This is a genomic window from Thermoplasmataceae archaeon (genome assembly GCA_038729425.1).
Taxonomy (GTDB): domain Archaea; phylum Thermoplasmatota; class Thermoplasmata; order Thermoplasmatales; family Thermoplasmataceae; genus B-DKE.
The window spans coordinates 233,537-291,207 of the sequence record JAVYSB010000001.1 but is presented as its reverse complement, the minus strand read 5'-3'; the positions used below and the strand labels follow the sequence as shown (position 1 = coordinate 291,207).

Genomic DNA, 57,671 nt, shown 5'->3' with positions numbered 1-57,671 from the left:
TTCGAAAATAAGCTCCAGGAACTGTTTACGAATCTTAAAGGGTTGCAGGATATGCTTCCGTCTAAGGGTGAACCACAGCTCATATACACCATTTATGGATCCCAGAAAGTATATAGCAAGCTTGCGGAGATGTTTAACCTTACTGAGACGGAGATCTTTGTGTGCACTGCTAAAGTTAGAGAGATAAGAACAGAACTGAAAAAGGAGATTGACAATGCGATCAAGCGGGGGGTTCGTGTTGTCTTTGTTACCCCTCCAAACAAAAGGGTGCCTCAAAATACTGAGGTATACAGGAAGGAGGGGCTTGTTGCTACCGATGTGGTCAGTGACCAGACTCGTGCGCTGATCGGGGACCCCGAACTTAGCGCGTGCGGTTACACCGACAGCCCATCACTTGCTCTTCATGTTTACCAGTTCATCAACATGATAATCCAGAATGGAATGTAAGCAAAGGGAATATGTAGAGATGTCTAAATTTAATAACTTGCTGCTTGGAGGGCATATGCCAACGTCTGGCGGTGTTTCAATCGCATCAGACTGGGCTTCCAGATTCAGTTTCAGAACTTTTCAACTGTTCTCAAAAAATCAGAGGCAATGGAACCAGAAACCTCTGGATCCAGACGAAGTCAAGACATTCAGGAAGAAGACCTCAGAGAATTCCCAGATAAGGATCATGGTGCATGGATCATACCTTCTGAATATGGGAACCTCTGATCCGGAACTCAGGTCGAAGGTTCTGAACGCTTTCCGGGATGAAATCTCCAGATCGGACGAACTGGGTGTGGATTATCTTGTTTTTCATCCAGGATCTAGGGGGAAATCCACCATTGAAGAGGGAATAAACAATGTTGCCATGAACCTAAATGCAGTGATCGACCACGAACAGAAAGTAATGATACTCTTGGAAACCGCTGCAGGACAGGGCGGCAGCATAGGGCATACCTTTGATCAGCTGGGAAGTATTATCGATATGGTGGAAGCAAAGGAAAAGGTTGGAATTTGTTTTGATACCTGTCATGTATGGGCCGCAGGATACGATATTAGGTCTCCTCAGGGCTACGAATCTGTAATGACAGATTTTGACAGTGCCATCGGGCTTCAGAAATTAAGGGGATTTCACCTCAACGATTCAAAGAAGGAGAGGGGGAGTCACGTGGATAGGCATGAGCAGATAGGCAGGGGTACGCTGGGGAATGAAGGTGTGACCAATTTTGTCAATGATCCACGGTTGCAAGGACTGCCAATGAATTTTGAAACCCCACTTGGTGTTGAAGGTTATGAACAGGATATTTCTGCGGTGAAATCCGTAATGGAGAAGAGCTGATCAACGTTGGAAATTAAACAATTCAGGCCATACATGTTCACCGACAGCGCGGATATGGTTACATCACCTCCATTCGATTCCATAACAACAGAGCAAGAAGCGTCCCTAAAGATTTACCCGCATAACATCACGCACCTGACACTTCCCACGGAAACTCCAGAAGGTATATTGGAGGCTTCAGGAACTCTTTCCGACTGGGTAAATAAGGGTATTTTGAAGAGATCGGAAAAAGAAACCATACTCATAGTCTTGCAGGAATTTAGAATAGCCGGAGAGAAGATGCAGAGAATAGGTATGATCTCTCTTGTTAAAGTTTATCCTGAAAGCGATGCAATATCGCCACATGAGAGGACCTTTCCTGGCCCGGTGATGGAACGTGCAAATATTATGGGAAGGCTCAAGGCGCAGCTGGAGCCAATTTTTCTAACAGTTTCTAGTGTAAGCTTGGAGAAGATACTGAGGAGGGCAATCAGCACGGAAAGGCCAGCCATGGTCTTTGATGAGCCTGTGGGAGTGAGAAACTCCATTTACTGCGTCTCAAACGAATTGAACATTTCTAGGATAAAGGAATGCCTCGCCACTGAAAAGGCAATAGTGGCTGATGGACATCACAGGCTCAAAGCCGGCATATCTCTGGCAGGAAACATAAAAGCAGAAGAAGAGTTCTGGAGCTATGAAATGGCCTACATTACATCCATTCACGAAAGGGGGCTACTTATTTCAGGAGTTCATAGAATTGTATCCTCTTCAGTCAACGCTGAGAAAATAGTGAATAATCTCGGTAATTACTTTGTCATAACAGAGCATCAGAACCTTGATCGGCTGAACAATATAACAATCTATAACGGAAAGTTCATCGAACTGGTTCCCACAGAGCGTTCATTGAGTCTGCTAAAGGAGTTGGAACCCAATGCCTATATCTCCGCATCCCTCATAGTAAATGAACTACTCTTGAAGAGATTGGCTTCAATGGATGAAAGGGAAATAGAGCAGGAAATAAGTTATACGCACGACATATCACTCGCAATGAAGCGAGTTGACGATAAGGTAGCTTCACTTTCAATCCTTATGCCTGAATGGAACAAGGAGGAGTTCATCGATCTTGCAAGAAAGAAGAAGATGCTTCCCCAGAAGTCCACATATTTTTATCCAAAAATACCTTCGGGTATTGCAATTAACATTATGGAACGTTGAAATGCCACTGTAGCTCAGGTGGTAGAGCAGCTGATTCGTAATCAGCAGGTCGGGGGTTCAAATCCCTCCAGTGGCTTGTTTTAAAAGATGAGGGGGTCTATTTTTTGGCCCTAAGTGTTATTAATTCTAATTGCTGCTGTCGTGAGGCTCATTCCAGTTGCTCCAAGCAGACCATGATAATCGTGTCACAGTTTCCTTAGAATATACCCACTTTCTTTTAGTGTTTCTCATGTGGGTCGTTATATTCAAGCCATCGTATTTAAGATATAAATGCACCTCAAATCCTTCTCAATACAAGATTGTTTTTTTCCATAGTGCTTCGCATAAGGAATGGAAGTTCATATGGGCAGTTCCAGCCACTTCTTGCGCTAAGCGCGGTGCAAAAATAGGTTGACAAGTGTAATCAGCAGTAGTTTAGTCATTTCTTGCGTTGATGAATTTCCTGATGTGATCCGGTATCTGGTCGGTTGAACAAAATTCAGGCTCAAGAAATTTTGTCTTAAAAGGGATTACACCTGACCATATCTCTGGGTTCGTTCTTTTTTCACTGGGCCCTCCCTTCCTTACCTTCACTGAAAACTGGTCAAGTTTTACCCTGAAAACTGATACATTCTTTAGCTCATTATTCGTGGGCATTTCTGAGTTCTCCCTCCGGCCAGGCAAAATTTTGTCTATCCATTCCCTGACAAATGTGAGTTTCCCTTCATCGTCACAGATTTCCTCTGGAGTTCCAAAAATGACTGCAGACCTATAGTTCATTGAATTATCGGCAATTCCCTTTGCGAGGACAATACCGTTCAGTTCCACCACGGAAATAGCAATCGGATCACCCGCCCTGAATGATCCTGAGATCCTGGCCGCAGGGCTTGCATGAAGGTAAATAAATTCAGAATCATTGTAATACATCATGGGAATTACAAAAGGTTGTCCACTGACCTGAAATGCGACATGGCATATGAACCCCCCACGGAGAATATCGATCAGCAATTCTTTGTCATAACTGGCCCGATTGGGATATCTCCTGACTTCTGTTATACTGCTGCGGACCACGGTCTCTTGTTTGGTTGATTCTGGTATCACGCTGTGTGAAACTTTCCTAGCATCAGGTTTTATTTCCACATATCTTGAATTCTGTCATAAATATATATCTGCCTAGATGAATACCGGAAATGTATTACGAAAATCGTAATAAGAATCTCTTGATATTTAAACACCAGTCAAACAAAGAAAATTTCAAATTTGCTGATATGCAATTTTCTGCATCTTGGGGGGTCCAACCTAACATAGGGAATTAATTTGGTCATAATCTCTGAATAACATTTTCCAGATAGAAGTATCTATAATCCGGAATTCCATGGTCACATCGTGATTCAACTAATGCGACCATACGGTGACCAGGCCGATAGGAAGGGAAAGGTGATTCTCGTTGACAGATTGTGGCCCAGGGGTATTTCTAAGGCGGATCTTAATATAGATCTGTGGATGAAAGATATTGCACCCTCAGAAGGCCTGAGGAAATGGTTTAGTCACGAAACTCAGAAATGGGACGAATTCCGGGAGAAGTATTTCAATGAGCTGGATAATAACGAGCTTACTGCAAAATTGCTTGAAATATGCAGATCAAGCGATGTCACTTTCCTTTACTCAGCCAGGGAAGAAAAATTTAACAACGCAGTAGCCTTGAAATTATATGTGGAAAGTCACCTCTGACACCCGGACTACTACTAGTTTACATATCAGGAGCATTCAGATCTCCTGTGAATTCTCAACATATATGAATTTCTCACCAAATCTGTATGTCCTTGGCTATTGGGTTCGTCTTCTCCCCCTTCTGAGAACCAAATGCCATCACAAATCCAGGATGATTAATTGCAGGGACAATCGCCCTGAACTTGTTTGGAGAATGAGGATCGATAGTGAGAAGCATCCTTGCTTCTGGTTCCTTGACATTCTGCCTCCACATTTGGGCCCATGATATAAAAAAACGTTGTTCCGGTGTGAATCCATCAATAATTTTCCTTAAATCTCTGTTTCTCTCGAGATGTCTCTGCAATGCCTCGTAGGCAATGCTGACTCCACCGAAATCCGCTATATTTTCTCCAAGCGTCAGTTTTCCATTTACGTGCACTCCTGGAAGCAGTTCGAGAGAACTGTAAAGGTCTGCTATTCCTGACGCGCGCTGCATGAAATTTCTTTCATCATCCGGGCTCCACCAGTCTTTTAGGTTTCCCTCCAGATCATAACGTCTTCCTTGGTCATCATATCCGTGGGTCATCTCATGGGCAATTACTGCACCTATGGCCCCGTAATTAACTGCATCATCCGCATTTACATCGAAAAATGGTGGTTGCAGTATGCCAGCAGGAAAAACGATTTCATTGTCTGGGGGCGAGAAATACGCGTTGACGGTGGGAGGGGTCATAAACCACTCGTCCTTGTCAACGGGTCGTCCAACTCTTGCAGTTTCCCGGCGCAACTCAAAGGCAGCACATCTTGAAACGTTTCCGAAGTATTCATCCTTCCTTATTTCGACAGAGGAATAATCCCTGAATTTTGCAGGATGGCCTATCTTTGGCCTGAAACGCTTGAATTTTTCCAGGGCACGCTCTCTTGTGACTTCATTCATCCAGGACAAACTGGCCAATCGATCTGCAAAGACTTCCATGAGGTCTTTTACGAGGGCGTTCATTCTCTCCCTCGCCTCCGGCCCGAAATGCTCTTTCACGTATATTTTACCAAGAGCTTCTCCCATGAACTGGTCTATGACATGTACTGATCGCTTCCACCTGGGCTCCATTTTAATCTGCCCTCTTATCTTACGGTTAAACATGTCAAAATGTTCTTCCTCGGCTTCAACAAAGAGGTAGGGCAAGGCGACATTCAGTACGATCCATTTAACATATATCTTGATCTCCTCAAGCGGTCTTTCAGTCAAAAGTGTGTTGAGGTAAGAGAAGAACTCCGGTTGCCCCACCACTAGATAATCTGTCTCTGGCACACCGATCTTCTTCAGATATTGTCTGAATCCGAAGACCTGAAATTTTGCGTCAAGATCGGGTAGTGACATGCGATTATAGTTTTTTTCTGCATCCCTAAGGTCTGTTCGGCTCCTGCTGGATTTAGCGATGCCTGTTTCGATGGAGAGCACTGTACCAGCAGCGTTTCGCGCATTTTCTTCCGGGAATCCGTACATCCGGAATACCTTTTCAATATGTTTCAGGTAATGCTGTCTTATCTCAGAGAAAGTATCCAAAATATAATAATCCCTGTCTGGAAGAGATATGCCTCCTTGGTAAAGGTATAGAGCATAAATTGAACTATTCTTTTCGTCAGTTTGGGAATATACCTGGAAAAGGGGAAATATCCCTGATAAGTGAAGGTAGTGAATATAGGAAACAAGCGCATTTACAGAATCAATTCTTTCAATGGATTCTATGTACTGTTCAACTGGTTTGAATTTTAGGTGTTCAAGGGTTTCCACATCCATGGCTGATCGGTAGAAGTCACCAAGTTGCGGATCAACCACCCCTAAAGGGTCAGGTAACATTCCGGCACATATCTCCAGTATGTTACGTAGATTTCCAGTATTGAAGTCGGAAAGTTCGTCAAAGGCTCCCCATCTTGATTTATCAGATGGAACCGGGTTATTCTTCAGCCAATTACCAGCTGAATATAAGAAAAAATCTTTCCAGGGATCTATACCTGTATCCATATTAGCTACCGAAAATCCAATAATACTGGGTATACCGCTTCCAGATGGTTCCGCGGACGTCATGAAATCCACATGCCAATAACGTATTAAATCAGTTTCTCGCGTGAAAGTGAATACAATGGCATTTCAAGATCCGTTATCTTGGAGAGAGACACAAAGGTTAAAATTTCCAGTGCAATACACTTAACGCTAGGGGAGCCCGAAGAATAAGCTGAGAGGACAGTGGCTTGAATCACTGTCGACCCTTTAACCTGACGCGGACAATGCCGACGTAGGGAAGCCATGATTCTAGGAAACTTCTTTGGCAGGAGAAAACCAGATGAGTCCTGCGGGAAATAAAGAACAAAAAGACAGGAAGTATGTTGGTTATAGAAGAAAGGTTATCGCGCTTGCTATTGTAGTTATTGTTGTTGTAGCCGGTTTCTCAGTATACTATTTCATTAGGAACGAGAAACATGGAAACGTACTGGTAGTATATTCATATGATTCGTTCATGGCTTACGGATGTAATACGATCGGTTATAATTTTAACGCTATCTTCGGTCATTTTGAACGGGAATATAATGTGACAATTGAGGTGGTAAACCAGTCTGACCCCCTTGCCATCCTTGAAGCGAAGGCATCTCATCCCAGCGCTAACATCGTTCTTGGGCTCACCAATATGAACGCCGTTACTGCAGAGCAGGAACATCTTCTTGTCAAATACAGTCCACCGGGATTGAGTTATATCAATTCTACGCTGATCGCTGAGATGGGATCAGCATCATCATACGTGATCCCGTATGAGTACTCCTATCTCGGAATAGATTACAATAAAACATTCGTTGCGGGCTATAACTTCACCCCATCATTCAAGGATCTTCTTTCCAGTTCAAACGCCTCTAACCTTCTCCTTGAGAATCCAGCATTGGACTCAACTGGACTCGGCTTTCTACTGTGGGAGATTGCATATTACAAATTTCTCCTAAAACAGAATTGGCAGAGTTGGTGGAGCGGATATGCAAATAATTCGAACGCAAAAAATCATATATTTGATACGTGGGGAGATGCTTTCAATGTCTTTAACACTGGCCCAGAAACCAATCTGGCATCCAGCTATCTGACCGATCCTGCGTATTACCATCTGGAAGGTTATGGTCCCTTGGGGTCCGCGGTCAGTTACTGGAACGGGAGTGCGTATGGTTGGAGGACAATCTACGGGATCGGCATCGTGAATGGATCTGCCAACCTTCCTCTGGAGGAAGCATTTGTAAACTATTTCCTTAGCCCGAGGGTTCAGAACCTGATTCCGGAAAATGAGTGGATGTACCCGGCCAACAGCACCATACAGCTCCCCGCTCTCTATGGAATGCTACCAAATCCGGATACTATAATCTCGCTGAATAATTACATGAACGCTTCTTATATCGCAGAGAACATGGCTAACTGGATATTGCAATGGGACAATCTCGGTCTTCGATGAAAGGGTACAAGCCAATTTACTGGATTATGCTGCTGTCACCATCCATATTCGTGGTCGCGGTAGTCGTTTATCCATACTTCTATCTAGTTCGCGACAGTTTCAATTCTTCCCTAGTCCTGCAGGTCTTCGGAAACTCTATAACCGCACAGCTGACACGGGAGGCTATAGGGAACTCATTCTACCAGGGAATCACCAGCGCTCTAGCTGCGCTTGCAATAGGGCTCCCACTAGGCCTCTTTCTCGGATCGTTCGAGTTCAGGTTCAAGAAGCTAATCAGTTCAATTACCATAGTGCCATTCTTTATGCCTTCAATTGTGGTGGTATTTGCTTTCATCAGTGGTTTCAACTCAAATTCGATTGCAGCCTATTTTTTTCCGGGTCTAGTTGATCTTTCAACGGGATTCACAGGGATAGTTGCAGTCAACACATTTTTCAATGCTCCGCTTGTAGCAATGTTTGCAATGACAGCTGTTGAGCAGGTTGATCCAGCTCTGATCCAGGCTTCGGAAACTCTGGGAACAGGAATATTCCGACGGTTCTATTCTATCTGGGGAAGGAGTGCTATTACAGCAGCTCTCGGCGGCGCGCTCCTTACCTTTGCTTATTCTTTCTCCGGTTTCGCGGCTCCTTTGATCATAGGAGGACCAAAGTTTTTCACCATGGATGCCTGGATATACTCATTCGTGAAGGTTCAGGGCGACCTTTCTGCTGCAGTTGTTATGGCAGCAATAGAGGCACTTCTGCTCTTTCTACCTGCAGTTCTTTACATGTTATTTGCAATTCGGCACTCCGGCGCAACAGGTAACAGAACAATCAGGACGGCTGAAAGGCGTAAATTGTTGTTCTTTACTGGCCTAGCCTACACGATCTTGTGGCTCTCTGTGGAATTTTATCTCTTTTCTTCTGTGATCTTGAGGTCACTCAGCGGCACGACGAATTCCGTCCTGGTCAATTACAGCACGCTCTTCCAAGGAAGTATTGCAGCCAGGCTAGGGATCACAACCACTTCTGCCATCCTGAATTCGCTCTTCTACGGAATGTGCACGGCTCTTCTTGTCGCGGCCCTTGGAACTATGTGGATAACGGGAAAACGCAGGCTTCATTCGGTACCAGGGAATGTTACGGAGATCTTTCAGTACATCCCTCTGGTAATTTCTTCCATTCTCATGGCATTTTCACTGTACATCGTAATTGGTACATCAACGCCCACAACATTCATGTGGGTTTTAATTGTCATGGCACAGTCCTCAGTGGCTATTCCAGTTGTCCTCAGGGTCATTGATGCCGGCTTTCTCACTTTGCCGCAATCCGTTTCAGAAGCTTCCATGACACTGAAGGGAAATCCATTTTTCGACGTCGAGCTGCCACTTGCAGGTTCAGCTTTTGCTTCGGCGCTGGTTTTTGGTTTCGGGATCAGCCTGGGAGAATTTTCAGCCACAAATTTCCTCGCATCGTCCAGCTATATACCCATAACGGTAGAGATCTACGGGCTTGAGAATGCAAGGCTGTTAGGACCGGCTTACGCTGCAGCAAGCATTCTTATGATCGTAAGTGTGATAGCGTTCTATCTCATAATGAAGTTCGGGGGGAGATTCGCTGCCGTACGTTGAAATTAGGAATCTGAGCAAGGCATACAAAGAAATGTTTGCATTAAAAGATATTAGCCTGAGCGTTGAGAAAGGCGAGGTCCTGACACTCATGGGACCAAGTGGTTCAGGAAAAACCTCACTGCTGAGAAACATATGCGGTCTGGATTTCCCGGATTCAGGCGAGGTGCTGGTCAACGGCAGGAACATCACAACTATAGCAGCCAGTCGCAGAAATATCGGGATGATATTTCAGGACTTGGCTATATTTCCGCATATGAAGGTGTACGATAATATCGCATATGGGCTAAGGAACCTGCGCCTGGGAGAAAAGGAGGTAAGGGACAGGGTTAACGATCTTGCAGATATGCTGGGTATTTCAGAACTTCTCAACCGCTTTCCCGGGGAGATATCTGGCGGGCAGAGACAGCGCGTCGCTCTCGGCAGGTCCGTTGCACCATCTCCCGATCTGCTCCTGCTGGATGAACCGCTCAGTTCCCTAGACATTCAGGTTAGAATGTCATTGAGAAGCGAGATCAGGGAGTTTGCCAGCAAGGCCGGCCTCACAATGATCTACGTAACGCATGATCATGCGGAGGGACTTTACATGGCAGATCGGGCCGCAATAATTTTCAGGGGGATACTTGGTGAGATAAAAAAGCCATCTGATCTTTTCTTGCATCCTTCAAACGATGAAATCGCTAAATTCTTCGGTTACAACGTAATCACACTGGGAGGAGAGAGAATTGCGTTCTTTCCCTCAGAATTTACCATTGACAGCGTTTCTCCAGATGTTTCAGGCACAATCGAGTCGATTGGCTTCGAGGGAGAATATTACAGGATCCATATGTCCTCGGAGAATTTCGAAAAGATCCAGTTAAAGGTAAGCATGGAAGAAATGACCGACAGTATAAGAAAAGGCAACCGTATCGGTATAAAGCTTACCAGGCCCGAGGTCATAGAGATCCGATAACCCTAGGGGTGCCATGGAAGAGATCAGCTTTTCATATTCTGATGCATAGAGAGTTCAGAAAATGCATCACGGAGATTGTAAGTAATCCAGCAAAATATCTAGATCCGGGAAAAAGGAAGAGATCAGTCACCAGCATTTTTTGCGCTTGAATTATTTTGTACAGGTGGAATTTTCTTCCCCAATCCGTGAAGGTAAAGAAATATGGAAACAATAAGCATTACTGTGGAGATATAAAACACAGTATGCACGGAATATATGAAACTCCTCGCGTCAAATACGCTCACCTTGGCTGAAAATCCGGAAAAAATAGAGTCCAGAGTTGATCTGGTTGTTGTAGCGCTCATCAAGATGAAAGCTAGGCCGATGCTGACGGTACCCCCGACATTGGTAAGCGTGGTGCTTATACCTGAGGCGACACCTCTACGATGACCGGGGACGGAATTCATTATTGATGACCTGTTTGGAGATGCGAACATTCCCATGCCGGCTCCGATTAAAACAAGCGGCAGCAGGACTTGGGTCAGGGTCAAGCCATAACCGATCCGTGTCATAAGAAGAAATCCAATGGACGACAGCAGCAGTCCACCTACGACGAACATTCTTTGTCCGAACCTATCGGAAAGTATCCCGCTTATTGGACCCATAATAGAAAGTGAGACGGACATTGGAATGAGAAAGATACCAGCCTGTTCGGCACCCATACCCATGATTGGACCCTGCAGGTAGAAAACCATCACCAGAATGAATGAACCCCTCGCAAGCGCATTAAGGAAAATTGTCTCGTTACCGGACGTGAATTCATGGTTACGGAACAGGGTCAGGTCGAACATCGGATCCTTACGGTGGCTATCGATATACACGAAAGCTGCTAAGAGGATGGCAGAAAATGCCAGGATCAAGGTGGTGAACAGCAAAGAAAGACCGGCAATGGCATAAAGGGTAAGGCCAATGAGCAGCAAAAAAACTCCTCCCGCAAATGTAAGATTTCCAGAAATGTCTAGGTTATGTGTGTGAGACGGGTTAGAAAGTTCTCTTAGTTTGAGGTGTGCCCATATGGTGGCAAAGGTTCCTATTGGAAGATTCACCCAGAATATGGACTGCCACCCAAGGGTTTGTGACAAGACCCCACCCAGTATGAGGCCTGAAACCGATCCCACCACGATGGAGACCTGGTTTACTCCCAAGGCCATTCCACGTTGCTCTGTAGGAAACGCGTCAGTTATTATTGCAGCACTGTTTGAGAAGAGAAAACCGGAACCGATTGCTTGCACAACCCTGAATCCTATAAGCTCTTCAGGCGTCTGTGAGATACTGCATAATCCAGATCCTACAGTGAAAAGGGCGAAGCCCATATTGTAGAGTCTTACCCTCCCGAACATATCAGAGAGCCTGCCGAAGTTGACAAGGACACACGCAACTACGAGCTGGTAACCCAGCAGAACCCAAAGAAGATCTAGGGTGGTCATTCCCTGCATTGATCTTCCTATGTCCGGGAGGGCAATTAGAACAATGTTGGAGTCAAGCGAGGACATGAGTACACCCAGCGTGGTATTGCTTAGAACTACCCACTTGTATTCCATCTTCTCTCATCTCCTCGTTTTCAATCTCTCACGCCATAATCACCGCTTGTTACATGTCGAAGGAATGGTAGCGTATCTGGTATAGGGTATATTAAGGAGGTATTAAACAGGTTCTTCTCTTGCGAATAGTTCTTAACTGAATCTTTTTTAGACGCCAAATTATGGGTTTAATGTTTCCGGACCCCAAACTTAACAATGAATCCAAAACGATTACAACATCATCTGAGCTAAGGTCTCCTCCAGGAAGGGTAGATTGCCACTGGGATTCTTAGCCTGGTTCAAGCGGGCTGTTCCCAATCCAGTGCCAAAGATAATGAATCAATCCGGAATTGCAACCGCCGGAATCACTAAAACAGATCGCGCATTCTTCGATGCGGAAATTTCCACCAAGCTGAGAATTAACCATGGGATGGCCCCGCTTTACATGTTCAGTCTATATGCATCATGTGATATCTAAAAAATCACATCAGCATCTTCAATCACGTCTCCTCTTTTATTTAAGCATTGCAAATGCCCCAGAAATTAACGAGATCAATCAGTTTTGTTCGTGATTTCCATGATCGTGCGTGGCCCCAGTCAGTTCATGGAGCTTCCCGGACTCAAAATTGGAGAGTGCCTGGTCAACGGTCATCCCATTCCCAAGGAATAGTCTCAATCTTCCAGATGTGTACGTGAAAGCATGCTGACCTATCCCTGAAACAATAATGGATTCAGCTCCCCTGTCTAAAGCGGATTTCAACATGATAATTCCTTTCGCTGCCTTGGCCGTTAGAGCCGGATTCTCATAGCTTTCAATGAGTCTGTGTCCATTGATGAGATCATAAATTCTGACCTCTGCAGCCTCTCCCGGGCCACTGACAATATCACCGTCAACTGCTATTGCAACTTTCATGCGGAGGTATTTCTTTCACCAACATTAAACATGCTGGCAACAGACAGAATATCTGGGTCCTTAGAGAATTACCAGAGGTATTTCCATTTCTTCCATGAAAAGTGAGCTGTGGTGGCCCTTGAGGGTAGCGTTCTCATCCCGAAGGCTCTTTGTAAGATATGCTTTCCTGTCAGTAGCCACAGCAACATAGCTTCCGACCCTTCTCTTGATTACATTGTTCTCCTGTCCGCCGAATAAGGGTGACACTTCCTTACGGGAAAACGTTGGGAGATTTTCATATTTCCCTCGAATATATGGTGTAATATCCTCCCGAGAATCGAGGGATATCATCCTCACATCGCCATAAGGAGGCACCTCAAGCTTTTCCATGAGTTCTCTGTCCGCATCGAGGTAGATATTATCAGATACCTCTATGTGCCCATGATCTGCAGTTATGAGAACGTCATAGTTCTTGGTCAACTTCGACAGGTATTTCCTGACAGCAGAATAAATTTCATTAGCCGTAATGGCAGTCGCTTCCGAATACGGCCCATACACGTGTGCGGCAGTATCTATGTATGGAACATAGAGGAATATGTAATCCATACCCTGGGCGGCACTGAAGTGTACTTGGGCTAGGGCATCCCACAGGTTGAGGTAGCCGGCAACCTTTGCTCCTCCATAAAGTGCAAGTGACAGGGGGCTCCTTGTATGGTAGTGAGGAATGATAGCTATGGCGGTTGCGGAATCCAGTTCGGACGCAATTGGTTTGATCTCACCAAATACCGCAGACATTTTTCCAAGTTTTTCGACGGAAGACCCAGTTCCAGGTAAAGTGTAGTCGAGAACATTGATCCTGGTTCCTAGTTCACGAGAAAATGCGATGTAGCCGATTAGACCGTGATCTGCGGGTGGCATGCCAGTGGCTATGGTAGCGAGCACTGAAGAAGTTGTTGAGGGAAATACGGTTGTAATTGGCCTGTAAGTATCAGAAATGCCAGAATTCTTCATTATGTGTGACCCAAAGCCGTCCAGAAGCACCATAATCACTTTTTTATTGAGATCAAGGTCTTTCAGTCCTCTCCCGGGTCTTTTAACGCCAAACCTCTTAGCTATTGAGACAGACAGGTTTAGGATGCTGTTTCCACCGTATTCAGGCATCAGAAGATCGGGATTATCCGTCAGACATTTGAGGGTCTCCATATTATCCAGTTGTATATGCTTGTAGAGTATAAAGAACTGGCAGTGAGCGTCGAAGCCTGCTGAACATCAGGTACAAACCTTCGTCTTAGGTAATCGAGGAGATTTAGCAAGATATCGTAACATATTGTGAATATATAGCGCACTATGGGATTATTTTATAGTATTCCTGTCGTTATCTATCAAATGACGAAAGGAACTATTTCTCCTTACAGGTTACTGCTTATGTCCTCAGCTGGAATGTATCTTGATGGATACCAGCTCACAGTTGTGTCTCTAGCGGTTCTTGTGATGAAGCCTGACCTCAATCTTTCTCAGTTTGACGCTTCTCTCCTGATAGACTCGCTCATACTGGGAACCATAATTGGGGCTATTTCCATAGGGTATCTTGCGGATAGGTTCGGGAGGAGGCGTGTTTACATGTACAACCTCCTTTTCTTCGTAATATTTGGACTTGGATCAGTGGTCACATCCAACCTTCTGATCATTATTCTATTGAGGGTGCTGATGGGGATTTCCATTGGGGCAGATTATCCCATTTCAAACTCTTACATCGCAGAGATGGCTCCGGAGAATCTAAGGGGAAAATTTCTTTCCTTCTCAAACGTTGCTTTCTTTGCAGGGGCACTGACGAGCGGTCTGATTGCCATGCTGCTCTTTTTCCTCAATTTTCCGAACAGCAGTTGGAGGTACATGATCGGGATTGGCCTCATACCCGCTGTAATTGTCCTGTTCGCTAGGATGTCTATGCCAGAGTCTGAGAGATGGGAGAACGTGATGAGGACGGAGAAGAAGAGAAATATTAGGAAAATGTTTCATGGAAAGGCTGCGGTCTTCACAATACTTACATCTATAATATGGTTGATCTTCGATCTGGGTTCATATGGAGTCGGTTTATTGGTACCCAGTATTCTTAAGGGCAGTAATTTCGCGCCAGATTCCGGGATTGCACTTGCGACCTCTATTTTCCTGATAATTGGTCTCGCTAGTGGCGCTATAGTCATTATGATTGTTGACAGGATCGGCAGGAGGTACATCCAGATGCTTGGATTTCTTGGGATGGGTATCGGGATAATCCTGATCCCCTACACCTTCGCAACCTATCTCCTCGTCGTTGTCCTTGCATTTTCGGAATTCTCTGCAGCCTGGCCGGGAGCAACCGTGGGAATTTTCCCAGCCGAGTTAGCCACAACAGAGTATAGATCGAGCGCCTATGGTCTCGCGGCAATGATGGGTAAGCTTGGTGCAGTAATCGGAGTGCTAATAATCGGCAGCGCTACCACTGTAACAACCAGCAATTCCTATCTGTTTGTCATAATAGGCGTCATTATGTTTGTGGCTTTAGGCCTTACAATTTTGCTCAAGGAGACCAGGAAGATGAAGCTAGATGAACCCTTCCTGCTTAAGGTATGATAAAGGGTGATCATTTCATGTATTACAGACTCATCAGTGGAAATCGCCTAAGATACGAGATACACGGTGAAGGGGTCGGTGTTCTAATACTTCATGGCCTCGGGGGAGACCTGGAATCCATGATCCCGATTTCCCGCGCAATTGATCGTGACTGTACACGCGTCCTTGTGGATCTGCCATGTCACGGAGGCAGTGATGATTTTTCAATAACTTTGCCTGATCTAGTTAAGGAGCTGATTTCTCTCATGGGATCTAAAGGCTTGGACAAATTCTACGCCATAGGTGTCAGCCTTGGATCCATCATAATAGAAGAAATCATGCTGAATGATTCTGATAACATATTGGGAGCGGTACTCCTTTCCCCAGCTTCTGAGATTGATTCCCAGGTCCTTGATAGGGTTTCAGCATGGGCCAGTTCATCAAAAAGGGTATCTAACGATGTTTTCTCTCCTGAATTTCTGGAGCAACACAGGAAAGAGATTGAAGCCTACGACAGATCCCACCCCATTAATACAGAAAGGTTGTATTATCTTATACCAAATTTGATCGGCTTTTCGGTTAAGGGAAGGCGCTCCAATGCCCGCGTCAATATGGTTGTTGCGGAATACGACGACATTTTTGGCCTACGCATGAACAACGATCTGAAGCAAGCCTTTCCAGCTGCAATTTTCACCATCATTCGATCTGGGCACGCTATACATAGAGAAGATCCGAGGGGAGCCGCCAGAATAGCTTCAGAATTCTTTTTTTCATAGATTGTTAAAATCCCTCAATCTTGGGAATCCTAAAAGGTTACACTTACCAGCAAGGAGAATTAATGATATTATCATTCATATCCTGCAGATAATGTGTTTTTCAATACGTATAACATCTCAGAAATTTCTGTGAAAACTTTATGTATACTAAAATATTTTAGTATACTAAGATAATAAATGAAGAAGGTAAAAATATGCTCGCTCTGCCGGAGCAGGTCTGTAAAATCTCTGTACGTGAGAGAAAGCGTCACAGACCTGAGGCTTCTGGCCCTGGAAGACGTAAAACCTACTGGTCAGGTCTCACCTTTGAGATATGCCCAGGTGATGGAAGGTGAAATCAGCAGGCAGAGGTTCCTCCCCTTTGGGGTTGTTTGCTTGAAATGTGGCCACATCACCGTAACCAATGCCGCTTATATGGGTAAGACTAAACGCATCCCGGTCAAGTCAAAGGCAAGGGTGTCCCAGGCACATCTGGAGGACATGAAAAAGAGGCTTGAGTCGCACTGGGTTAGATGAGTTCATCTGTCTTTCACTAACGGATTCTAAATAAATACACGAGCGGGAGGGTCATCAGTGAGAAAACGGCAAGGAAGATCCAGGATACTGCATAACCAAATGGTATTAGGAACGCAAATACCAGGGGAATCAGCGATCCAATCCCGATCTGTATGGAGTTAATTAGTCCAACATTGAGCGGAACATACCTCCGGTCGTCGTCCAGCCGTATGACGGCCGTGTATTCAAGGGAAAAAATGATTACGCTGAACACCCCGTTAATGACAACGGAAGTCCAGAGGCTCAAAGAGCTGTTTAACAATAACAGGAACAGGGAAAATGACACGATCATTGTAAGATAGACAGAAGTCCTGATTGGCCTGCTCTTCCTGAAGGCCGATGTCAGCATGCCCCCAATAATACCAAGGAACATTATCATGGAAGCCATCAACCCTGCTATAAACCCGGAGTAACCGTAGCTAACTGCAAACGGTCTGAAGTATTCGCCGATGGTGAAATTCAGGGACCACAGGCCAGCAAAACCAAGGGCTATAAACCATATCCTCTTGTCTAAGATCCTGATCTTTATCTTTGATATATCCAACTTGTCCCCCTTGTGGCTCGGTGGAACAATTACATACATTAGGATCGCGCTTACAAGCGTGATCAATCCGCTCACTGTCAGGCTATTTTGCCATCCCATAAACGAAATCAATGGTCCCATAGCGAAAATTCCAACGCCTGCGCCTATGCTGAAAAAACCGTTGTATAGCCCCATCATTTGTGGTAGTTTTTCAAAATAGATCTCGCTAAGTACTCCTATGGCAGATGAGAAGAAGAAAGCCGCGCCAACGCCCGTAAGTAAGCGCATGACCGTGAATACTAGAAATGTGGGCGAATGCGCAGAGCCCACCGCAGCTGCCGACATTACGATCAGGCCTATCACTGATGTGTTCTTACCTCCTATTTTCGAGGCAATGATGCCAGCTGGAATTTGGAATATGCCAGCGCCAACGAGAAAAGCGGCAAATATTATGCCAGTTAGGGAAAATGAGACATGGTATGTGGAACTTATATCGCCCAGCGCGGGAGAGACATTGTACCAGTTCATGGCATAGAAGAGCCTGCCGGCCATGACGGTTGCACCGTAAGCTAATTTTCTAGCCATGCCTCAGTCACAGCGGGTAATTTCATTCAGTTATTTATAACGTGTTTAGAAAGTAATATATGATTCAATCACATAGGAAAATCACGATATGGACATAAAAGAGCAGATACTAAACTGGCTTTCTTCCGGCAACAATGACTCTTCAAACCTAGTGGATCTGAAGTGGATAATCAGTGAAGAAGATGGTCGAGTGAAACTGGTGAACGAAAAGATCCCATTCACGATATACGTGGGTTTTCATCCAGACACATTGCACATTAAGGTCAGAACGGGCATCGAGACTGCAGTGATAGACCCAGTCGTCAGGTTGGCGACTTACCATGCGCTCTTATTGCTTAACAACCAGGCGGAACTCGTCAAATTCATGCTTGAGGGTATAAATGAGGAAATCGTGGCTAGATCAGATATCCAGACTATGTCCCTGACCAAGACTGAACTCAATGAAAGTTTCAACATGCTTCTGTCTGCCCTATACATGATGGTAAAAACTTTGAAGCTCGAGGAACAGTTCAAGAGACAGGTTACAGACAGGATGATAATGATGATCAACGGTCTTATTCAGGAGGGAAAATCAAGAGATGAGATCAAGGCTTACCTCGTCAAGCGAATCGGCTTTAAGGAAGATGAGTCCGAGGCAATCCTCAAAGAAGTAATGCCGGGAAAGATGGGCGACGAAGGAATGTACATGTAGGTGTTTCTATGCCAAGACAAAAGATTTCAGAACTTATCGAAGAGATGAAGGATATCACCATGAAAGCCAAGGTGATGAGCATAAACAGCAGAAATATACGTAATGAAAGAGGTGAAAGCACATACTTTTACGGATATCTTGGAGACGAGACGGGCACAATCCCCTATACTGCCTGGGCATTTCCTAGCAGTCTGAAAGCAGGAGATGTCGTGGACATGAAGAACGTCTACACAAAGAAGTATAATGATAGCCTTAGGGTCTATTTAGATTCAAGATCGCAGATCATTCTTGATCCAAATAGCGAAATGGAAGTAAAGAGAGTTTACAGAAAATACAATATCCGGGACCTTTCACTGAAGGACCAGTACGTCGATGTTTCAGGCATCGTGACTGGAATCAAGGCAAGGGAATACGATCGAGAGGGGAAGCTCCAGAAAGTTTATCAGGGTTTTATAGAAGATGTAACGGGAAAAGTGAAGTTTTCTTCATTCGGCAGGGAGATTGAAGAAAACAAACCACTGAGGTTCATAGGTGCGAGGGTGACTGAATTCAATGGAAGGCTCTCCCTGTCCGTTAGTGACAAAACGGAGATTACTGGCGCCGAAAAAATATCAATTCCAGCAAGCAGGGTATACCAGCTACAGGAAATCAGGAACCCTTTCGGGGGGGTTTCTATTGCAGGATTCGTCGTTTCAGTTGGCGAGAAAAGCGGGATTGTATACAGGTGCTCGCAATGCTTCAAAACAATTCAGAACGGTTCCTGTCCAGACCACCCCAACGCTGACAAAATCGAAGATATTTTCGCATATTTCACTGTCGACGATGGGACGGGGGTGATTCAGTGCAGCGCAGGATCTGCGTCATTGCTCCCATTCCTGGGCCTGACCGGAGACTCAATTAAAAACTCTGATGAAAGAAAGAGGGCCGAAATCCACACAAACATAAGGAATGGCCTCATTGGGATGTCGGTATTTGCCACCGGAGAGTTCAGGAGGATGAAGGAAGACCTTTCGTTCAGGGTAGAATCTTTCAGGAAAGTGACTGCAGCTGAGGTAAAGCTGATTTCTGCACCGGTGGAGGGAGACTTTTGATAACAGGGAAAAAAAGGGAACCCTCTAGATGGGTGCTCTCAAAGGAGCTCAAGGACACAAAGGTGATTGAAGATCAGAACCCGGAAGAACAGACAAAGCCATATATTATAACGCCACTTGGCACGCGTATCAGGAGAATTCTGATCACCGGAATGATAACATCCAAAACCGTGGACGATACTCTAACGAAGGCTACGGTGGCTGATAATGCTGGCGCTTTCTACGTAAGTGCTTTTTCTTCGGGATTCAACGCAGAAGCCAAGTATGTGCTCGATTCCATTGACCAGGACTCGGCTGTGATGATAATGGGCAGGATAAATCCATATAGAACGGAAGAGGGGGCCTTTTACTTCAATATCAACCCAGAAATTGTCGCACGTGTCGACCCTGCAGGCATGGAGATGTGGAAATCCAGGACCGTCTGGATCGCAAAGCGAAAGATTTACGCCATCAAAGAAGCTCAGAAGGCGGTGGATGCTGACGCGCGTCATCTTCTCTCTCTTGGTTACTCAGAAGAGGAGGCTGAAAGTGCAGTCAGAGCAAAGAAGTTCTACCCAGATTACAATTATCCTGAATTTTCAAAGATTGCAGACAGCGTTCTTAAGTTTAGCCAAGAAAGTAGCCAGAACGCCGAATTGAAGGAGATTATACTCTCTGCCATTAAGAAAAATGATAAAGACGGAAAGGGTTGCAGGTACGACGATATCCTGGCTGCGGCCGTAAAGGACAATGTAGAGAGGTCGCAGGTGGATGAGGTTCTAAATGCCCTTGGCTCAGACGGTGAAATCTACGAAGTTTCAGTCAAGAGATTTAAGACAATATAGGTTGAGTTTTACATGAGTGTTAAGCAGAAACTGGAAGAAGAAATCCTGAATTTTAAGGAGCAATCTCAGAAGCTGAAGGCTGAGATATCTGATCTCGAGGATAATGTGGAAAGGAAAAGGCAGAGATTCATGGAAGCTGAAGCGGACATGGAAAAATCAGACACAGCATGGGAATCATTGGCGAAATCGCTGAGAGGAAAAGGAATTGAACCTCCGGAAAGAGATTAACAAGATCATAAACCTCTCAGATAGCGAGATCGCGGAACTTGAAAGCAATCCAGAAGAATCAGAGAAACTTGTAAAAGAGCTTATGAGGGAGTATAAGTTATATTCAGACCTGATGGGTAAGAAGTCTAGGCTGCTGGTTCTGGAAAAGAACTATGAATATCTAGCTTTCAGGGCAGTATACGAGATACAGAATAATGTCAAAACATCAAAGGTCATGATTTCCTATATAGAACCCCTCGACTCTGGCAAGGTAAGAGGTTCCATAGAAACAATCAACAGACTTGAGAAAACATATGGTAACGAAAAGACGAAGTTCCAATCTTAACTAATTTTTATTTATATTTTACGTCATTATGCCATTACACTAAAAATCATAAACACTTTTGAGAATTAAAATATGGTGTGATAAACTGTCTTGGTGAGATATCTCTCGCTAATCCAGATTAATGTCGCTTACATGTTCGGCTCTCTATTATTATGTTACTTACTAATAATCTAACTAGTGATCGTATGGCCGAAAAAATGTCACTTTTGCTAGTGTCAGGGACATCTGACAAATTAATGGCAGGAGCAATAATTGCCTCAGGTGCAGTTGCGAATGATATGGAGGTGGACATCTTCGTAAGTTTTTGGGGGCTCATGCAGTTCAAGAAGAATGGAAGCGGGAAGATGACCCTCAGCTACGATGGAAAGGGTATGGAACAGGAAGTCATGAAAAAGATGATGGAAAAGAAAATTCCGTCATTCATGGATATGCTCAGGCAGGCAAAGGAAGTTGGAAATGTGAAGGTGTACGGTTGCGCAATGTTTGCAGACTTGATGGATTTGAAGAAGGAAGACCTAGATCCGATCATTGATGAGATCATAGGCGTAGGGAAATTCGTTGCGATGGCGAAAGATTCAAAGATGACCCTGTTTATATAAAGGTGGTTAAAGTGGCTGAGGAAGTAAAACCTACTAAGGTTATAGATGCAAGGGGCAGTTTCTGTCCAGGGCCCCTCATGGAACTCATAAAGGGATACAAGCAGGCTAAAGTTGGAGATGTGATCTCTCTCTACTCTTCTGACAATGGGACAAAGGTCGATGCCCCCGCCTGGATTAAGAAGAGCGGCAATGAGTTAATTGGCGTGTACGACAGGGACGGGTATGTAGAAATTGTCCTGAAGAAGGTAAGGTAGAGGATATAAGTGTATAGCCAGAAGAGAGCACTTATTCTGGGGGATGGAGCCGCCGGGACAATCCTGGCAAACAAGCTCCGTTTTCTAACGAATAAGAATGAACTAGAAATTGTTGTAATAGGCAATTCGAAGAAGCATTATTTCAAGCCTGACGGGGTACAGATACCATTTGGTCTTCTGGATTACAGGAAAAGCGTAAAGAACTCGGAATTTCTGTTCAATGCCGGTGTGAAATATATTCAGGATGAAGTGGTGAGAATTGATGTTGATCAAAGATTTGTTACAGTGAAGTCTGGCAAATCATACTCCTATGATTATCTCGCTATTGCAACCGGTGACAGATTAACACCGGAGGATGTGCCAGGCTATGAAGGCGAAGCGAAACATTTCTACAACTTGCAGGCAGCACTTTCCTTGAAGGAGGATCTTGCAAAATTCAATGGCGGAGACATAGTTATAGGGCAGGCAAGCCCAGAGATACAATGTCCTCCGGCTCCATACGAATTCACGTTCCTGCTTGATCACTATTTCAGGAAAAGAGGGATAAGAAACAAGATAAACATACATTACACATATCCACTCAATCGCGTATTCACAATGCCACAAGTGGCTGTTTTTGTCGACAAGCTGTTTCAGGAAAGGGGCATTATTACTCACACGATGTTCAATGTGGAAACTGTGGATCCCAAAAATAAGGTTGTGAACTCTCTAGAAGGCGAATCGGTAAAGTACGATATGCTAATTCTGGTACCGCCGCACAGGGGGCAGAAGGTTATAACAGATTCTGGCCTCGCAGGAGAATCTGGATATATTGATGTAGACAGGCACAAGCTTAATTATGGGAAATACGACGATGTCTTTGTCATTGGTGACGCCACTAACCTCCCAGTATCGAAGGCCGGGGCTGCGGCACACTTCCAATCCGGGTATCTCTCACACCATATTGCTTCGGAAGTGGGTGGCGCGGTGTATGAGGATGACTATAATGGCGAATGCGCGTGCTATACCATTACTGGTGTGAACGAGGCAATTTCCCTCTGGTTCAGCTATGAAAAAAATGCAAAAGCCAACTTCAAGAGCAAGCTTGATTACATATTCAAGTGGACATCAGCTGATACTTACTTCTCAGGTATGGTCAGGGGGATAATGTAAGGTGAATGAAATGACCGACAACGAAGACAGTCTCGAACCTCTTATCAAGGACTTGCTTGCAAATGCGGATCTCATTGAATCGCTCCTGACCTTATTAAAGAAGATGAAGCAGGCAGGACTGGTAGAACTTCTGAACAGTGTGTCATCCGGGTACGTTCCTACTGATATAGAGTTCATGGGGAAGTTCTTTTCTTCAAAGGAACTAATCTACGGCATGCTGAAGTCAGCTAATACTGCAGTCAGTCTGATTCATGCTCTGTCAGATGAACGAACGTCAGACATGGTAAAAGCTATTATGTACAATCTACCGGACGCGACCGAATCTATGGTAGATGCTGCAAAGAACCCAGATAGGTTATCTGCCCTGAAGCTCATGTCAATGCTAAAGGATCCTGAAGTTGCGGCTGGAATGAGCGTAATGTTCAGTTTTCTGAAATTCCTTGGTAGTGCGATCAAAAAAGTGGATTAGAAAAATAGTTATTTCTGCAGGGACCAGGTAAGAACCTGATCCTTGGCAGCTTTTATTTCATCTATTCTTCCAACAGATAGATTTTTTGGCCTGTGCAGTAGATCATCGTGTCCGGCTTTCAAAGCACCTATTACGGCATCGCAGAATGTGTCAAGGTCGTCCTTGTTTACGCTCTCCGTTGGTTCGATCATCAACGCCTCCTTCACTATGAGAGGGAAGTACACTGTTGGTGCGTGCACACCATTGTCTATCAGGTACTTAGCAATATCAAGAGCTCTTTCTGGCGTATTCGCCGAAGACAGGACAACTTCATGTTTCTTAATTCCGCCATAGGGGTCTGAAAGGTGCTTTGATAGTCTCTTTGTAATGTAATTTGTGTTCAATACAGCCTTTCTGGAACTTTTCTCAAGCCCGTCAGAGCCCTGGTAGGTTATGTATGCCCATGCCCTGAGCAGAACAGCGAAAGCACCAAAGTAAGGTGAGATCCTGCCTATGGTCTTCTCGGAAGAATAGTCCTCGAAATACTTGCTGCCGTCAAATCCAATCCTCGGCACCGGAAGATATTTTTCGAGTTTCTTTTTAACTGCGACTGGTCCAGCTCCGGGCCCGCCTCCTCCATGGGGTGTGGCAAATGTTTTATGGAGGTTGAAGTGAACGATGTCGAATCCCATTATTCCCGGGGAAGTAATGCCAAGGATGGCGTTGAAATTAGCACCATCGTAATACAGCAGGGCTCCTGCATCATGAACGAGTTTTGAAATTTCCACTATATCCCTTTCAAACATTCCCAGAGTGCTTGGATTGGTTATCATGAATGCAGCTGTCCTTTCGCTGAGAGCAGCTTTCAAGGCATTAACGTCAACCATGCCGGTAGAGTCTGAAGGCACTTCCACAACATTGAAACCCCCCATAGCAGCGGATGCCGGATTTGTCCCGTGTGCAGAGTCAGGCACTATTATCTCATTTCTTTTATCAAGCTGGCCTGTGTCCTCAAGGTATTTCCTGACAATCAGTATGCCGGTGAACTCTCCATGCGCTCCCGCAAGCGGCTGCAATGTCACAGCATCCATATCTGCTATCTTCTTCAAGTATTCCTGCAGCTCGTACATGATCCTGAGTGACCCCTGGATGCTGTATTCTGGCTGCAGTGGGTGCATTTCAGAATACTGTTCCAGTGAGGTGATTTTGTCTGCATATTTCGGGTTGTACTTCATTGTGCAAGATCCAAGTGGATATATACCAAGATCAACACTGTAGTTCATCTGTGATAGCCTGGTGAAATGCCTGACAGCGTCATATTCAGCAACCCCAGGGATTTTCAGTGTATTCCTCTGCATTTCCACAGGGATAAGCTTTTGTGCATCGCTTCCGTCTCCAGGTATCTTGTACGTGGAACCGGACTTGAATTCATTCAGGAGCCTTTCATCATAGGTGGCCTGGTGAAAATTCATCTAATCGCCTCCAGTGCCTTTGCGAGATTGTTAATTTGCTTATCCGTATTCTTCTCAGTAACAGAAAAGAAACCGGCTTTCCTAAATGAGACAAGATCGGGAAACAGCATGGCCGAAGGTACGGGTCCGAGGATGCCCTTTTCGTATAGCTGCTTTTGCACTTTAACAGGATCTGCAGGCATCTTTACAATAACATCTGAAAACGATGTCCCTGAAAATAGGTCTGCGTTGTAACCCTTTATCTTTGATATGGTGTTCCTGAGCTTCTTCGCGTTTGAGATTGTAACGTTTGCAATCTTCCTCAACCCATCGGATCCAACGATTGATAGATATACTGCAGAAGCGAGGGCCATGAGTGCCTGGTTGGAACAGATGTTACTTGTTGCTTTCTCACGCCTGATGTGTTGCTCCCTTGTCTGTATTGTCATGACAAAGGATCTCTTGCCGTTCACGTCTGATGTGAGGCCTATAATCCTCCCGGGGGATTTCCTCAGGTATTCCTTCCTGAAGCTGAAAAGTCCGAGAAGTGGGCCGCCAAGTTGCCGGTGTATCCCAAGCTGCTGACCCTCTCCAACTGAAATGTCTGCGCCGTACGAACCAGGAGGCGCTATCGCCCCAAGGGAAATCGGATCAACGTATGATATTAGCAAAGCGTCCTTCTTGATTTCCTGTACTCTTGACACATTTGGATCAATTATTCCAAATGAATTCGGGTTTTCGCATACTATTGCAGAGGTATTGGTCGTAATTTTCGAGGAAAGATCGTCAAGATCAATGCAGCCAGTATCCTTCCTGAAAGAATATTTAATAAATTTAAGATTCAGACCTGACGAATAACTGTGTATTACATCCATTTTTGATCTGTATATGTTCTCCGGGATCAGGACTTCGTTTTTCTCATTTATCCTGTGAGCCATCCTTACAGCTTCTCCCAGAGCAGTGGCACCATCATAAATGGATGAATTTGTCATGTCCATCCCCATAAGGTCGGATATCAGGCTCTGATACTCAAAAAGGCTTTGAAGCATCCCCTGAGAGAATTCAGCCTGGTATGGCGTGTAAGACGTGATGAACTCTGATCTCCCAATAATTGAGTCCACAGCGGCAGGTATTATCCTGTCATAAATTCCGCAACCCATGAAATTTGCAAAGTCGAATCCGCGATTTGCGGATCCTATTTCTTCAGCAAGTTTCATTACTTCAAACTCACTTATCCCCTTGTTGATGGGAATGCCGCCTTTCCTAACTGAAACGGGAATGTCTGAAAACAGTTCTTCACTATTCTTAATCCCAATAAAGTCCATCATTGCTGATTCTTCGTCAGGCAATAAATATCAACTCCGCTGGGGTATCTCACAAGTTTATTTTTAGCTTTGTGTGCTCATTGTTTCAAAAAAAGCGAAGATAAAGATATATCATTTCGAATCGATGACCGATACATGGTAGCTGACCTTGATGGTAATATAGTCTCATCTTCAATAGCTTATCCCACAATGGGCATAATCCTACTTGGTGGCATATCCGATAAACAGCGTAGATATCCGATGCACACATCCGCCGGGATAGCCTATACCGGAATTGAGGAAAAGATAAGGGTTGAAACATCATTCTTCGTGAGTGAGGATCAGAAGGGTTACGTCAATGGTTCTCCGATCGATGGTTCAATTGATTACAGATCTCCGTTTACAATAATAAACAGCTACGCTGATAAAATATCCATGAAACTCAGGATGAAGGGGGATGAACACGTGTCATTTTCTTCGTTAAACAGATCGGTTATCTCGGGAAGTTCAGATGGCGCTGCAGCTGCTGTCGGCAAGTGTATCGAGAACATAATTCCTTACGATGTCTCTCTCTACGGGATCGAGAATGATCTTCGCGTGATATCAGAAAGCGTTGGACGAAGCATATACGGCGGCCTTACGATCACTGAAGGCAATGGATCTGCAGTATTCACGGAGAAGATTCTGGACGAATCTGCCTTCAGAGATTATGCTGTTATCGGCTGTAAATTTTCAGCTTCCAGGAGACCATCTGACGATATCCACGAGAATATGGTAAAAAGTCCGGATTATCCGGAAAGGGTATCCAGAACAAAGTCAAAGGGAAACGAGATCAGGAAGCTAGCAGAGGACAGAGATATAAAGGGTATATTCGAGATGGCTATGGCTGATACGGAGGAATATCACAGGCTGAGCGAAAGTATGGGTGTAAGGATCATAACTAGGGAAATGAGGTCTCTTATGGATTCAGTGAAAAAAGCCCGTAACAATGTCTGGATGAGCTACATAGTGACTGGCGGAACCAATGTTTTTGTCCCCGTAGAAAGGAAAAATCTCGTAGCTGTGCTGGAAATTGCAGAAAAACACGGAGTTCAAGCTGTTCCGCTCAAGGTGGCCGGCGGGGCAACAACGATTTAGTGTTTCCAGTTTCTTCTTTTCTTCCATTCCAGGTAACCAACAGGAATACCTATCGCCGCAATGATGACTGCGATGGAGATCCCAAGATACAAATAGCTATTCTGGGGGACGTCATTATAATACTGCCATTCCCCATAGGCTCTCAGGAAGTTAAGTTTTATCAGACCGAACCAGGGTATTTCGCCAAAAGCCACCCCCATGATCTGGGAATACTTCACCGGTTCACTTGTTATACCTACATTCTGGTCCGCGACAATGTACCCATTCAGGGCGCCGTTGAATTCTGATCTAGTTGCTGAGCCCAAGTTGTAATCTCCAACGGTAATGTACCCGCTCTCCCCTACCATTCCGCTGATCTCAACCACCAGATTTCTATGGGAGTATCCCACATTGTCTAGCCTCACGTAATTCTGCGTTACAGTAATCCAGGACTGGTTTGTGTATCCTTCAACCACTGGGGAATTTCCGTTCCAGGTGAGGTAAAACATCGCACGGTGTATGATCGTATTTCCATTGGTTGACCTGTAGAGTATGACGCTTCCATATTCTCCATATGTTGAATATCCTGTTTCAGACCCATCTAGGTACGTAACGATTTGGTTAGTCGGCGATGTCACTTTCTTAATGAAAACAATGTCTCCAGTGTATACGCCGTTTGGCGTCCAGTATGAAGAATGCTGCATACTGCTTGATTCCACCACGCTTACGGGGGGCCAAACGCCGGAGTAAACTGTAACACCTATCAACGTTACCAGAATGACAGCGGTGATAGTTATCCATATCTTGTCCGATTTCTTCAATTTAACTGGCTGCATAATTTCGTGGAGATATTTATTCCAATTGGTACATGCACGCTTTCAAGACACAAAAGCTTAAATCTCAAATTTCTATGAAGCCGCAATGGCGGACAAGAAGAACGAGGGATTTCAGTCTGGAGCCGGACTGATCAGGTATTTTGATGAGGAAGAAATTACAGGTCCTGCCCTTGATCCAAAGCTTGTGATATACATAGGTATAGCCATTGCAGTTATCGTCGAACTTGCTAAAATTTTCTGGCCTGCGTGAACAGACAGGCAAAGAAATAAATCCGTCTCTTCAATCAGCATCGCAAGCTCCGGTAGTGTAGCCAGGCCAAGCATTAGGGACTCTCAATCCCTCGACTCGGGTCCAAATCCCGACCGGAGCATCAGCTCCATTCCCGCTGGATTATGCACTAGAAAAAATTTCACCTTCTTTGCCTCCTGTATTGCTGCGTCCTGGGATGGATGCGGGCGTACCAGTGCGCAGGGCAGATACTCATGGGTGGGGCGCACGAATACAAAGTATACTGAATGATGCTGCTCCAGCATTTTCTTCAGGTATTTGTGTGTGGTCATGTGGAGACGATGCTTCTTTCTTGGGTTTAGCACTGCAACACCAGTATCTCCTCAATAATTTGCGTACTCCCATATCCAAATTTTTCATTTTTTTGGCATTCCAGGCAAGGCTTCAAGCTGTTTTGATATACCAGTTGTTGAATTTTCGGTCATATTTTTTCTTGCCCTCTTTTCAGACAATAATGGGCCTTTCCGAAGCATGAACTCCAGATTATTCCTTGATTTCTCAACGATCTCCTCTATGATGCTAGAATCGTACATCACGCCAATTTTCTACTTTCTTTTGCGCTCTGTATATACTCCACGCATGATTCTTCATTCCTTAGAACGTACAAGACATCTTGTCTCGATGCATAGTGATAGGAGAGGCCTATTTGTCGGGTCGTAATATTGCCGGAAACTAGCTCAGCGTGAATTTGTGGCACGCATAGTAACGAGGTTTTCGTAGTTTTCGAGGAAGTCACTTGTTTCATGATCTTTGATATTAATTAATTAGCGGCGGATGGGAATTCAGCGTTTATGGAATGAGAGGGTTGGCATGTAAGGGACTTATTTCTAGAGGGAAACAAAAGAGCACTTGCAGACTATATGTTAAATGGGAATCCGAAAATGCTCAACTCACTTCTTGAAGTGCTTTCTAAGATTCCTGATGCACAGGTTGTGGAAGGCATCGCATCACTACTTGAAGGTATTACGGCCGGAAAGTTGTTTTGGGATCCGAAGATCCATTAAACATTCATCTTGCTAGGAGAGTAAAAAGACTTTGAATTTGAAGTGTGTCTCTCAGTTGCTATAAATATGATCAAGGGGCTTGAGAAGAAAGGAAAGCACTAAGGCAAGGAAACTCGATTGAAACCTAATACCGTTCTATAATTTTTATAGACTGCACGCCGGATGATTTCTTGAATTCTCTAGTTTTGAAAGGTCTTCTGCGGTTTCTGGGAGAAGCTTAAGAATTTCAACAATTAACGGGAATCTGTCATCACAGAGTGAGTAGTATACCCATTGAGCGTTTCTTCTTTCCTTTACGAGCCCATTCGACTTCAGCTTAGCAAGATGCTGGGAAACATTAGATTGTGAGAGATGGCATATGTTAGTGAGCTCGCATACACAGAGTTCTCTCTCCCTCAAAAGTGAAAGAATATGAAGACGATTTTTATCTCCCATAGCCTTCATAATTCCGGCAACTGATTCTATGCTTTGTTCTTTCAATGTCTGCGTCATAGTATTATAACACGTCCTTAAATATAATGTCAGTGCGAATCCCCTTATTATTAAACTGTACTTCTTCCCACATATAATCTATGGCCGTCACGTAATAATGTTCGTGAGGTTTAGTGGTTAAGAGTACATTTTTTACCCATTTTTCCTGCATTTTTCTCAGTTGATTAACTCCCTTCGCGAGCCGATCTGCCGGCGTTGAAAGAAGAGTAGCCTCCATATTTAAGATCTCACCAGGAAAAAATCCGCTTTCTTCGGATACTTTTACAGCCTCACCGGTAGATATACGCTGGATTATATACCACACACCTGGCGTATTCTTCACATTCTGGGTTCCAAAACGAATGCGTGCTCCTGTAAGATAAGTGGCAGCGTCGCCGAGACAAGGACTGTTTCTAGATACTGCCCTAAGGTCTGTTCGGTCAATTATTCCATTTGGGAAGAGTGCATCAAATGCCACTGAAAGAGCATAACTGCCCCTGTAAAGTCCATCGCACGCATGTCCATGGAATTTCACCAGATCAACAAACCTTATCTCCTTGTATTTACGAGAGTACCTTCCATGGCTGGATTCAGTATCAAGCACTCGAAATACTGGAAGATTTCCATCTTTCAATTAGTTTACCTTCTATTATGTGCCTTTAAAATGAAATTACGGTATATCCCTCTACTGCGTACCTTGAAAATGCGTCCCTCGCAAATTCAAGATTTATGCCATTTTTAGAGAAAATATCCTCCAAGTTCCAATTTCTAACTTGGTTTGAGCAAGCTTCCAGCGTGATTCCCGCTTCCCGAAGTCCCTTAATTGCTTCTAATATCTCGCTATTGTCCTTGCCGGATTCCATTGCTCTTACTCCGCCCGTGAAAAGGAAAACTTCGACGTTTTCAATATTATTCTCCTCCCTAGCATCATGTATCCGCTTAGCCACATGCAGGCCAGACATAACCTTTGCGCGCTGATCCAACCCTGAATTTATTACAATTGCTATTTTACCAGCCATTATTGTACCTGGCCAGAATATTAGAATATACTAATTAATGCTATCGGTCAACCTCAACAACAATGTAAATAGAAATGGAATCGCATAAGAATTTCTCTCAAAGAATAAAATGAGAATATCCCTACCGGTCTTATTTTAAAATATTGATTTTTAAATCAATTAAAATATAAAAAAAGCACTTCTCGTCTTGCTATGTACCCATGTTTGAAAAAAATGGGTATGCGTTTCGTTGATTATTTTTCCCAGATAACCCATAGGTCAGGCAAGAAGTCCCGGATTAGCCTCCAGTTTTTTATTAAGTTCTTTCTTCAATAAATCCATTGGAAGTTTCTTTGACAGCTCCCTTACCTCCGAAACATCAGGATGTGTTATGGCACCCCATAGGCAACTCACGGTACAATTGTTGCACCCAACCATGCAGTTTTCAGGATACATAACCACAGCCTTTTTTCTCTCAAAATCGTATCCGAAAACGTTTCTCTTTTCTCCACAGGTAACAACGCACAGACCGCAGCCAGTGCACCTGTCTACGTCAATGCTTGGTTCCCAATGAATACCAGACCTGGGGACACCATGCCATATGGCAAAAGGGTTAAGCACAGCAACTTCACTCATTTTTTGATCACCTTCAAATGAACTGAATGATCTGGAAACTTTTGGATTCTTGCGTTAAGTTCCTGCTTAACTCGTGGAAAAATCTTGTATTTCAGGATAACTTCTCTGACGAACTGTTTCGGATCCGAAGGAAAACTGATTGCGTTCTCTGGGCACAGCTTTCCGCACGTCGTGCACCCGACGACGCATTTTCCTGGATTTTGCACTATCGGTTTTTCCCCTATTTTGTTCCACCGTAAGACATCGTTTCCGCAAGTCAATAAACACATTCCACAGTTGTTGCACTTTTGATCATCTATAGTCGGGTACCACTGGAGAAGCGTTCTATCAACTCCGTGCCACATTCCTTTATCATCCATAATTACTAATATTAGTATATCGTAATATACGATTAAAACTGCGCCTGACATATAAGTGTTAGCTTTCGTGCCTCAAGTAAAATCACGATAAATCTGCGTATGCTAAAGATTTAAAAACTTAGCTTTGCCGCAATGTTATCCATTCATGGACGATATATCACCGCGGAAAGGTGTTTTATTTTCCTGTACCCATTGTTACCAGATTTTCTGGAATCTTTTATACCCAGCGCCATAGTTTTCTAGGCGTCGAAGATTGATGAATCTTTCTGCCTTGACTTTTATCAAGTTTCTGTACTGCCAATATTATTTCTAATACCCCTGACTACATTCATGATTTTCATTGATCGTCTTTCTGACGACTGTGGTCAGGCGAAGATGTTTTGGCTTAAACTCTTAATCTCTGCAGTTTTTGCTTTTCATCCTTTAGGGGGTTCACCTGACTTTCCCAGATTGCTTTGAAATCCTAAGATGGTATATCGAGTACTTGAGTTAAGTCAGTGTTGCGTTCTGCATTTCCATGCATGGTCTTACAGATAAAATGATTTGAAAACTCATTATGTTCCACTCCTCTAAGGCTTTTTCTCAAGAGATCTTGTCATGTTTACCAGCCTATTCAGGAAGTCAAGTATCAACAAATAAAAGCCGTAATGGAAATTTAAAGGAAAGCCTTGCAACTTTTTTATAATATCCAATCGACAAGTAATGGAATGAAGATAATGTTTTATCGACCGTCAAGACATTGTACTACGCTAAGAAAAAGGGCTTAACCATTTAACTTATATCTTCAGCAGCGCTATCGCGGCGATGATAGTTAAAAATAAATTTAACGGAGAGCGGTTAGTAGAACTTGCCGAGACAAAACTTCCCGACGCCGAAGTGATTATGAAGAAGGCGAAAAAGGCATTCCTAGAAAAACAAGTTCCCATTATCCTGTCAAAGGACAAAACCAAGAATAGCATTAGCGCTGACTGGAATCTGTTAGTTCTCGAGTACAAATTAAACAATATTTCGCTTCATAGTTGCTTCTGCTAAACGTTGGCTCAATGGATCCAGTCATAGCCTGAAACACACGGGAGGAGCTCATATTTACTCTGGCGACATTTCGTTTTTAGATTCCTTCCAGAGGTGGTCTCCATGATCTTCCTGGCATCCTGGTCTGTTAGGAATGGCCGAGGAGTATCTAATTTCCCCACATATGCTGCAGTAGTAAGGTTTCTCGCTTACCACATATAAATAATAGATGGGCCTATAAAAGATTATCTATTAATTTGATTGTGGTATTACTTATCCAATATTAGCCAGGCCCAGAAATGATTCTCAACAGTTCTAGCGCACAGACCTATCAAACCTCGCTTTACAGAGCGGTATGAGTCATATACTGGAGGAATATTAACTCGTACTCAGATGGTCGTCAGTTCTTTGGAAAGGTCATTGAAATTTCTAGATCCGTTGTTCTTGACTAACAGAAAATCTTCTATTCTGATACCGAATTTCCCTGTGATGTATATCCCAGGCTCAATTGTGACGCAATTGCCCGGTTGAAACCCGATTTTATTTTTCTGATCAACGTATGGGCTCTCGTGGACATCGAGGCCAATCCCATGTCCCGTACGGTGTATGAATCTCTCACCATAACCCGCCCTGGTGATTATTTCGCGTACAATTCCATCGATTTGTGCACCGGTTTTACCCGGTTTTAGTGAAGAGCAACCCGTCTCCTGTGCTTCCAATACAATATTGTAAATTCTTTCAAATTCTGGTGAAGGCTTGCCAAAAAAGACGGTACGGGTGGTGTCGGAACAGTAATGATCATAAACGCAACCAAAATCAATCACAGCCCCCTCTCCACGTTTGAGGCGTGTATTATTAGGTAAGTGATGCGGATCAGCACCATTAGCTCCAAAGGAAACTATAGCTTGAAAGGCCGGAGATTGAGATCCGTTCTCCCTGAATGCCTGTTCAAGAATGGAGGCGACATGCTGCTCGGTAATCCCCTCCTTCAGGTTCTGGATGGTCTGCTCGAATGATTTTTCCGCGATTTCAGCAGCTTTCTTCATTGAAGCGATTTCACCCTCACTCTTCACGGACCTCAGCGATTCGACTTCCTGATCAAGAAATTTTTTGGTCCCGGGTATGCCGACATAAAGACCAGCCTTAAGATCCCCTTCAACATGAGTATATCTTGAACCGCGCAGGTATGAAAGAAGAATTTCCACAGGGTTCTGAGAATCATCCCACGAGACCACATCAATTCCACTTTCTAGTTCAGACGCCTCATCCTTGTGCAGCGCCGGCACGATAAGCACGGGGCCACTCTCATCCACCACAAGGGCGATCAACCTCTCGAAGCCTTCGGCAATGAAGCCAGAGAAATAGAATATGTTCTTGCTTGATGTAAGCAAAATATTTCCATCGACCATTTTCTGGAGCTTTTTCAATCTTTCAGCGAATTCTGAGGTCGCTACCATAATCTCCTCCGGTGTATTCGGCTACTGAATTTAAGAGATCGTATATTTTGCCTAACAGCAAGAAAAAGAGAGTATGGTGCTTCCGTTCAACTCCGCGCATCTCTGGCCGGCAGAGCACCCACCTGCTAACATGCCAGTTGAATTTATTCCGCGTATCCTAATAATTGCCCTCGCCTATCAAATTTCTTATATACGGGATTTAATTGGTCTGTCATGAACCCATCTTCATTTAGTTATATTGCACCAATGAGCTTGGATGAAGCATTTGAGTTTCTTTCCAGCCACGAGGACGAGGCCAAGATCTTGGCCGGTGGTCAAAGCCTGATACCCCTTTTGAAACTCAGGCTGACGTCCATTCCGTATATCGTTGACATATCCGGCATAGATGGCATGAATTACATAAGAGAATCACAATCCGACCTAAGGATAGGATCGCTTACAACCATCGCGGACCTAGAGGACAGCGACCTAATTCATGGAAAGTACCAGATTATCAGTGATGCAGCTTCTGGAATTGCCGACCCGCTGGTACGGAACCGTGGCACCATTGGTGGAAACATAACGCACGGTGACCCCTCTAACGACATTCCCGCCGTTATGCTTGCCATGGGTGCCAGTTTCATTCTTGCCAGTAACAGGTCAGAAAGGAAAGTGAATGCAGAGAATTTTTTCCTGGATACATTCACTACAGCTATTGAATATGGAGAGATATTGACGGAAATTGTCATTCCGAAGGCCGTTAAGAGATCTGGTGGGTGTTACATTAAGAACAAGAAGGCAGCTGGAGATTTTTCGGTCGCTGCAATAGCGGTATATCTCAACTTGAGGGCCAATGGCACGGTGGAAAAAGCTGGCATTGGCCTTACTTCGGTCGGACCGAAACCTAGCCGTGCGCTGAAGACGGAAAAGTACCTGAAAGACAGGAAGATAGACGATGCGGTCGCGAAGGAGGCAGCCGCCATAACAGTGACCGAATGTGAACCATCCTCTGACTTCTATGGAACGGCAGAATTCAAGAAAAAGGTGCTTGAGAAGATAACTGCAGAAGCAATTCTCGTTGCAGCAGAAAGGTCGGAGGAGAATTAGATGGATAATGTAAAGATTAAAACGAAAGTGAACGGAGAGAACGTTGAATCGGAAGTTGAACCAAGAAAACTGCTTGTACACTTCCTGCGGGAAGATCTTGGTCTTACCGGTACACATGTGGGATGCGACACGACAAACTGCGGGGCATGTACAGTACTCGTTGATGGGAAAGCAGTCAAGTCTTGCACCACTCTCGCCGTGCAGGCTAGTGGAAAGGAAGTGACAACCATAGAAGGTATCTCAAAGAATGGCAAACTTCATCCGATACAGGAAGCATTCCTCGAGAAACACGGTCTTCAATGCGGGTACTGCACATCGGGAATGATAATGACGTCGTTTTGGCTTCTGAAGCGGAACAGGAACCCAACGGAGGAAGAGATACGCCGGGGCCTGTCAGGAAACCTCTGCAGATGCACTGGATACCAGAGTATAGTGGAATCCATACAGTATGCGTCAAAGATCATGAAAACAGAGGAATCCGAGAAAGAGGAAATGGCGGTGGAGCACTGATGGCTATGATGGCAGGGCGAAAGAAATCATACCCACAATACAACGAGAAAGTTTTTGTCGAGGGCAAGGGAAATTTTGTTGACGATATCATGTTGCCAGGGTCTCTTTATATGTCAGTGGTGAGGAGTCCCTATGCTCATGCCAAAATACTGAGCATCAGGGGGGGCCTCAGTTCCTCAGAGTTAAAGGCAAAGATGGCCTCCGTCGGGGAAGGAGCAAACGACGGATCGGGCAGCGCGGTTGAGCCAGTGTTTGCAACTGGGTATGTCAATTATGTTGGTGAACCCGTGGCCGCAGTCTTCGGCGATGACCGATACAAATCTGAAGATATGCTGGATTCAGTTGAGGTTGATTACGATCCCATGAAACCTGTAATGACCATCGAAGATGCGCTTTCATCCCCCCCAATTCATCATGGAATGAAGAACAACATTATTGCAGATGGATGGAGGGGAAAGGAATTCAGTGATTCCATTGCGCCTATCGTGCTACAAGATACATTCATGAACAATAGGATTGCCACAAATCCCATAGAACCCAGAGGGATTGTTGCCGATTATGACGGCAGCAGGCTCAACGTCTGGATATCTACGCAGTCAGTGCACAGCATCAAGGAAGGTCTCTGTGAAGTTCTATCTCTTAAGCCAGAGAATGTGAGGGTAATGCAGGCAGACACTGGAGGAGCTTTTGGATCAAAGGGCGGGCTCTACCCGGAGTATGTGATCGCAGCCTATGCAACAATGAAATATCGCAGGCCAGTGAAATGGATTGAGACCAGGCGAGAACACCTCTCTTCAACTGGACACGGCAGAGGAGCTAAAGGATCAATGAAGATTTTTGCCGAGAAAACCGGAAGGATAGTTGGTCTGAAGGGGGAGGTCGTCGTTGATGCTGGAGCATACGGGGCAGGGATGGGAGAATTCGCATCCCGCTTCATAGCAATGATGGGAACTGGCCCCTATATGATTGAGAATGCACATGTCAGGGCCCTATCGGTACTTACAAACAAAGTGACCCTAGGGCCATACCGTGGTGCCGGACGACCGGAAGCTTCATTTTTCATCGAAAGGATGGTTGACTTACTTGCAGACGAGCTGAAGATGGATCCGGTGGATCTCAGGATTCTCAATTCTGGCACCGCAAAATTCCGTTCACCGCTTGGAATGGAAATAGACGCCGCCAGACCATTCATAGAGCAGGCAGTGAGGGAGCTTGACTACAGAAAAAAGGTAAAGACGATTAAAAACATAGGGTTCTCTTTCTTCGTTCTTGTGCCGGCATTCGCGCCCGGGGAAACTGCGAGAGTCATTGCGAGAGACGGCAAGATAAGCGTGTGGCTGGGTGGTAACAGCCATGGACAGGCACATGAGGTCTTTGTGAGAAAGATTGTGAGCGAAGAGCTTGGTGTTCCAGAAAATATCGTGACTCTCTACCGCGGTGACACGGACATGATTCAGAACGGTGTCGGATCATGGGGGAGCAGAACAGCAATAGTTGGCGGTGCAGCTGTTGTTTCGGCCTGCAGGAAGATAAAGGAACAAGTCTCTGCAAAGCATGGCAAGTATTCCAGCAATAGTCTGCTCTCCGGTTCATATGACATGTACGTCAATGAGGAACAGAAGGGATCACTGAACTCCTTTGGCGCAAATCTTGCCACGGTTGATATAAACTCGCTTGGTAGCGTTAAGGTAAGGGAGTGCTCTGCCTATTACGATGTTGGCAGAGCATTGAACTTGGACATGGTCATTGGCCAGATACAGGGAGGCATGGCGCAGGGAATAGGGCAAACGCTCCATGAGGAGATAGCGTTTAACGAGGAAGGACAGCTACTGACCTCAAGCATTTCTGATGCCGGAGTCCCTCTTGCAGAGGATATACCCAATTTCGGAGTCAAGATCGCAGAAAACCCTTCCTGGCTCCCGCATGGCGCCAAGGGGCTTGGAGAATCACCAACAATTGGGGTCCCGACTGCGCTTGCACGTGCGATAGAGAAAGCAAGTGGAAGGAGGATCAGAAACACACCAATCAGACCTGAGGATCTGATCTGAACTAGAAATGGTAGACAATTTTTATTTTTAGACGCAAGTCTCAAGTTTTAACAGACTGAAGTCGGCACCCTCCACATGGACAGCCCAAGCCCTTGAACTGTTATTCCTATTCCTTAAACGATTATGACGGCGCATAAAACTGATGGTACCATTTTTATTGATCTCTGCCCGCTATTTATACCCTGATAATCCTATTGCTTATTTTCTCCGAGGATCTCTGATATCTTTCTAAGGTCTTCTGGGGAATCGACATCAATCAGCCTGTCAGAGGCAACCTCCAGTTTTACTAATCTATCCATATTTGTAATCGCAACATTCTTTCCTCCGTTGTCACCTTCCAGTCTAAGAAGGTCCTCGAAAAATTCTGCAGGGAATATCATTGGATTCCTAGGTATTCCGCTCACAGAACAACAGATAATGGAATGTGGGTTGGTATGGTATTGTTCAATCAGGCCGTCAAGGATATCCGACCCAACAAGGGGCTCGTCTGCAGCAACGAGCATTACGGCCATTGCAGTGTTCTTGAAGTAGTCTATTCCTGCCCTTATTGATGTGCTCATACCTCGTGAGCGGAGTTCGTTTATTAATGTCTGAAATCCCGCCGGGATCAATGACTTAAATATTTCATTATCTGGAACAACAATGGCTGCAGCCTGCACAGCCGATGCCATCACAGATTCGATAATATGGCTCAGAACAGGCTTTCCGGCGATCTTATACAGCAACTTGTTTCCAGGGAATCTGCTGGATTGTCCTGCAGCAAGAATAACCGCACAGACACCGCTGTTTTCATTCATGAGAAAACGCTTTCTGGAATGAGTCGGTTAGTGTTTTGATATACTTCTCCGCTGCACCGTTTATCACTCTGGCCCCCATGCTGGCCATCACCCCACCAAGGTTCATTTCCACCACCCATCTGATGGCGGTTGCTCCGCGATCAGTGTCAACAAAGGTATACGCTGCCTTGAGATCTACAGATCCGCCTGATCCCGATCCTCTAGCTACAATTCTTACAGAATCGTTTTGCAGCTTCTCCTTTATCTCAAGTGTTAGATTGAATTTCCCCTTTATAAAAGAAACCCCAGCTTTTGCGACCAACCTTGTTGACGATTCATCTATCTTCTCCGATGAAATCACATCCGGTATTATACTAGTTATCTTATCAATATCAGATATGAAGCAGTATACGTCATGCCTGCTGGCAGCCACCTCAAACTCACCGTTGAATTGCATTAGCCTCATATCAGTAAGCTTTCAACAGACATTAATATTGCCAATTGTACAGACATTTCGTATTGTAACAAGGTCACCAGGAATAACCTGGTTGGTATCCTATAAAGAGACTTCCATTCATCATGAAGATTTGCAAAGCATTTAGGTTCTGCGGTCTTACCTCGCACCCTGCTAAAGAAGAAAAAGCATTCCTTAATTTTCATCTGGAAAATGCTTTATATCAATAGCCAATCTTCTCATTCGTTGAGAAACTGGGAGTATCCAGAATTCATATCAGAGCTTGTGAGGAAGGGACAACGTTTTGTAGTGGCAACTGTAGTTAAAGTATCTGGATCATCTATTGGGAAGCCTGGATTCAGAACGGTGATCTCTTCCGATGGAAAGGTAATATATGGCACTCTTGGAGGAGCGTGCCCTGACTCTGTTATTATAGAAAAGGCGAAGCAGGTGATGTCTTCAGGAGAAGCTAGAACTGTAAAGGTGTTTCTGGAAAGCACGGAGGAAGCACTGAAAGGGGTCATGATAAACAAGGACGATGAGATTCACGTCGAAACATTCTGTGGGGGAATTATGGACATTTTCCTTGAACCATTCTTCCCTTCGGAAAGACTTGTGATCATCGGTCAGGGTGGCAGGGATGAAATAGAGGAAAATCTCGTAAGACTCGGCAAAATGGTAGATATGCAGGTTGTTGTGGTCGATCCGAATCCCATGATTGAGGTCGACCCGGATATATCTGTGAATTCAGCAGAATCTCCCCTGAGCGAATTCAAGTTCAGCGAGGGTGACTATGTGGTCATGCTTACGAAGGGTGCGAATGATATTCCAGCACTGGAAATGCTTTCACACAACAAGACCAGGTACGTAGGAATGCTTGCCAGCCGTAAGAGAATAGAAGCAGACAGAGAGATTCTGATAAAAAAGGGAGTACCGGAATCTTTCATGGAGTCACTTCACGCTCCAGTGGGTATCGACATCGGATCCATTACGCCGGCTGAAATCGCTCTCAGCATAATATCAGAAATAACCTCAATCAGAAGGAAGAAGACCGATCAATAGTTTTTATTCAAGCCAAAGATAGCTGAACACCAAAAAAATGTGAGTCTGCAACGTTGATCATCACAATTTGTGAATGGGTTACTCTGTTTTTTTATCTTTAAGTCCTTTTTTGATGAGCTTCATCTCCTTTTTCTTCTGCTTCATCTCTTCGTTGTAAATCCTTCTCTGAAGCCTTTCCCGTTCCTTGAGGATCTGCCCCTGAAAGTAATCTTTTCCCCCAGCGACTGACCAGAAAACTTCTTCCGCACTCTGTCCAGTCTTCTTTCCAATTTCCTCAATAACGTCCATTACGCTCTTGTTTATTTTTAGCTGAATATCAACTTCTTCCGCCATGTTAGGATCAATCAAACAATGGCAATCCGGATATAAGAGTTTGGAAACAACTCTCAGATCAACAATTCTTCAGGAAGGGAACGTGTGAAACATATAACAAATACCTCCGAATAACGTGACAATGCGAATACTTGACAGCAAGAAATCTCAGCGATATTTCACCTCCACGGTAGCCCTTGTGACCTCAAAATCTGGTACAACAGTAAATGTTATGTCTGCGGAATGGTCACTTAGAGTCTCACTTGATCCATTTCTGATGGCAGTTTTCGTGGGGTATGAAAGGGAAACCTACAAGCTGATCAGGGATTCAGGTGAATTCGGACTCAGTTACTGTTCAGATCGGCAGGGTGAACTTGCCCACCTTGCAGGTAATATGTCTCTCAGGAACGGTAATAAGTTTGATAAAGCAGCATTTGTTACATTCGATTCGAGGTATATAGAAGCACCCCTAATTGACGGCGCAGTCTCTAACTTCGAATGCAGGGTGGTCGATGAACTGAAAACAGGGGATCACGCTGTATTTGTGGGAGAGGTTCTGGCTGGCTATTACGATGATTCCAGGAAACCTCTTGTCTTTCATGGTGGAAGATTTTACAGCATAGGGGAAAGAGTCACGCACTGACCCGGCTCTTTCACATCTTTAGCAGTGTAATCATGATTCTAGGCTCGCGGCTGGGAATGAAGTTAACATCCTTTGCATCGTTCCAACCTGCATGGCATGACCTTTCTATTTTATCTCAGGACAACATTACCCGAAACTCGGATTGGTCCTGATCCAATTCGCTGCCCTTTTGAGGCTAGAAGAGATAATTTATTTTCACTTTGGCATGGTGACAGCACCATATGGAAGTAAGTGATCTGTCTGAGTCGGGAATCCGGAGAAGAATAGGTGAGTCATTCCCAGACATTCCGGTACGAGACTTGAAACTGGATGATTCGGGATGGAACTATGTTGCGGCTCTGGTGAACGGTTCCATCGTATTCAGATTTCCCAGAACAAACGATCTGTCGGAGAGGCTAAGGAAAGAAATTGTTTTAATATCAGGGCTCAAAGGCTTTCCATTCCGGTTGCCTGAGTATTTATTGATGCCAACAAACGGCGATTTTTTTGCAGGTTACAGATATATTCCTGGGTTTCCGCTAAACAGCGCAAAAGTACTTGGCATAGGGTTGTTACAGGACTCCACTAGGGTATTGAGGTACTTCTTAAGATACAACGCCTCGGTACTGCCAGATGAGGGTATTCCTGTGTATTCCCCAGAAAGCTGGATCAAGAACCGTGTTGAGGGTGTCGCGAAGGCCTTCAGAGACGCGCTTTCTAGATATATTGGTGATGACTATTTCGACTTGGTCAATGAACGGATAAACAGTTCACTAGGAAATTTAACAGAAAGCGACATGGTGCTCTCGCACGGCGACCTCTTCAGGGGGAATGTTGTAATAAACGCGAAGCACAGTTGCATAAATGGGGTAATAGACTGGGAAGAAACATCAATTGGAGATATTGCGCTCGATATAGCTGCACTGGGGATGGATTTTCATCCACTATACACAAGGAGACTGGTTTCCTCCATCGGTAAGAATGATACGGGGCTTATGAAGAGAATTGCATTCTACCAGTGGTTTGAGCCACTTTTTACTGCGTATCACAAAGTTCAACAAGGGGAATATGGCAATTCAACAGAAACAAAGATACGACTACAGGGCCCGGATAAATAACCACTCCCAAGTTACAGAATCAGGTAAGAAGGGTACAAAAAATGATTGCATGGGTTTAAACCTGCATTCTGAACTACGTTTTTTAATACGGTTAGAAATATGATGTTGGAATGACGATTAGTTTGGATGATTTTTCAAAGGTTGACATTAGGGTTGGGACTATAATTGAGGTTCAGGATTTTCAAGAGGCCAAGAAACCAGCTTATAAGCTGACAATAGACTTTGGAGAACTTGGGGTCAAAAAATCTTCTGCCCAAATCAGGAATTATAAAGCTACAGATCTTATCGGAATGAAAATAGTGGCTGTTACAAATTTCAGGCCAAAGCAGGTCGCAAACTTCATGTCTGAAGTTCTAGTCCTTGGTGCAATGACAGAAGAGGGTGTTATACTGCTTACCCCAAGTGTCCCAGAGAAAACTCTCCCGGGAGACAAAATCTTATAGGATTATGGATTTTTTCATATCTGGTGGTTTATGCGAGGGGAGGGATTTGAACCCACGAACCCCTAAGGGACAGAATCTTAAGTCCTGCACTTTTAGCCAAGCTTAGCTACCCTCGCAATTAATCGGTTTATAACTCGGTAATATATTAAAAGTGATGGAGATGAAATTTCATGGTATTTAAATAGAATAATCTGCGCTTATTTTCGCTGCGTATTGAATAAATTCCTTTGACCCTGATCGCTATGAATATGTAATGCATTGGCATAGATCATCTGACATGGATAGGACACAAATAGCCGGCACACCCGGATTAAGAAACTTCATGGAAGAATATTGGTCTAGGTATAGAGATGATGTACTGGAAATAAAGGATGAGATGAGCGTTGAATTTGATACCACAACCTATTCTGTCCTCAGGAATAGGTCGAACAGAATGCTTCTTTTCTCGAATATCAAAGGCTATGAGAACTTTCGTCTCCTTGCCAATGCCCTGGGAAGCGAGAATAGGGTCCTGTTCGCCACAGGGTCTACTGACATTGAAGAATTCAACTGGAAATTTTCATCTATCCTGGAATCTGAAGTTCACGACGCGATATCTCTCAGGTCTGGTTCGGCGCCATTCATGAAAAATGTACTCAGCAGTCATTCCGTAGACATCTTCAGACTGCCGATTCCTTCTCATTACCCTTCCGATGGATCTCGAACCGGGAAGTCAAAGTACATTACGTCGGGGATAGTGGCAGTCAGGGAATTCGATAACCCTGAAAGGATCAATCTAAGTTTTACCAGGATACAACCGATTTCACGAAACAGGTATGCGTTCGACGCGGGGAGCCATGGACACCTGTGGAACCATCTGAGGATAGCGGCTCAAAACGGTATGGAGGCCGAGCTGACTGTCTTAATAGGCTGTCATCCGCTTTACTATCTTCTTGCGGCCTCCTTCATTGACAATGAATACGAAAAGGCCTCAGCACTCATGGATGCGGAACTCTCTAAGGGGCTGAAAAATGACATAATTATACCGACGGAGACAGAGATTGTCATGGAAGCAAAATTCGTTCCAGCGGAGACATATGACGAGGGTCCCTTTGCTGAATATGCAGGTTATATGGGACAGGACACCACACGATATGTTGCAGAGGTTAAATCCATAATGATGCGCGACAATCCAATTTATTACGATATCCGGCCTTCCAATTCAACTGAACACGTCAATACTTTTTCGTTACCCAGATCATCAGCAGTAAACGGCAAGTTGCGAAGGATCATCCCGCAGGGAACTGACTTTGGGGTAGAATGGCCTTACTCTGGAGCGAGATTTTTGTCGATCGCATGGGTAGAACCTCCTGCAAGAAATGTTGCCAAGCAACTCGGTATCAGCATTATGAGCACTGATCCTCTGTGGGGGAAAGTAATATTCGTGAACCTTGGGAAATGTGATCTAGATTTTACTTCTGCCATTGCAAGATTTCTCAATACCTCGGAAAAAGCGAGTCAGTGCATAGCGGTATTTGACGATATGTTTGTGATTAGCTCAGACTTCACAGCCAAACCTGAAGGCAACGTTGGCAAGGCCCTGTTCATTACGAACAGTAGAGACAATTCATTCACCTCTGAATTAGTTGACGGTGAATTCATCATGAGAGGCAAATACGGAAGTGCCGTGATTACACACAGCCCGGGAAATCGCGGTAGGATCACCATCGTTGTGGGCAGGGATATAGACGTATCTGACGCCGATCAAGTGCTCTGGGCTCTGGCGACCCGTGTCAACCCCTCTGTCGATCTTGAAGTCAATGAAGACAGCATCGCTATAAACGCGAGCAGAGAAACACCAGAAATCCCCGGCCTCGATCCGGATTCTGTAAGAAGAATATTAGATAGATTCCCTGCACAACCTACGGAAGTCTGAACAATAGAGCCTTCAAACGCTGATATATGAATTCAGTTAATCGATAAATAAAAGAAAAGAATGTTTTAAACATATTTTTATAGATCGAGAAAAAAATCAGGGATCAGCCGATATATGCTGAACAGTTTCTGTTGATTTGATCCCAATCAATTTTTTCTTTGCGATAAGGACATAAACAAAATTGAACATCATCCATGCAATGAACATGCTTGTGCCCACAATCACCGGGAGGCTTATTGAAAGGAAAGTGCTGTAGAAAATCAAGCCAAATATCACCACGGTGATCGCCGAGAGAGCAATACTTGTACTGCTTATCTTTCCGTCAAACTTTCTCTCTATACTTGGCAGCGATACGTTAATAAGAGCGTGGACAAACAGTACGCCAAGGGTTGCTGCAATGGCAGCCATTATAAATGCAGGGAATCCGCCAAGAATTATTACACCCAGAATTCCTATTACAAGCGCGATGGACGTTATTAAACCAGCTGCAACGTAAGGAGTTCTCCTGTGCCTATGCACTGTGGCAGTTCTAGTGGGCAAAATCCCGTCTCTTCCCATTGCCATCATTACCCTTGACGTTCCATTGATGAGAACAACGGAGCCGGTCAACAAGCTGTTTATGAATAATACGGCGACAATTACCGCTGCAAAAGTTCCAATGTCCGACCCTATAATAGTTATGCCCGGAACCAGAGAATTGGAATATACAAGCATGTTTGCCGGTCCCCAAGCAACTGTAAAAAAGTACGCGGTAAAGATGAAAAACGCTCCAAGAATTACTGCTGTGAAAATAACGGATTTTCCAATTGCTTTCCTGGGGCTCCTGGATTCCTCACCGAGAGGCGTCGAGGCTCCAAACCCAGAGAAGGCTGTGTACATAAGGAGTACACCGAGTCCAACGCCATCAAACCCTCCAAGAGCATATTTTGGTGTGAACACAGAGAATGAGTTTATGGAAGGATGAGACGATACTATGTACACTCCGAAAATCGAGATTATGATAATTTCTAGGAGGGCCATGATCATCGTGTATCTGGTTGATCCCCTTATTCCAGCGTAAGATACCAAGAAACCGAATAGGAGAGTCACGACAAGAAGAGGAAGCCATATCAAAGAGGGCAGGTTGATTCCAAAACCCGCCGAAAGCACTGCCGGAACAAATACTGCAACACTTAGCGCAAGCAAAGTCAGGGCCATGATCTGATAGAAAATATAGAATAAACCAGCAAACAGGGCAGTCCTACCACCATACCCAACTTTCACATATTCATAATAGCCACCCGCTCCAGACACTTTCATGGAGATCCGGTTTATTACCAGCGCGTTTAATAATACCACCAGAAACCCGATGAACGCTGTCAACGGTAGGGACCCAAGCGCAAATGCTGCGGCGCCAGTAAGTGTAGATACAGCGGCTCCGGCTGGAGCCGCGCTGGCAATCCCCTGGAACATGGTTTCCTTTAAGCCAATTGCGTCCTTTTTTAACGTATTTTCCAATTTTATTTCCTCCTCTACGTTTCTGTCTCAGTACACCTTAATGTTGTCAAATATGCTCATTAAGTGTCAGTGATGTCATACTTTTGTACAATATAATACTTTTCTACACAGCAATGTTTTTTATACTAGTATATTGATATAATATCTTCTTATCTGACATGTTGATCAATTCCCAATTTTTTAGAAACTTTTTTTTATCAAGTCACGCATAATATTCCGCTTTACGTTTAGCTGATTCAATCCTAGCAGAAGTCTGAAATTTTGATTTTTAAGCGCTTGAATTTCTCCACTCAATTTTTTTTTCTCACATCGCTGTTATCGCAAGTTTTAATTCGAATTACGCATGGCTAGGACATGGCAATTCCGGGAGCATTCCCAGGTGAAGGGGAACTTATAGAATTCGAGACTGAAGATGAACCAAAGTGGATGACAGTCAAACTGAAAGATGGATCGGTTATACAGATAAAGATGGAAATTGTTGCAATAATGAGGAACGGAAATGACTTGAACACTGGGCTCCCTTTGTATATGGTTCAGGCAACAAATATAATCCGGGTGCTTAAGGTGCCAAAGGAGCTTATATCAAAGAAGAAGGTGGAGGACAGTAAGGGCCAGTCGTTGTACAGATAATGGAAATGGTTTTTAGTCACCTCTGCTTACTTCAGGCGTGGATTCGAGAGACCGGGAAATTCTTGAGATCTTGCGTAAAAACTCGAGATTGACCAATATCGAGATAGGTAGGATGCTAGGCGTTTCGGAGGGCACGGTAAGGAAGAGAATCGCCAACCTGGTTTCATCAAACGTAATTAGAAAATTCAGTATCGAGACATCGGAAGAAGGTGTGGATGGCATAATTCTCCTGAGAGTTGATCCCAAGAAAGCCAAGGACGTTCTATCAGAGATCAGAAAAAAATATTCCGAACTATACGAGTTCTCCGGCAAGATCGATATAGCAGTTAGGATCCATAGCCCCACGTTGCTCGATCTTAACGCTGCGGTGGATGAGATAAGATCCATCGAAGGAGTGAAGAACACTGATACAATGATACGGCTCAACTAATAGCGTCTAAATTTTTCAGGCGATTCCAAGCTAGCCGGCTTTCCGTTAAATCTAAGATTGGCGTCAAGGTTATATATGTAATACTTCTAATCTGTTGAGGGACAACAATGGCGGAAGAAAACATCATTTATGTCGGCAAGAAACCAACAATGAACTATGTCTTGGCTGTTGTCACGCAGTTCAACACCGGAAATCTGGACAAGATTGTAATAAAGGCCAGAGGCAAGGCAATCAGCAAAGCAGTTGATATCGCTGAGATAACAAGGCACAAGTTCATCCAGGCTGCAAAATACGACAAAATAAATCTCACAACAGAAACCCTTCAGGGAGAACACGGAGAATCAAACGTGTCTTCAATAGAGATTACCCTAAGGAGAGAATTATCTGGAAATCAATAAATTCTCATTTCTCCATAAGAGTTTACAAAGGGTTAAATCTGTTTTTCGCATTCACACAAGCCCTGGTAATAATGAAAGATTTCTTTGAATGGCAGAGTGGTCTCAGCAGCAAGATAGAAGAGGTGAACCAAACTCTTCTGAAGAATATATATACCGATCAGGATGAATTATATGAAATGTCACGGTACTCTATAGATGCCGGAGGCAAGCGGTTCAGACCGCTACTTACTATACTTTCGTTCGAGATAAGCAGCAGCGAGCCATACCAGAAGATTCTTGACCTTTCTGCCGGATATGAACTGATCCATACTGCGAGCCTGATACATGACGACATTATTGATGGTTCCTCGGTGAGAAGGGGGAGGCAATCCGTAAACGCAAAGTACGGGATCAACAATGCCATTGTCGTTGGCGACTATCTCTTCGCGAAGGCTTACGAGCTGGGATCCAGATATGGCCCTGCAGTTTCAAAGATAATGGCGGATGCGGCCAGTCTGCTTGCTGAGGGTCAGATACTTGAGGCCGTCAACCTTGGCAATCTTTCCATGAATGAAGCTACATATTACGATATAATAAAAAAGAAAACTGCCATGTTTTTTTCAGCGTGTGCCCTTGGGGCTACCTATGTTGCAGGTTCCGATCTGATAACGCAGAAGAATCTTACAGATTTCGCGTATAATCTTGGCATGGCGTTTCAGATCACGGACGATATCATAGACGTTGTGGGTAACGAAAAGAAAATGGGGAAACCAATCTTTGTAGACCTTGAGCACAACGCGGTCACTATTCCCATGATAATTGCTCTCAGGAGTTCAGACCTGAACGATGCAACCAGGCTGAGAGAAATACTTTCTTCGGGTTCTTCCGACGAACAGAGCAAGAATGATCTCAAGGACATTCTTGTAAGGTCAGGATCAATAGACTATTCATTCTCAGTGGCTAAGAAGTACACGGAAAGTGCACTAAGGTCCCTGCAGATGACGAACAGGTCTGCTGATCTCGATCTGCTGGTTGACCTCGCGACCATTGTCATCAATAGGATAGACGAACTTGGCTAGCGCCAAAGATCGGTGCATTTTTAAACAATATTTTCTGACACTGGATTCCTGCAGCATGGCAAAATAGAATTACGGCAGAATGATTAATGAATCATGTCAAGTTTTGATAATTTTCGCGAAGAGGCACTTAAGAAACTTGGATTGACGCACGAAAATTCAGGAATATTCTCTGGACACTGGCATAAGTACACTGGAGAGAATGCCATAGAGTCTTGCAGCCCCGTGGATGGCAAATCCATAGCTTTGGTATCTTCCGGAACCGCAGAGGACTATTCCGAAGTAATCGATCATCAGATGAAGGTTTTCAGGGAATGGTCTTCCATGCCTGCACCGAAGAGGGGAGAGATCATCAGAGAAGTTGGCATGGAGCTAAGGAGGAGAAAGGCAGATCTTGGAGACCTCGTCACGCTTGAAGTCGGAAAGACTGCAAGTGAGGGGCAGGGAGAGATACAAGAGATGATTGATGTTGCTGATTTTGCTGTTGGGCTTTCCAGACAGCTATATGGCCTCACAATGACCAGTGAGAGGCCTAACCACAGGCTATATGAACAGTGGGTTCCCCTTGGTCCAATCGCTGTTATTAGTTCATTCAATTTCCCATCATCAGTATGGTCTTGGAATGCCTTCGTTGCCGCTGTTGCGGGTGATCCCGTAATCTGGAAACCATCCTCCAAGGCGCCTCTGACGGCGCTTGCTGTGATAAAGATCATTTCGGATGTGCTCCAAAGACTACATGCACCTCAAATCTTCTCCCTCATTATTGGCGGAGGATCTAACATCGGTGACAAGATCGCTAGGGACTCCCGCATACCTCTGGTATCGTTCACAGGATCCATACCCATAGGCAAAACAATCTCGGAGAAAGTTGCGGGAAGATTTGGAAGGAGCATCCTTGAGCTTGGAGGTAACAACGCTGCCATTGTTTCTGCCAGATCAGATATGGATATAGCGCTGAAGGGGGTAGTTTTTGGCGCCCTGGCAACAGCGGGGCAGAGATGTACCAGCACCAGAAGGGCGATTGTCCAAGAAACAATATACGACAGATTCATAGAGAGACTGAAGAAGGCATATTCCACGGTAAAGATCGGTTCTCCTACAAGCAGGGGGGTCCTTGTCGGTCCGTTGATAGACAGGGTTGCAGTTGATGCATTCCTTTCTGCCATTGAACAGGCAAAGAAGGAGGGAGGGAAACTCATCTATGGCGGAAACAAAGCCAAAGTTGAAGGATTCGACGACGGGTATTACGTCAACCCTGCAATAGTGGAAGCAAACGATAGGATGGAAATAGTCAAGAAAGAGACCTTTGCACCGATCCTTTATGTCTTTAAATACAAGAATATTGGTGACGCTATCCGCATACATAACTCAGTTCCGCAGGGTCTCTCGTCTTCCATATTCACTTACGACCTGAGAGAAGAGGAGGAATTCCTGTCAACCTTCGGATCTGATTGTGGTCTCGCAAACGTAAACACGAGCACTGCAGGTGCAGAGATTGGTGGCGCTTTTGGTGGAGAGAAGGAGACTGGCGGTGGTCGGGAGAGTGGAAGCGATTCATGGAAAGCTTACATGAGGCGCCAGACAGTGACAAAGAACTGGGGAAACGATATACCTCTCGCGCAGGACGTTAAGTTTGATATATGACTACTGGTAATCTTTTTATCAGCAACCATCTTTAATAATTTAATAATTAACGCTATAATTTGGCAGTAACAACAATCACGGATCTTGGATACATTAAGTCATTCGAACTGGTTCCCAGGAAGGCTTATGGCTTTGTAGAGGCAGTTGAAGCTGTTGACATGATGGAAGAAATATCAAATGTCATAACTGCGCCGGAAAACCCCATGGGAATGCCAGGAATTGATCCGCTGATCACGCTATATACAGCCACTAACGGTAAAAAGATGATTCCGGTTCCCCACATAACGCCAAGGGACAAGAACAGGCTGCACATCCATTCCCAGATAATGACGGGGATAAAGTTTGGAATAAATCACTTTTTCGCCGTTGGCGGTGATCCGATTCACAAAAAAATGGATTCTAAGGAGGTCAGGGAACTCGACGTCGTCGGACTCATAGGTGCCATAAGGGACGCCAGGAGTTATTCCAATGGGTTTGAAGGCGGAGATGAAATTGTTGTCGGTTCTTCTCTCAACCCGTTCCGGGAGGCTGAGCAGGATATCGCACTCGCGAAGTTTAATGGCGGATCAAAATTTTTTATCACTCAGGCATTCTATGATTCTGCGCTGCTGAAAAGGGACTGGATCAGGAGGAGGAAATTCAAGCTGATAGCGGGTTTCTTGCCCATACAGAATGAAAAGCAACTGGAATTCCTGAAGCGTATCGGCGGGAAGATTCCTGCAGAGACTGAGAAGAGGATACTGAGTGCGCACGACAAGGTCCAGGAGTCATCAAGGATCATTCGGGAAATCGCGGACGACTTGAAAGGGTACATAGATGGCATACACGTAATGCCTCTGGGCAACAATAAAATAGCAAAGGATATTCTGGAGAGTTTTTAGAATGGAGATTGAAACGCTGGTATATGGTATATACCCAAAAACCGAAAAGTTGAGAAAGATCATAAGCAAGTATGAGAGAAACCAGATAAGTGCATCAGACTTATCGCTTGAATTCGTGGCAGAAAAGAAGGAAATTATTGCAAGATTCGCCTCTATTGGAATAAGTCACTTTTCAGATCCCATAGTGAACTGGTATGATCTGTTTCGTCCTCTGGCTCTGATTTTTGAGGGTATTGACCTCGGCCCGCTGACAAGGTACAGAGAGACAAATACATTCTACAGAATTCCTATAATAAGCGATATCGGCAGAAGAAACATTCAATACGAAACCCTTTTTGAGGGGAGAGAGAATCCTCCAACTGAGCTATTCTCACCCCAGACGTCAGGCAGGCACTTGGCGATTTTTCCCGGGGCCCACAGTTTCTATAGCATGTCAGAGGTTAAAGATGGAATAACCGAGAAGGAATTTTCGGATTACCTTTCAGAAATGTATGGCAGTATCCTTAAGAAATACGGATACAGTAGTGTTTTAATATATGATCCGCTCCAATACGGTGACTCAAACCTGTCATACCTGAACCCGCTTTTGGAAAAATACTCCATATATGCTGTTTCTTCCGGAAGGATCAGCAAACAGCATTTTTCTGGCACGAGCCGAAAATTTGCATCGGTTATTGTTGATCCAGTGCACGATAATTATGCCGTTGCATCTGAGGTTTCTGAATTGCCAGGTTTGAAGGTAATAGATGCAAGGAATACACTGATTGAGACCAATCGGATAGTGGCCAATACGATTTCTGACAGCGTTGGCAATGGCAGAATAGAGAAAATCGTTATTGCGAACAATGAGAGCTTCGATTTTCTGCCTAGGCAGGTTGCAGACAGGAAGGTTAGCTTTATGAGCGGGCTAGGTGCATAGGCATGGCTGGAACTATACTGAAAACTCAGGAGATTGGGAGCTTCAGAAAACCAGAGTATCTGAGCAGAAAATTCCATTCGTCTGCTGAATCCGAGATTGTTCCCTTGAAGGAAAAAGCTACTCTGGAGACACTTGAAACTTTCAGAAACGTCGGAATGGAGAATCTTGGGGTTGGAGGAGAGATGTTCAGGTGGGAAATGTATGAACATTTTGCTCAATTTGTGTCGGGACTTGAATTTTATGGAATGGTGAGGTCATTTGACAACAGGTACTACAGGAAGGGAATTGTTGTTTCCGATCTCTCGAGGAAATCCTGCCTGCATGGAGATGAACTCAAATTCCTGCTGAAAAACACCAACGGAGATCTGAAATTACCGGTAACTGGACCATACACCATGATGGATTGGTCTTTCAATGAACACTACGGGGACAGGCATGAGACTGCTCTGGCATTCTCCAGAATATTGAATGATGAGATCCGGGAACTGAAGAGGATGTGGGTAAGTGCCAGACCAGCGGAGAAGTTTCAGGTGCAGATTGATGAACCGGCCACAACAACGCATCCGTCAGAAATGGATATTGTAGTGGATTCAATAAACAGGTCCGTTGAGGGAATTGAAGATGTGGAATTCTCCCTGCATGTCTGCTACAGCAAGGATTATAGGGTTCTATATGACAGGGTTCCAGATTTGAAGATTCATGGGCTGAACCTGGAATATGCTAACAGGGACATGCTCTCCAGGGGAGTCTCGGATTCCGAAAGACCAGGATACAATGACATAAGATATTTCGCCGAAGTAGAGAAAAAGAAATTTCTCGGTGTTGGCGTCACGGATGTGCACATAGATGAAATTGAAAGTGTTCCTTTGATAGAAGACCGGATCAATTACACTCTGGGGATACTGGAAGACCCCGTAAGGATAAAGATAAACCCGGACTGTGGTCTCCGAACCAGAAGCAGGAAAGTAGGAGAGGAGAAGCTTAGGAACATGGTCATTGCCAGAAACAACGTTTTGAAGAAGATTTAGCTGTATTTCCTATCTCTCCTGACAAAGGGGTAAATAATCAATCCCACAAGGAATAAAGGACCTCCTACAAGGGCAATGTTTGCGAGAAGGAAAACCGCGTTTCCATAGCTAAGAGTGACATAATTCGAAGCGTAAATTGATCCATCATTCAGGTGAACTACTAACTCTACGTAATATGTATGTGTTGGATAAATCCCTGTGATAAGAGCGTCATTCTGCGCTTGATTTGTATATGTGAACGTATCCACCGAACCGGGAGAGAAAGACGGTGTTGTGGAAACTTCGATGTTATAGCTGGAGAAGTTTAATCCGGGATACGTATCCCACGTTAAATAAGCAGCAAAGAACATAAGAGGGAAATACTTCTGTATATTAAGATCTAGGTTTAAAACACTCACATTTCTCGGTGTCATTTTTATATTGAGCTGAATGAACCCCTCTACAATCTCGGGGTAAGTCAGGTTTTTGTATAAGGCATTGCTGAAAACAAACAAGTAGTATCCCAGTGGAACCTGGATGAAATAAAAACCCGAAGCATTTGTGTACGAAACAAAGTGTGAGCCTTGCTCCTCTACTTTGGTGTTTGAAAGCCCGAAACCAAAATTTATGTCAGTTACATAACCGGATACAAAAAAATTGTTTCCAGCTATGTTCAGATTTATCTGTTCGTTCAGATTCTGGCCAGGGGAAAGAGTTACGGTGGAGTTAAAATCACTGTAATCAGGACTACTAACACCTATTGATACATTGCCTGGAAGGATGTTTTCAGTGTATGTCCCATTAATGCCGTTTAAACTTCTGCCATTTATTATTACTGTGGAATTTCCCTGAAACACAAACAGTGAAACAGTACTTTTAATCGGTTGAAGGATCAGCGATGTGTTAATTCCAGCAGTAAAATTTGCCTCTACGGGGTAGAAATCATGCTCTATTAATGAAATATAATTTGTTCCGTAGATTGATTCTATTACTTGAGATCCAGATTTGAGCGCGCTTAGGTTGTAGAAATTATCAAGCACGCCTTGGATCGTGCCGGAATAACCTATGTTCAGAGAATCAGAGATTGTCAAATTAGTCTTCAAGAGTACAGGTATAAAGACCGTTCGGTTGTAGAAAGGTACTGTTGTGTTTCCTGTCTCAGCCGTTATTAAATAGTACCCCCCATGGGTAAAAGTATACGAGTTTCCATTGATTGTAGAATTATTTACTTTCCAGGCGTTAACAGGTACATTTCCCGTAAGATTAAATGTTGCGTAGATTACGTTTGATGGATAAAGATGGTAAACAATGCTCTTGGACTCTGTTGGCCCCCCATTAAGGTATTTGGTTGTTGCGTTGACGAGATAGTTTACACTGTACTCAGGGCCAGATCTGGAAAATGAAAGCGTGCTGTACTTGGCTTTTCCCGGTATTCCACTGTATTCTTCCAAATATATGTCGGCCAGTGGAGATATTTCTGATCCATTCTTAACGGTTATATTCGAGAAATATGCTCCACTCAGGTTCACGAGATTGTATTCTGCTCCATCAACCTGGGCACCAAAGGCCGCCTGGTATTCACCTATGAAGGTCAGGAGATAACTCAGATCGAATTTTACGGGGCCCACTAAGCCAGTTATGTTCGTGCCGTTGATGCTGAGACTAAGATGAACAGACCTGTTCGCCATTTCAATGCGGGTTTTCCCAGAGGCCGTGCGTCCGTTCTGTTCAATATCATATACTGCGCTGAAAAGTGAAGTATTTGAAATATTTATGCCTACTTTTATAAACTGATTTTGCGAATAATATGCAGAAATGTAAAAGAAAGAAGACCCATTAAAGGAATACTGTTGAGTGAAACCTGCGAATGTTACATTCGCGGATAGAGTGGAGAACCCATATCCTGAGCTGTTTATTACTGCAACTGTTCCATATTGAGATCTTATTTCCTTTGATGCATTTATTAGCGAACTTACTACTGGAGTCCCCAGTCCTGTGACTGGATTCCATCCCGCCGTGGCGTTATACTTGCCATTGTTTCCCTTAGTTATCTGAGAGAAGGCAGAATTGTATAAAGGAATTCGAGAAATCTGGTAAAGCATGGGGTTGAGGCTACCAATATCTGCTTGGTTGGCCTGATCTATCAAAGCTCCAATTGCAGCCCACATGGGACAGCCTATGCTTGTTCCTCCGACATCGAAAACCCTTCCAGACTGAATAACTTCCACGCCCGTCTGTGTGTTTCCCACCATCGAAACATCTGGTACTCCCCTGCCTCTCGAAGTTGAATTAATGCCTGGAGCAATTTGCCAATACGGGACAGGCAGCTGGCTGTAACCCCCTCCACTTCCGAAAGTACTGCCACCCGATATGCCGCCCCAAGCCTGCTGGCTCCAGCCAGGTGCGTAAAGTGATGTCCCACCCACGCCAGTGACGAATGGGTCCGAAGCAGGGAAGTTAACGGTCAGCCCCGAAGTCCCGTCGTAAGCACCCAAATCCCCAGAGGCTGCAAACACTGAAATGTTCTCGTTCTGGGCTTGCTGAAATATCTTCGATAGAGTCTCAATTTCGTTTATGCCAAGCTGAGATTCCGGATTCCCCCAACTCAGGGAAATGATGTTACCCAGTTTCTCATTAATAGCGTAACTTAAGGCATCCATCAAAGAAGCCGCGGCATCTGTTGAGATGACCAGCACTATTCTTGCACCGGGGGCCATCGCATGAGCCCACTCAACGTCAGTTGCCGTTTCGAGAGACCAGGTGGCACTGTAATGTTGCGGCTCAGCACCATTGGGAAAGACGATGGAAAGATTGGCCGGAGGAATGTTCATCACTTTGTCAAAGGCCATCAGATCATATTGCAAGTTAGGGTCTCCGTAAGCATCCACAATCACGATAGTCTGTCCCGTACCCGTAATTCCGCTGCTATAAGCGCCATTATAACCGTAGGCAGTTGCAATGTCAGAAGGATAGTACGGTAGACCATTGCCGCTGATTTGCTGAGTATAAACGTACGGGGTGAAGGAAAATGATTCAGTATCCTCGAAGTAACTAAGATTGAAATTTTCTCTCATTAGGGTCATGGCTGAGAGGAACCCCTGAACGCCACGGGTCGGTACCGAGACCTGAACTATATTACCGTATGGAATAGAAGAAATTCTGCTTTCATTTAAGTAATTCATCAGGAGACTTCGAGGATAGGCTCCCTGGCTTATATATATAGTATAATTCACGAAGTTCTGCCCGGTTGGATAATATTGCACAACATCCTCTGGGGCGTGACTCGAAGACATCTGTGAAAGGAGAGGCATTCCTGAGGACAGGATTACCATAAAAGTGACGGATGCGACAACGACAATACGTCTCATAATGGCGTGCATATCGTAAATCTTATTTATATAATATGTGACTTTCAATATGACTAAGTGAGAATCGTAAGGCACTCTTTGTAAACAGTCCAGAATTCAATTAAAGCGTGAATCATGTGATAGTAAATCCTATTCGTATATCATTTCGACCTAAAGTTTCAGAGACTCGTACGGTTCAAAAATGTTAAACGCAACTTAACACTCTAACATAAGACTGTAAAAATGGATGCTGCAGAATCCGACCAGAAGCTGAGAGGGCTTTTTCACGATTACTACGTGAACGAACAGCTGGAAACTCCCGATCTCCTGCAGTCACGAGAAATAGGTTACATCCCATTTAACGGATCAATGTCCAGGCACAGACGAATACTGACTTCAGCAGAACTGAAATATTTTGTTACAAGTGTGGTTCCGAGGCATCTGTACTATTCGACCTCATATTACCGTAAGCCAGAGGAAAAAAAGATGCAGGAAAAAGAATGGCTTGGTGCTGAGCTGATTTTTGATCTTGACGCCGATCACATCAAGGGGGCAGAAAGAATGACCTACACCCAGATTCTTGACGAGGTCAAGAAGCACACGCTGCGCCTAATTCACCATTTTCTTCTGGGTGATCTTGGGTTTGAAGAATCAGAACTAAAAGTATATTTCTCTGGTGGGAGGGGATACCACGTTCATGTACTTAGCGAGAAAGTTTACGAAATGTCCTCAGACTCCAGACGGGAGATCACCGATTACATTCGTGGAGAAAACATATCGGCTCAGGGAATTATAGCCTCCGCAAGTGAAAAACAGTTTATCGGAGGTTGGCCCAGAAATGTGGATATTGCTCTTTCGTCATACTTCCGCAATCTCCCCCGAGTGAGGGACCTGGCAAGAGATGTGGTTAAAGGCATACTGGATAATGGCAACACGGCAAGGAGTTTCGTGGACTATCTAAACAGGCCATTGAAAATAGGATCTAAGACCATGAAGAGAATTGACATTTTTTCAATGGAAGGCCCGGAAAAGTATTCCGTCTCAGAATCAGACCCGCGATTTGAGAAGATTTTAGATAACGTAATTTCCCAAACAAGGGATCAACTGAGTTCTGAAATAGATGATCCCGTAACTACGGACGTACACAGATTAATAAGGTTCCCCGGCAGCCTTCACGGTAAGACGGGCCTCAAGGTCATAAATGTCAGGATCAAGGATATGGAAGGGTTTGACCCGCTCA

General features: G+C 44.4%; 58 protein-coding genes, 3 tRNA genes and 1 riboswitch (2 of these 62 running past the window's edge). Of the genes, 40 read left to right on the top strand and 21 right to left on the bottom strand.

Going from position 1 to position 57,671, the window contains the following annotated elements; translation table 11 throughout:
* The 4 genes from QW597_01455 to QW597_01440 all read left to right on the top strand — a co-directional run.
* A protein-coding gene (locus QW597_01455) for a TrmB family transcriptional regulator (protein MEM0155254.1) crosses the window boundary here: on the top strand, positions 1-447 show its 3' portion. Its footprint begins 261 nt before the window's first position; 447 of the gene's 708 nt are visible here — the last part of the coding sequence; the start codon falls outside the window, past its left edge; its stop codon occupies positions 445-447.
* Positions 437-1,324 (top strand): deoxyribonuclease IV, encoded by an 888-nt coding sequence (locus QW597_01450; protein ID MEM0155253.1) that lies wholly within the window; start codon positions 437-439, stop codon positions 1,322-1,324. Before QW597_01455 ends, QW597_01450 begins: the two co-directional genes overlap by 11 nt.
* A 6-nt stretch (positions 1,325-1,330) precedes the next feature.
* Complete coding sequence (locus QW597_01445) at positions 1,331-2,518, top strand: DUF1015 family protein (protein MEM0155252.1); 1,188 nt, start codon at positions 1,331-1,333, stop codon at positions 2,516-2,518.
* A gap of 3 nt (positions 2,519-2,521) precedes the next feature.
* A tRNA-Thr gene (locus tag QW597_01440) sits at positions 2,522-2,594 on the top strand.
* A 338-nt stretch (positions 2,595-2,932) separates the two neighbouring features.
* On the opposite strand, the gene QW597_01435 is transcribed toward QW597_01440, so the two are convergent.
* Complete coding sequence (locus QW597_01435) at positions 2,933-3,637, bottom strand: pyridoxamine 5'-phosphate oxidase family protein (GenBank protein ID MEM0155251.1); 705 nt, start codon at positions 3,635-3,637, stop codon at positions 2,933-2,935.
* Between the two features lie 246 nt (positions 3,638-3,883).
* On the opposite strand from QW597_01435, the gene QW597_01430 reads away from it, so the two are divergent.
* Positions 3,884-4,228: a DUF488 family protein gene (locus QW597_01430; GenBank protein MEM0155250.1), complete on the top strand. Its 345-nt coding sequence runs from the start codon at positions 3,884-3,886 to the stop codon at positions 4,226-4,228.
* Positions 4,229-4,301: 73 nt separating this feature from the next.
* On the opposite strand, the gene QW597_01425 is transcribed toward QW597_01430, so the two are convergent.
* On the bottom strand, positions 4,302-6,293 hold the full coding sequence (locus QW597_01425; GenBank protein ID MEM0155249.1) for a M13 family metallopeptidase: 1,992 nt from the start codon (positions 6,291-6,293) through the stop codon (positions 4,302-4,304).
* 118 nt (positions 6,294-6,411) lie between these two features.
* Positions 6,412-6,525: riboswitch (TPP riboswitch) on the top strand.
* 24 nt (positions 6,526-6,549) lie between these two features.
* Here QW597_01425 and QW597_01420 point away from each other — a divergent pair.
* The 3 genes from QW597_01420 to QW597_01410 are packed head-to-tail and all read left to right on the top strand — an operon-like array spanning position 6,550 to position 10,251.
* Positions 6,550-7,692, top strand: coding sequence for a thiamine ABC transporter substrate-binding protein (locus QW597_01420; protein MEM0155248.1), 1,143 nt, complete (start codon positions 6,550-6,552; stop codon positions 7,690-7,692).
* Entirely contained in the window at positions 7,689-9,302 is a 1,614-nt protein-coding gene (locus tag QW597_01415) for an iron ABC transporter permease (protein MEM0155247.1), read from the top strand. Before QW597_01420 ends, QW597_01415 begins: the two co-directional genes overlap by 4 nt.
* Before the next feature lie 31 nt (positions 9,303-9,333).
* The gene (locus tag QW597_01410; GenBank protein ID MEM0155246.1) at positions 9,334-10,251 is read left to right on the top strand and encodes an ABC transporter ATP-binding protein; all 918 of its coding nucleotides are present in this window, start codon (positions 9,334-9,336) and stop codon (positions 10,249-10,251) included.
* A 122-nt stretch (positions 10,252-10,373) separates the two neighbouring features.
* Here QW597_01410 and QW597_01405 read toward each other — a convergent pair whose 3' ends face one another.
* The 3 genes from QW597_01405 to QW597_01395 form a co-directional block, all read right to left on the bottom strand.
* Positions 10,374-11,831, bottom strand: a complete 1,458-nt coding sequence (locus tag QW597_01405; protein ID MEM0155245.1) for an MFS transporter — start codon at positions 11,829-11,831, stop codon at positions 10,374-10,376.
* 535 nt (positions 11,832-12,366) lie between these two features.
* Positions 12,367-12,723 (bottom strand): NifB/NifX family molybdenum-iron cluster-binding protein, encoded by a 357-nt coding sequence (locus tag QW597_01400; GenBank protein MEM0155244.1) that lies wholly within the window; start codon positions 12,721-12,723, stop codon positions 12,367-12,369.
* Between the two features lie 60 nt (positions 12,724-12,783).
* Entirely contained in the window at positions 12,784-13,905 is a 1,122-nt protein-coding gene (locus QW597_01395) for an alkaline phosphatase family protein (GenBank protein MEM0155243.1), read from the bottom strand.
* Positions 13,906-14,088: 183 nt separating this feature from the next.
* On the opposite strand from QW597_01395, the gene QW597_01390 reads away from it, so the two are divergent.
* From QW597_01390 to QW597_01380, 3 genes are all read left to right on the top strand, one after another.
* Entirely contained in the window at positions 14,089-15,315 is a 1,227-nt protein-coding gene (locus tag QW597_01390; GenBank protein MEM0155242.1) for an MFS transporter, read from the top strand.
* 17 nt (positions 15,316-15,332) lie between these two features.
* A complete protein-coding gene (locus QW597_01385; GenBank protein ID MEM0155241.1) occupies positions 15,333-16,070 on the top strand; it encodes an alpha/beta hydrolase in 738 nt (245 codons plus the stop codon).
* Positions 16,071-16,247: 177 nt separating this feature from the next.
* Positions 16,248-16,586, top strand: a complete 339-nt coding sequence (locus tag QW597_01380; protein MEM0155240.1) for a hypothetical protein — start codon at positions 16,248-16,250, stop codon at positions 16,584-16,586.
* Between the two features lie 16 nt (positions 16,587-16,602).
* On the opposite strand, the gene QW597_01375 is transcribed toward QW597_01380, so the two are convergent.
* Positions 16,603-17,733: an MFS transporter gene (locus QW597_01375; protein MEM0155239.1), complete on the bottom strand. Its 1,131-nt coding sequence runs from the start codon at positions 17,731-17,733 to the stop codon at positions 16,603-16,605.
* An 88-nt stretch (positions 17,734-17,821) separates the two neighbouring features.
* On the opposite strand from QW597_01375, the gene QW597_01370 reads away from it, so the two are divergent.
* The 9 genes from QW597_01370 (at position 17,822) to QW597_01330 (ending at position 23,366) form a co-directional block, all read left to right on the top strand.
* Complete coding sequence (locus tag QW597_01370) at positions 17,822-18,424, top strand: hypothetical protein (protein MEM0155238.1); 603 nt, start codon at positions 17,822-17,824, stop codon at positions 18,422-18,424.
* A gap of 8 nt (positions 18,425-18,432) precedes the next feature.
* Complete coding sequence (locus QW597_01365; GenBank protein MEM0155237.1) at positions 18,433-19,515, top strand: hypothetical protein; 1,083 nt, start codon at positions 18,433-18,435, stop codon at positions 19,513-19,515.
* Entirely contained in the window at positions 19,512-20,339 is an 828-nt protein-coding gene (locus QW597_01360) for a hypothetical protein (protein MEM0155236.1), read from the top strand. The genes QW597_01365 and QW597_01360 overlap by 4 nt, the downstream gene beginning before the upstream one ends.
* 12 nt (positions 20,340-20,351) lie before the next feature.
* Positions 20,352-20,567 carry a hypothetical protein gene (locus QW597_01355; GenBank protein ID MEM0155235.1) on the top strand — a complete coding sequence of 72 codons (216 nt, stop codon included), beginning with the start codon at positions 20,352-20,354 and terminating at the stop codon, positions 20,565-20,567.
* Complete coding sequence (locus tag QW597_01350; GenBank protein ID MEM0155234.1) at positions 20,545-20,892, top strand: hypothetical protein; 348 nt, start codon at positions 20,545-20,547, stop codon at positions 20,890-20,892. The genes QW597_01355 and QW597_01350 overlap by 23 nt, the downstream gene beginning before the upstream one ends.
* Before the next feature lie 185 nt (positions 20,893-21,077).
* Positions 21,078-21,491 carry a DsrE/DsrF/DrsH-like family protein gene (locus QW597_01345; protein ID MEM0155233.1) on the top strand — a complete coding sequence of 138 codons (414 nt, stop codon included), beginning with the start codon at positions 21,078-21,080 and terminating at the stop codon, positions 21,489-21,491.
* 11 nt (positions 21,492-21,502) lie between these two features.
* A complete protein-coding gene (locus QW597_01340; GenBank protein MEM0155232.1) occupies positions 21,503-21,745 on the top strand; it encodes a sulfurtransferase TusA family protein in 243 nt (80 codons plus the stop codon).
* Between the two features lie 9 nt (positions 21,746-21,754).
* Positions 21,755-22,897 carry an FAD/NAD(P)-binding oxidoreductase gene (locus QW597_01335; protein ID MEM0155231.1) on the top strand — a complete coding sequence of 381 codons (1,143 nt, stop codon included), beginning with the start codon at positions 21,755-21,757 and terminating at the stop codon, positions 22,895-22,897.
* A gap of 10 nt (positions 22,898-22,907) precedes the next feature.
* Positions 22,908-23,366, top strand: a complete 459-nt coding sequence (locus tag QW597_01330; protein ID MEM0155230.1) for a DUF1641 domain-containing protein — start codon at positions 22,908-22,910, stop codon at positions 23,364-23,366.
* Between the two features lie 8 nt (positions 23,367-23,374).
* Here the strand turns inward: QW597_01330 and gcvPB are convergent, their stop codons facing one another.
* A complete protein-coding gene (gcvPB, locus tag QW597_01325; protein ID MEM0155229.1) occupies positions 23,375-24,817 on the bottom strand; it encodes an aminomethyl-transferring glycine dehydrogenase subunit GcvPB in 1,443 nt (480 codons plus the stop codon).
* Entirely contained in the window at positions 24,814-26,145 is a 1,332-nt protein-coding gene (gene gcvPA, locus QW597_01320; GenBank protein MEM0155228.1) for an aminomethyl-transferring glycine dehydrogenase subunit GcvPA, read from the bottom strand. Before gcvPA ends, gcvPB begins: the two co-directional genes overlap by 4 nt.
* A 111-nt stretch (positions 26,146-26,256) precedes the next feature.
* On the opposite strand from gcvPA, the gene QW597_01315 reads away from it, so the two are divergent.
* Positions 26,257-27,237 carry a diphosphomevalonate decarboxylase gene (locus QW597_01315; protein MEM0155227.1) on the top strand — a complete coding sequence of 327 codons (981 nt, stop codon included), beginning with the start codon at positions 26,257-26,259 and terminating at the stop codon, positions 27,235-27,237.
* Here QW597_01315 and QW597_01310 read toward each other — a convergent pair.
* A complete protein-coding gene (locus tag QW597_01310; GenBank protein MEM0155226.1) occupies positions 27,234-28,037 on the bottom strand; it encodes a S26 family signal peptidase in 804 nt (267 codons plus the stop codon). The genes QW597_01315 and QW597_01310 overlap by 4 nt on opposite strands.
* Positions 28,038-28,137: 100 nt before the next feature.
* Here QW597_01310 and QW597_01305 point away from each other — a divergent pair, with 100 nt between their 5' ends.
* Together QW597_01305 and QW597_01300 are read left to right on the top strand one after the other, a co-directional pair.
* Positions 28,138-28,302, top strand: a complete 165-nt coding sequence (locus QW597_01305) for a preprotein translocase subunit Sec61beta (GenBank protein MEM0155225.1) — start codon at positions 28,138-28,140, stop codon at positions 28,300-28,302.
* 46 nt (positions 28,303-28,348) lie between these two features.
* Positions 28,349-28,423 (top strand) — tRNA-Glu (locus QW597_01300).
* 274 nt (positions 28,424-28,697) lie between these two features.
* Here QW597_01300 and QW597_01295 read toward each other — a convergent pair.
* The 6 genes from QW597_01295 to QW597_01270 all read right to left on the bottom strand — a co-directional run bounded on the left by QW597_01295 (position 28,698) and on the right by QW597_01270 (position 34,277).
* Positions 28,698-28,874 carry a hypothetical protein gene (locus QW597_01295; protein ID MEM0155224.1) on the bottom strand — a complete coding sequence of 59 codons (177 nt, stop codon included), beginning with the start codon at positions 28,872-28,874 and terminating at the stop codon, positions 28,698-28,700.
* A gap of 615 nt (positions 28,875-29,489) precedes the next feature.
* Positions 29,490-29,837, bottom strand: a complete 348-nt coding sequence (locus QW597_01290) for a metalloregulator ArsR/SmtB family transcription factor (protein ID MEM0155223.1) — start codon at positions 29,835-29,837, stop codon at positions 29,490-29,492.
* 4 nt (positions 29,838-29,841) lie between these two features.
* Entirely contained in the window at positions 29,842-30,450 is a 609-nt protein-coding gene (locus QW597_01285) for a formylmethanofuran dehydrogenase subunit E family protein (protein MEM0155222.1), read from the bottom strand.
* Positions 30,451-30,475: 25 nt separating this feature from the next.
* Positions 30,476-30,835 carry a DsrE family protein gene (locus QW597_01280; GenBank protein ID MEM0155221.1) on the bottom strand — a complete coding sequence of 120 codons (360 nt, stop codon included), beginning with the start codon at positions 30,833-30,835 and terminating at the stop codon, positions 30,476-30,478.
* A 258-nt stretch (positions 30,836-31,093) separates the two neighbouring features.
* The gene (locus QW597_01275) at positions 31,094-31,450 is read right to left on the bottom strand and encodes a 4Fe-4S dicluster domain-containing protein (protein ID MEM0155220.1); all 357 of its coding nucleotides are present in this window, start codon (positions 31,448-31,450) and stop codon (positions 31,094-31,096) included.
* A 1,759-nt stretch (positions 31,451-33,209) separates the two neighbouring features.
* Complete coding sequence (locus QW597_01270; GenBank protein ID MEM0155219.1) at positions 33,210-34,277, bottom strand: Xaa-Pro peptidase family protein; 1,068 nt, start codon at positions 34,275-34,277, stop codon at positions 33,210-33,212.
* A 213-nt stretch (positions 34,278-34,490) separates the two neighbouring features.
* Here QW597_01270 and QW597_01265 point away from each other — a divergent pair, with 213 nt between their 5' ends.
* Genes QW597_01265 through QW597_01255 form a run of 3 tightly spaced genes read left to right on the top strand, consistent with a single transcriptional unit; the run spans position 34,491 to position 37,921 of the window.
* Positions 34,491-35,363: a xanthine dehydrogenase family protein subunit M gene (locus QW597_01265; GenBank protein ID MEM0155218.1), complete on the top strand. Its 873-nt coding sequence runs from the start codon at positions 34,491-34,493 to the stop codon at positions 35,361-35,363.
* On the top strand, positions 35,364-35,873 hold the full coding sequence (locus QW597_01260) for a (2Fe-2S)-binding protein (protein ID MEM0155217.1): 510 nt from the start codon (positions 35,364-35,366) through the stop codon (positions 35,871-35,873).
* Positions 35,873-37,921 carry a xanthine dehydrogenase family protein molybdopterin-binding subunit gene (locus tag QW597_01255; GenBank protein MEM0155216.1) on the top strand — a complete coding sequence of 683 codons (2,049 nt, stop codon included), beginning with the start codon at positions 35,873-35,875 and terminating at the stop codon, positions 37,919-37,921. Before QW597_01260 ends, QW597_01255 begins: the two co-directional genes overlap by 1 nt.
* 191 nt (positions 37,922-38,112) lie before the next feature.
* Here the strand turns inward: QW597_01255 and QW597_01250 are convergent, their stop codons facing one another.
* Both QW597_01250 and QW597_01245 read right to left on the bottom strand, forming a co-directional pair.
* The gene (locus QW597_01250; GenBank protein MEM0155215.1) at positions 38,113-38,718 is read right to left on the bottom strand and encodes a nucleotidyltransferase family protein; all 606 of its coding nucleotides are present in this window, start codon (positions 38,716-38,718) and stop codon (positions 38,113-38,115) included.
* Entirely contained in the window at positions 38,711-39,163 is a 453-nt protein-coding gene (locus QW597_01245) for a carbon monoxide dehydrogenase subunit G (protein ID MEM0155214.1), read from the bottom strand. The genes QW597_01250 and QW597_01245 overlap by 8 nt, the downstream gene beginning before the upstream one ends.
* Positions 39,164-39,397: 234 nt before the next feature.
* On the opposite strand from QW597_01245, the gene QW597_01240 reads away from it, so the two are divergent.
* Complete coding sequence (locus tag QW597_01240) at positions 39,398-40,213, top strand: XdhC family protein (GenBank protein ID MEM0155213.1); 816 nt, start codon at positions 39,398-39,400, stop codon at positions 40,211-40,213.
* Positions 40,214-40,291: 78 nt separating this feature from the next.
* On the opposite strand, the gene QW597_01235 is transcribed toward QW597_01240, so the two are convergent.
* Positions 40,292-40,546 carry a hypothetical protein gene (locus tag QW597_01235; GenBank protein ID MEM0155212.1) on the bottom strand — a complete coding sequence of 85 codons (255 nt, stop codon included), beginning with the start codon at positions 40,544-40,546 and terminating at the stop codon, positions 40,292-40,294.
* 121 nt (positions 40,547-40,667) lie between these two features.
* Between QW597_01235 and QW597_01230 the strand changes: the two genes are divergently transcribed.
* The 3 genes from QW597_01230 (at position 40,668) to QW597_01220 (ending at position 42,708) form a co-directional block, all read left to right on the top strand.
* On the top strand, positions 40,668-41,168 hold the full coding sequence (locus QW597_01230; protein ID MEM0155211.1) for a flavin reductase family protein: 501 nt from the start codon (positions 40,668-40,670) through the stop codon (positions 41,166-41,168).
* A 221-nt stretch (positions 41,169-41,389) separates the two neighbouring features.
* Positions 41,390-42,265: a phosphotransferase gene (locus QW597_01225; protein ID MEM0155210.1), complete on the top strand. Its 876-nt coding sequence runs from the start codon at positions 41,390-41,392 to the stop codon at positions 42,263-42,265.
* A 110-nt stretch (positions 42,266-42,375) separates the two neighbouring features.
* Positions 42,376-42,708, top strand: coding sequence for a tRNA-binding protein (locus QW597_01220; GenBank protein MEM0155209.1), 333 nt, complete (start codon positions 42,376-42,378; stop codon positions 42,706-42,708).
* 31 nt (positions 42,709-42,739) lie between these two features.
* On the opposite strand, the gene QW597_01215 is transcribed toward QW597_01220, so the two are convergent.
* Positions 42,740-42,824 (bottom strand) — tRNA-Leu (locus QW597_01215).
* 161 nt (positions 42,825-42,985) lie between these two features.
* Here QW597_01215 and QW597_01210 point away from each other — a divergent pair.
* Entirely contained in the window at positions 42,986-44,623 is a 1,638-nt protein-coding gene (locus QW597_01210) for a UbiD family decarboxylase (GenBank protein ID MEM0155208.1), read from the top strand.
* Between the two features lie 96 nt (positions 44,624-44,719).
* On the opposite strand, the gene QW597_01205 is transcribed toward QW597_01210, so the two are convergent.
* Positions 44,720-46,120 carry an APC family permease gene (locus QW597_01205; protein ID MEM0155207.1) on the bottom strand — a complete coding sequence of 467 codons (1,401 nt, stop codon included), beginning with the start codon at positions 46,118-46,120 and terminating at the stop codon, positions 44,720-44,722.
* A gap of 354 nt (positions 46,121-46,474) precedes the next feature.
* Between QW597_01205 and QW597_01200 the strand changes: the two genes are divergently transcribed.
* The 8 genes from QW597_01200 (at position 46,475) to QW597_01165 (ending at position 53,105) form a co-directional block, all read left to right on the top strand.
* Positions 46,475-46,750, top strand: a complete 276-nt coding sequence (locus QW597_01200; protein ID MEM0155206.1) for a hypothetical protein — start codon at positions 46,475-46,477, stop codon at positions 46,748-46,750.
* A 37-nt stretch (positions 46,751-46,787) separates the two neighbouring features.
* Positions 46,788-47,180, top strand: coding sequence for an Lrp/AsnC family transcriptional regulator (locus QW597_01195; protein ID MEM0155205.1), 393 nt, complete (start codon positions 46,788-46,790; stop codon positions 47,178-47,180).
* A gap of 107 nt (positions 47,181-47,287) precedes the next feature.
* Positions 47,288-47,578: a DNA-binding protein Alba gene (albA, locus tag QW597_01190; GenBank protein ID MEM0155204.1), complete on the top strand. Its 291-nt coding sequence runs from the start codon at positions 47,288-47,290 to the stop codon at positions 47,576-47,578.
* A gap of 71 nt (positions 47,579-47,649) precedes the next feature.
* Positions 47,650-48,636 (top strand): polyprenyl synthetase family protein, encoded by a 987-nt coding sequence (locus QW597_01185; protein MEM0155203.1) that lies wholly within the window; start codon positions 47,650-47,652, stop codon positions 48,634-48,636.
* A gap of 93 nt (positions 48,637-48,729) precedes the next feature.
* Positions 48,730-50,277, top strand: a complete 1,548-nt coding sequence (locus tag QW597_01180; protein ID MEM0155202.1) for an aldehyde dehydrogenase family protein — start codon at positions 48,730-48,732, stop codon at positions 50,275-50,277.
* A gap of 59 nt (positions 50,278-50,336) precedes the next feature.
* Positions 50,337-51,158, top strand: coding sequence for a methylenetetrahydrofolate reductase (locus QW597_01175; protein MEM0155201.1), 822 nt, complete (start codon positions 50,337-50,339; stop codon positions 51,156-51,158).
* A 1-nt stretch (position 51,159) separates the two neighbouring features.
* On the top strand, positions 51,160-52,077 hold the full coding sequence (locus tag QW597_01170; GenBank protein MEM0155200.1) for a hypothetical protein: 918 nt from the start codon (positions 51,160-51,162) through the stop codon (positions 52,075-52,077).
* Positions 52,078-52,079: 2 nt separating this feature from the next.
* Positions 52,080-53,105 carry a methionine synthase gene (locus QW597_01165; protein MEM0155199.1) on the top strand — a complete coding sequence of 342 codons (1,026 nt, stop codon included), beginning with the start codon at positions 52,080-52,082 and terminating at the stop codon, positions 53,103-53,105.
* On the opposite strand, the gene QW597_01160 is transcribed toward QW597_01165, so the two are convergent.
* Positions 53,102-56,452: a hypothetical protein gene (locus QW597_01160; GenBank protein ID MEM0155198.1), complete on the bottom strand. Its 3,351-nt coding sequence runs from the start codon at positions 56,450-56,452 to the stop codon at positions 53,102-53,104. The genes QW597_01165 and QW597_01160 overlap by 4 nt on opposite strands.
* 222 nt (positions 56,453-56,674) lie before the next feature.
* Between QW597_01160 and priS the strand changes: the two genes are divergently transcribed.
* A protein-coding gene (gene priS, locus QW597_01155; protein ID MEM0155197.1) for a DNA primase catalytic subunit PriS crosses the window boundary here: on the top strand, positions 56,675-57,671 show its 5' portion. It continues 170 nt past the right edge of the window; only the first 997 of its 1,167 coding nucleotides appear in the window; the start codon lies at positions 56,675-56,677; its stop codon lies off the right edge, out of view.

What these genes read in the sequence shown, in the direction of transcription:
- QW597_01450 (MEM0155253.1), top strand. Translation starts at nt 437, where the DNA reads ATGGAATGTAAGCAAAGGGAATATGTAGAGATGTCTAAATTTAATAAC.
- QW597_01425 (MEM0155249.1), bottom strand. Translation starts at nt 6,293, where the DNA reads ATGACGTCCGCGGAACCATCTGGAAGCGGTATACCCAGTATTATTGGA.
- QW597_01420 (MEM0155248.1), top strand. Translation starts at nt 6,550, where the DNA reads ATGAGTCCTGCGGGAAATAAAGAACAAAAAGACAGGAAGTATGTTGGT.
- QW597_01415 (MEM0155247.1), top strand. Translation starts at nt 7,689, where the DNA reads ATGAAAGGGTACAAGCCAATTTACTGGATTATGCTGCTGTCACCATCC.
- QW597_01410 (MEM0155246.1), top strand. Translation starts at nt 9,334, where the DNA reads ATGTTTGCATTAAAAGATATTAGCCTGAGCGTTGAGAAAGGCGAGGTC.
- QW597_01405 (MEM0155245.1), bottom strand. Translation starts at nt 11,831, where the DNA reads ATGGAATACAAGTGGGTAGTTCTAAGCAATACCACGCTGGGTGTACTC.
- QW597_01400 (MEM0155244.1), bottom strand. Translation starts at nt 12,723, where the DNA reads ATGAAAGTTGCAATAGCAGTTGACGGTGATATTGTCAGTGGCCCGGGA.
- QW597_01395 (MEM0155243.1), bottom strand. Translation starts at nt 13,905, where the DNA reads ATGGAGACCCTCAAATGTCTGACGGATAATCCCGATCTTCTGATGCCT.
- QW597_01390 (MEM0155242.1), top strand. Translation starts at nt 14,089, where the DNA reads ATGACGAAAGGAACTATTTCTCCTTACAGGTTACTGCTTATGTCCTCA.
- QW597_01385 (MEM0155241.1), top strand. Translation starts at nt 15,333, where the DNA reads ATGTATTACAGACTCATCAGTGGAAATCGCCTAAGATACGAGATACAC.
- QW597_01380 (MEM0155240.1), top strand. Translation starts at nt 16,248, where the DNA reads ATGAAGAAGGTAAAAATATGCTCGCTCTGCCGGAGCAGGTCTGTAAAA.
- QW597_01375 (MEM0155239.1), bottom strand. Translation starts at nt 17,733, where the DNA reads ATGGCTAGAAAATTAGCTTACGGTGCAACCGTCATGGCCGGCAGGCTC.
- QW597_01370 (MEM0155238.1), top strand. Translation starts at nt 17,822, where the DNA reads ATGGACATAAAAGAGCAGATACTAAACTGGCTTTCTTCCGGCAACAAT.
- QW597_01365 (MEM0155237.1), top strand. Translation starts at nt 18,433, where the DNA reads ATGCCAAGACAAAAGATTTCAGAACTTATCGAAGAGATGAAGGATATC.
- QW597_01355 (MEM0155235.1), top strand. Translation starts at nt 20,352, where the DNA reads ATGAGTGTTAAGCAGAAACTGGAAGAAGAAATCCTGAATTTTAAGGAG.
- QW597_01345 (MEM0155233.1), top strand. Translation starts at nt 21,078, where the DNA reads ATGGCCGAAAAAATGTCACTTTTGCTAGTGTCAGGGACATCTGACAAA.
- QW597_01330 (MEM0155230.1), top strand. Translation starts at nt 22,908, where the DNA reads ATGACCGACAACGAAGACAGTCTCGAACCTCTTATCAAGGACTTGCTT.
- gcvPB (MEM0155229.1), bottom strand. Translation starts at nt 24,817, where the DNA reads ATGAATTTTCACCAGGCCACCTATGATGAAAGGCTCCTGAATGAATTC.
- QW597_01315 (MEM0155227.1), top strand. Translation starts at nt 26,257, where the DNA reads ATGGTAGCTGACCTTGATGGTAATATAGTCTCATCTTCAATAGCTTAT.
- QW597_01305 (MEM0155225.1), top strand. Translation starts at nt 28,138, where the DNA reads ATGGCGGACAAGAAGAACGAGGGATTTCAGTCTGGAGCCGGACTGATC.
- QW597_01295 (MEM0155224.1), bottom strand. Translation starts at nt 28,874, where the DNA reads ATGTACGATTCTAGCATCATAGAGGAGATCGTTGAGAAATCAAGGAAT.
- QW597_01290 (MEM0155223.1), bottom strand. Translation starts at nt 29,837, where the DNA reads ATGACGCAGACATTGAAAGAACAAAGCATAGAATCAGTTGCCGGAATT.
- QW597_01280 (MEM0155221.1), bottom strand. Translation starts at nt 30,835, where the DNA reads ATGGCTGGTAAAATAGCAATTGTAATAAATTCAGGGTTGGATCAGCGC.
- QW597_01275 (MEM0155220.1), bottom strand. Translation starts at nt 31,450, where the DNA reads ATGAGTGAAGTTGCTGTGCTTAACCCTTTTGCCATATGGCATGGTGTC.
- QW597_01270 (MEM0155219.1), bottom strand. Translation starts at nt 34,277, where the DNA reads ATGGTAGCGACCTCAGAATTCGCTGAAAGATTGAAAAAGCTCCAGAAA.
- QW597_01265 (MEM0155218.1), top strand. Translation starts at nt 34,491, where the DNA reads ATGAACCCATCTTCATTTAGTTATATTGCACCAATGAGCTTGGATGAA.
- QW597_01260 (MEM0155217.1), top strand. Translation starts at nt 35,364, where the DNA reads ATGGATAATGTAAAGATTAAAACGAAAGTGAACGGAGAGAACGTTGAA.
- QW597_01255 (MEM0155216.1), top strand. Translation starts at nt 35,873, where the DNA reads ATGGCTATGATGGCAGGGCGAAAGAAATCATACCCACAATACAACGAG.
- QW597_01250 (MEM0155215.1), bottom strand. Translation starts at nt 38,718, where the DNA reads ATGAATGAAAACAGCGGTGTCTGTGCGGTTATTCTTGCTGCAGGACAA.
- QW597_01245 (MEM0155214.1), bottom strand. Translation starts at nt 39,163, where the DNA reads ATGAGGCTAATGCAATTCAACGGTGAGTTTGAGGTGGCTGCCAGCAGG.
- QW597_01235 (MEM0155212.1), bottom strand. Translation starts at nt 40,546, where the DNA reads ATGGCGGAAGAAGTTGATATTCAGCTAAAAATAAACAAGAGCGTAATG.
- QW597_01230 (MEM0155211.1), top strand. Translation starts at nt 40,668, where the DNA reads ATGCGAATACTTGACAGCAAGAAATCTCAGCGATATTTCACCTCCACG.
- QW597_01225 (MEM0155210.1), top strand. Translation starts at nt 41,390, where the DNA reads ATGGAAGTAAGTGATCTGTCTGAGTCGGGAATCCGGAGAAGAATAGGT.
- QW597_01220 (MEM0155209.1), top strand. Translation starts at nt 42,376, where the DNA reads ATGACGATTAGTTTGGATGATTTTTCAAAGGTTGACATTAGGGTTGGG.
- QW597_01210 (MEM0155208.1), top strand. Translation starts at nt 42,986, where the DNA reads ATGGATAGGACACAAATAGCCGGCACACCCGGATTAAGAAACTTCATG.
- QW597_01200 (MEM0155206.1), top strand. Translation starts at nt 46,475, where the DNA reads ATGGCAATTCCGGGAGCATTCCCAGGTGAAGGGGAACTTATAGAATTC.
- albA (MEM0155204.1), top strand. Translation starts at nt 47,288, where the DNA reads ATGGCGGAAGAAAACATCATTTATGTCGGCAAGAAACCAACAATGAAC.
- QW597_01185 (MEM0155203.1), top strand. Translation starts at nt 47,650, where the DNA reads ATGAAAGATTTCTTTGAATGGCAGAGTGGTCTCAGCAGCAAGATAGAA.
- QW597_01180 (MEM0155202.1), top strand. Translation starts at nt 48,730, where the DNA reads ATGTCAAGTTTTGATAATTTTCGCGAAGAGGCACTTAAGAAACTTGGA.
- QW597_01170 (MEM0155200.1), top strand. Translation starts at nt 51,160, where the DNA reads ATGGAGATTGAAACGCTGGTATATGGTATATACCCAAAAACCGAAAAG.
- QW597_01165 (MEM0155199.1), top strand. Translation starts at nt 52,080, where the DNA reads ATGGCTGGAACTATACTGAAAACTCAGGAGATTGGGAGCTTCAGAAAA.
- QW597_01160 (MEM0155198.1), bottom strand. Translation starts at nt 56,452, where the DNA reads ATGAGACGTATTGTCGTTGTCGCATCCGTCACTTTTATGGTAATCCTG.